General features: G+C 72.6%; 61 protein-coding genes and 1 tRNA gene (2 of these 62 running past the window's edge). 24 read left to right on the top strand and 38 right to left on the bottom strand.

The genetic code is table 11. The annotated features are described in order from the left end of the window. On the top strand, positions 1-23 hold the 3' end of the coding sequence (locus tag OG618_RS14370; RefSeq protein ID WP_329487800.1) for a YidC/Oxa1 family membrane protein insertase. 697 nt of this gene lie to the left of the window's left edge; 23 of the gene's 720 nt are visible here — the last part of the coding sequence; its start codon lies beyond the left edge, outside the window; the stop codon is at positions 21-23. A gap of 54 nt (positions 24-77) precedes the next feature. On the opposite strand, the gene OG618_RS14375 is transcribed toward OG618_RS14370, so the two are convergent. Continuing rightward, positions 78-632, bottom strand: coding sequence for a TetR/AcrR family transcriptional regulator (locus OG618_RS14375; protein ID WP_329487801.1), 555 nt, complete (start codon positions 630-632; stop codon positions 78-80). Between the two features lie 105 nt (positions 633-737). Between OG618_RS14375 and OG618_RS14380 the strand changes: the two genes are divergently transcribed. Both OG618_RS14380 and OG618_RS14385 read left to right on the top strand, forming a co-directional pair. After that, positions 738-1,169: a DoxX family protein gene (locus tag OG618_RS14380; RefSeq protein ID WP_329487802.1), complete on the top strand. Its 432-nt coding sequence runs from the start codon at positions 738-740 to the stop codon at positions 1,167-1,169. Positions 1,170-1,324: 155 nt separating this feature from the next. Beyond that, positions 1,325-2,065, top strand: a complete 741-nt coding sequence (locus OG618_RS14385) for a CDP-alcohol phosphatidyltransferase family protein (RefSeq protein WP_329492110.1) — start codon at positions 1,325-1,327, stop codon at positions 2,063-2,065. 102 nt (positions 2,066-2,167) lie between these two features. Here the strand turns inward: OG618_RS14385 and OG618_RS14390 are convergent, their stop codons facing one another. Then, positions 2,168-2,443 (bottom strand): hypothetical protein, encoded by a 276-nt coding sequence (locus tag OG618_RS14390; RefSeq protein WP_329487803.1) that lies wholly within the window; start codon positions 2,441-2,443, stop codon positions 2,168-2,170. Continuing rightward, positions 2,440-2,802: an ATP-binding protein gene (locus OG618_RS14395; RefSeq protein ID WP_329487804.1), complete on the bottom strand. Its 363-nt coding sequence runs from the start codon at positions 2,800-2,802 to the stop codon at positions 2,440-2,442. Before OG618_RS14395 ends, OG618_RS14390 begins: the two co-directional genes overlap by 4 nt. 271 nt (positions 2,803-3,073) lie before the next feature. Here OG618_RS14395 and OG618_RS14400 point away from each other — a divergent pair, with 271 nt between their 5' ends. From OG618_RS14400 to OG618_RS14415, 4 genes are all read left to right on the top strand, one after another. Then, positions 3,074-3,919 (top strand): helix-turn-helix domain-containing protein, encoded by an 846-nt coding sequence (locus tag OG618_RS14400; protein ID WP_329487805.1) that lies wholly within the window; start codon positions 3,074-3,076, stop codon positions 3,917-3,919. Between the two features lie 4 nt (positions 3,920-3,923). Then, the gene (locus OG618_RS14405) at positions 3,924-4,109 is read left to right on the top strand and encodes a DUF397 domain-containing protein (RefSeq protein ID WP_329487806.1); all 186 of its coding nucleotides are present in this window, start codon (positions 3,924-3,926) and stop codon (positions 4,107-4,109) included. Between the two features lie 69 nt (positions 4,110-4,178). Beyond that, the gene (locus OG618_RS14410; RefSeq protein ID WP_329487807.1) at positions 4,179-4,748 is read left to right on the top strand and encodes a hypothetical protein; all 570 of its coding nucleotides are present in this window, start codon (positions 4,179-4,181) and stop codon (positions 4,746-4,748) included. Between the two features lie 40 nt (positions 4,749-4,788). Continuing rightward, positions 4,789-5,115 carry a nuclear transport factor 2 family protein gene (locus tag OG618_RS14415; protein ID WP_329487808.1) on the top strand — a complete coding sequence of 109 codons (327 nt, stop codon included), beginning with the start codon at positions 4,789-4,791 and terminating at the stop codon, positions 5,113-5,115. Between the two features lie 74 nt (positions 5,116-5,189). On the opposite strand, the gene OG618_RS14420 is transcribed toward OG618_RS14415, so the two are convergent. From OG618_RS14420 to OG618_RS14455, 8 genes are all read right to left on the bottom strand, one after another. Continuing rightward, on the bottom strand, positions 5,190-6,281 hold the full coding sequence (locus tag OG618_RS14420) for an ABC transporter ATP-binding protein (RefSeq protein ID WP_329487809.1): 1,092 nt from the start codon (positions 6,279-6,281) through the stop codon (positions 5,190-5,192). A gap of 48 nt (positions 6,282-6,329) precedes the next feature. Further along, positions 6,330-7,166, bottom strand: coding sequence for a DUF4097 family beta strand repeat-containing protein (locus tag OG618_RS14425; RefSeq protein WP_329487810.1), 837 nt, complete (start codon positions 7,164-7,166; stop codon positions 6,330-6,332). A gap of 81 nt (positions 7,167-7,247) precedes the next feature. Then, on the bottom strand, positions 7,248-7,778 hold the full coding sequence (locus tag OG618_RS14430; RefSeq protein ID WP_329487811.1) for a hypothetical protein: 531 nt from the start codon (positions 7,776-7,778) through the stop codon (positions 7,248-7,250). 157 nt (positions 7,779-7,935) lie between these two features. After that, positions 7,936-9,006, bottom strand: a complete 1,071-nt coding sequence (locus tag OG618_RS14435; protein WP_329487812.1) for an adenosine deaminase — start codon at positions 9,004-9,006, stop codon at positions 7,936-7,938. A 62-nt stretch (positions 9,007-9,068) separates the two neighbouring features. Beyond that, the gene (locus tag OG618_RS14440; RefSeq protein ID WP_329487813.1) at positions 9,069-10,364 is read right to left on the bottom strand and encodes a DUF445 domain-containing protein; all 1,296 of its coding nucleotides are present in this window, start codon (positions 10,362-10,364) and stop codon (positions 9,069-9,071) included. 127 nt (positions 10,365-10,491) lie between these two features. Beyond that, a complete protein-coding gene (locus tag OG618_RS14445; RefSeq protein ID WP_329487814.1) occupies positions 10,492-11,451 on the bottom strand; it encodes an ABC transporter ATP-binding protein in 960 nt (319 codons plus the stop codon). A gap of 35 nt (positions 11,452-11,486) precedes the next feature. Then, positions 11,487-12,404, bottom strand: coding sequence for an ABC transporter permease (locus tag OG618_RS14450; protein WP_442906795.1), 918 nt, complete (start codon positions 12,402-12,404; stop codon positions 11,487-11,489). After that, positions 12,397-13,197, bottom strand: coding sequence for an ABC transporter permease (locus OG618_RS14455; RefSeq protein WP_329487815.1), 801 nt, complete (start codon positions 13,195-13,197; stop codon positions 12,397-12,399). The genes OG618_RS14450 and OG618_RS14455 overlap by 8 nt, the downstream gene beginning before the upstream one ends. A gap of 339 nt (positions 13,198-13,536) precedes the next feature. Here OG618_RS14455 and OG618_RS14460 point away from each other — a divergent pair, with 339 nt between their 5' ends. Then, positions 13,537-15,930, top strand: a complete 2,394-nt coding sequence (locus OG618_RS14460; RefSeq protein ID WP_329487816.1) for a transglycosylase domain-containing protein — start codon at positions 13,537-13,539, stop codon at positions 15,928-15,930. A gap of 56 nt (positions 15,931-15,986) precedes the next feature. Here OG618_RS14460 and OG618_RS14465 read toward each other — a convergent pair whose 3' ends face one another. The 3 genes from OG618_RS14465 to OG618_RS14475 form a co-directional block, all read right to left on the bottom strand. Next, the gene (locus OG618_RS14465) at positions 15,987-17,177 is read right to left on the bottom strand and encodes a winged helix DNA-binding domain-containing protein (RefSeq protein ID WP_329487817.1); all 1,191 of its coding nucleotides are present in this window, start codon (positions 17,175-17,177) and stop codon (positions 15,987-15,989) included. Between the two features lie 114 nt (positions 17,178-17,291). Then, entirely contained in the window at positions 17,292-17,594 is a 303-nt protein-coding gene (locus OG618_RS14470; RefSeq protein ID WP_057237824.1) for a GroES family chaperonin, read from the bottom strand. A gap of 190 nt (positions 17,595-17,784) precedes the next feature. After that, positions 17,785-18,126 (bottom strand): DUF3618 domain-containing protein, encoded by a 342-nt coding sequence (locus tag OG618_RS14475; RefSeq protein WP_329487818.1) that lies wholly within the window; start codon positions 18,124-18,126, stop codon positions 17,785-17,787. Positions 18,127-18,269: 143 nt separating this feature from the next. Between OG618_RS14475 and bcp the strand changes: the two genes are divergently transcribed. Next, a complete protein-coding gene (gene bcp, locus OG618_RS14480; protein ID WP_329487819.1) occupies positions 18,270-18,746 on the top strand; it encodes a thioredoxin-dependent thiol peroxidase in 477 nt (158 codons plus the stop codon). Positions 18,747-18,855: 109 nt separating this feature from the next. On the opposite strand, the gene OG618_RS14485 is transcribed toward bcp, so the two are convergent. Then, the gene (locus OG618_RS14485) at positions 18,856-21,276 is read right to left on the bottom strand and encodes a chitinase C-terminal domain-containing protein (protein WP_329492112.1); all 2,421 of its coding nucleotides are present in this window, start codon (positions 21,274-21,276) and stop codon (positions 18,856-18,858) included. Between the two features lie 243 nt (positions 21,277-21,519). Beyond that, positions 21,520-22,140: a CGNR zinc finger domain-containing protein gene (locus OG618_RS14490; protein WP_329487820.1), complete on the bottom strand. Its 621-nt coding sequence runs from the start codon at positions 22,138-22,140 to the stop codon at positions 21,520-21,522. A 72-nt stretch (positions 22,141-22,212) separates the two neighbouring features. Between OG618_RS14490 and OG618_RS14495 the strand changes: the two genes are divergently transcribed. From OG618_RS14495 to OG618_RS14505, 3 genes are all read left to right on the top strand, one after another. Next, positions 22,213-22,698, top strand: coding sequence for an HPP family protein (locus tag OG618_RS14495; RefSeq protein WP_329487821.1), 486 nt, complete (start codon positions 22,213-22,215; stop codon positions 22,696-22,698). 75 nt (positions 22,699-22,773) lie between these two features. Beyond that, the gene (locus tag OG618_RS14500) at positions 22,774-23,634 is read left to right on the top strand and encodes an HNH endonuclease (protein ID WP_329487822.1); all 861 of its coding nucleotides are present in this window, start codon (positions 22,774-22,776) and stop codon (positions 23,632-23,634) included. 64 nt (positions 23,635-23,698) lie between these two features. Then, positions 23,699-23,773 (top strand) — tRNA-Leu (locus tag OG618_RS14505). Between the two features lie 66 nt (positions 23,774-23,839). Here OG618_RS14505 and rdgB read toward each other — a convergent pair. From rdgB to OG618_RS14525, 4 genes are all read right to left on the bottom strand, one after another. Next, positions 23,840-24,445, bottom strand: coding sequence for an RdgB/HAM1 family non-canonical purine NTP pyrophosphatase (gene rdgB, locus OG618_RS14510; protein WP_329487823.1), 606 nt, complete (start codon positions 24,443-24,445; stop codon positions 23,840-23,842). Between the two features lie 20 nt (positions 24,446-24,465). Further along, positions 24,466-24,855, bottom strand: a complete 390-nt coding sequence (locus OG618_RS14515) for a hypothetical protein (RefSeq protein ID WP_329487824.1) — start codon at positions 24,853-24,855, stop codon at positions 24,466-24,468. A 170-nt stretch (positions 24,856-25,025) separates the two neighbouring features. Further along, on the bottom strand, positions 25,026-25,751 hold the full coding sequence (rph, locus tag OG618_RS14520; protein ID WP_329487825.1) for a ribonuclease PH: 726 nt from the start codon (positions 25,749-25,751) through the stop codon (positions 25,026-25,028). A 194-nt stretch (positions 25,752-25,945) separates the two neighbouring features. After that, entirely contained in the window at positions 25,946-26,179 is a 234-nt protein-coding gene (locus tag OG618_RS14525) for a glucose PTS transporter subunit EIIB (RefSeq protein ID WP_030060521.1), read from the bottom strand. A 400-nt stretch (positions 26,180-26,579) separates the two neighbouring features. On the opposite strand from OG618_RS14525, the gene OG618_RS14530 reads away from it, so the two are divergent. From OG618_RS14530 to OG618_RS14545, 4 genes are all read left to right on the top strand, one after another. Next, a complete protein-coding gene (locus tag OG618_RS14530; protein WP_329487826.1) occupies positions 26,580-27,869 on the top strand; it encodes a PTS transporter subunit EIIC in 1,290 nt (429 codons plus the stop codon). Between the two features lie 849 nt (positions 27,870-28,718). Next, positions 28,719-29,996 carry a PTS transporter subunit EIIC gene (locus OG618_RS14535; RefSeq protein ID WP_329487827.1) on the top strand — a complete coding sequence of 426 codons (1,278 nt, stop codon included), beginning with the start codon at positions 28,719-28,721 and terminating at the stop codon, positions 29,994-29,996. Positions 29,997-30,404: 408 nt separating this feature from the next. After that, entirely contained in the window at positions 30,405-31,460 is a 1,056-nt protein-coding gene (locus OG618_RS14540; protein ID WP_329487828.1) for an LLM class flavin-dependent oxidoreductase, read from the top strand. Further along, positions 31,457-32,737 (top strand): LLM class flavin-dependent oxidoreductase, encoded by a 1,281-nt coding sequence (locus OG618_RS14545; RefSeq protein ID WP_329487829.1) that lies wholly within the window; start codon positions 31,457-31,459, stop codon positions 32,735-32,737. The genes OG618_RS14540 and OG618_RS14545 overlap by 4 nt, the downstream gene beginning before the upstream one ends. Positions 32,738-32,774: 37 nt before the next feature. On the opposite strand, the gene OG618_RS14550 is transcribed toward OG618_RS14545, so the two are convergent. Continuing rightward, positions 32,775-33,854 (bottom strand): helix-turn-helix domain-containing protein, encoded by a 1,080-nt coding sequence (locus tag OG618_RS14550; protein WP_329487830.1) that lies wholly within the window; start codon positions 33,852-33,854, stop codon positions 32,775-32,777. Between the two features lie 259 nt (positions 33,855-34,113). Between OG618_RS14550 and OG618_RS14555 the strand changes: the two genes are divergently transcribed. Beyond that, positions 34,114-35,028, top strand: coding sequence for a branched-chain amino acid transaminase (locus tag OG618_RS14555; protein ID WP_329487831.1), 915 nt, complete (start codon positions 34,114-34,116; stop codon positions 35,026-35,028). A 4-nt stretch (positions 35,029-35,032) separates the two neighbouring features. Here OG618_RS14555 and OG618_RS14560 read toward each other — a convergent pair whose 3' ends face one another. Continuing rightward, positions 35,033-35,779: an MBL fold metallo-hydrolase gene (locus OG618_RS14560; protein ID WP_329487832.1), complete on the bottom strand. Its 747-nt coding sequence runs from the start codon at positions 35,777-35,779 to the stop codon at positions 35,033-35,035. Between the two features lie 183 nt (positions 35,780-35,962). Continuing rightward, positions 35,963-36,154, bottom strand: coding sequence for a helix-turn-helix transcriptional regulator (locus OG618_RS14565; protein ID WP_329487833.1), 192 nt, complete (start codon positions 36,152-36,154; stop codon positions 35,963-35,965). Between the two features lie 184 nt (positions 36,155-36,338). Between OG618_RS14565 and OG618_RS14570 the strand changes: the two genes are divergently transcribed. Then, positions 36,339-36,791, top strand: coding sequence for a type II toxin-antitoxin system PemK/MazF family toxin (locus tag OG618_RS14570; protein WP_329487834.1), 453 nt, complete (start codon positions 36,339-36,341; stop codon positions 36,789-36,791). Between the two features lie 46 nt (positions 36,792-36,837). On the opposite strand, the gene OG618_RS14575 is transcribed toward OG618_RS14570, so the two are convergent. The 7 genes from OG618_RS14575 to clpS form a co-directional block, all read right to left on the bottom strand. Continuing rightward, positions 36,838-37,806, bottom strand: coding sequence for a PLP-dependent cysteine synthase family protein (locus tag OG618_RS14575; RefSeq protein ID WP_329487836.1), 969 nt, complete (start codon positions 37,804-37,806; stop codon positions 36,838-36,840). Between the two features lie 81 nt (positions 37,807-37,887). Next, complete coding sequence (locus OG618_RS14580; RefSeq protein WP_030394231.1) at positions 37,888-38,166, bottom strand: MoaD/ThiS family protein; 279 nt, start codon at positions 38,164-38,166, stop codon at positions 37,888-37,890. A 104-nt stretch (positions 38,167-38,270) separates the two neighbouring features. Beyond that, positions 38,271-38,390, bottom strand: a complete 120-nt coding sequence (locus OG618_RS14585; protein WP_327677307.1) for a putative leader peptide — start codon at positions 38,388-38,390, stop codon at positions 38,271-38,273. 138 nt (positions 38,391-38,528) lie between these two features. Next, complete coding sequence (locus tag OG618_RS14590; RefSeq protein ID WP_329487837.1) at positions 38,529-38,960, bottom strand: M67 family metallopeptidase; 432 nt, start codon at positions 38,958-38,960, stop codon at positions 38,529-38,531. Positions 38,961-39,048: 88 nt separating this feature from the next. Then, positions 39,049-40,503: an amino acid permease gene (locus OG618_RS14595; RefSeq protein ID WP_329487838.1), complete on the bottom strand. Its 1,455-nt coding sequence runs from the start codon at positions 40,501-40,503 to the stop codon at positions 39,049-39,051. 187 nt (positions 40,504-40,690) lie between these two features. Then, on the bottom strand, positions 40,691-41,266 hold the full coding sequence (locus OG618_RS14600; RefSeq protein WP_329487839.1) for a DUF2017 domain-containing protein: 576 nt from the start codon (positions 41,264-41,266) through the stop codon (positions 40,691-40,693). A gap of 59 nt (positions 41,267-41,325) precedes the next feature. Beyond that, a complete protein-coding gene (gene clpS / locus OG618_RS14605) occupies positions 41,326-41,619 on the bottom strand; it encodes an ATP-dependent Clp protease adapter ClpS (RefSeq protein WP_329487840.1) in 294 nt (97 codons plus the stop codon). Positions 41,620-41,771: 152 nt separating this feature from the next. On the opposite strand from clpS, the gene OG618_RS14610 reads away from it, so the two are divergent. Both OG618_RS14610 and OG618_RS14615 read left to right on the top strand, forming a co-directional pair. After that, entirely contained in the window at positions 41,772-43,088 is a 1,317-nt protein-coding gene (locus OG618_RS14610) for a nicotinate phosphoribosyltransferase (RefSeq protein WP_329487841.1), read from the top strand. A 159-nt stretch (positions 43,089-43,247) separates the two neighbouring features. Beyond that, positions 43,248-43,838: an isochorismatase family protein gene (locus tag OG618_RS14615; RefSeq protein ID WP_329487842.1), complete on the top strand. Its 591-nt coding sequence runs from the start codon at positions 43,248-43,250 to the stop codon at positions 43,836-43,838. 19 nt (positions 43,839-43,857) lie between these two features. Here OG618_RS14615 and OG618_RS14620 read toward each other — a convergent pair whose 3' ends face one another. Beyond that, positions 43,858-44,889: a hypothetical protein gene (locus OG618_RS14620; RefSeq protein ID WP_329487843.1), complete on the bottom strand. Its 1,032-nt coding sequence runs from the start codon at positions 44,887-44,889 to the stop codon at positions 43,858-43,860. Between the two features lie 255 nt (positions 44,890-45,144). Between OG618_RS14620 and OG618_RS14625 the strand changes: the two genes are divergently transcribed. Next, positions 45,145-45,651 carry a hypothetical protein gene (locus OG618_RS14625; RefSeq protein WP_329487844.1) on the top strand — a complete coding sequence of 169 codons (507 nt, stop codon included), beginning with the start codon at positions 45,145-45,147 and terminating at the stop codon, positions 45,649-45,651. 791 nt (positions 45,652-46,442) lie between these two features. After that, on the top strand, positions 46,443-46,877 hold the full coding sequence (locus tag OG618_RS14630) for an RNA polymerase sigma factor (protein ID WP_329487845.1): 435 nt from the start codon (positions 46,443-46,445) through the stop codon (positions 46,875-46,877). Positions 46,878-46,943: 66 nt separating this feature from the next. Here OG618_RS14630 and OG618_RS14635 read toward each other — a convergent pair whose 3' ends face one another. Beyond that, positions 46,944-47,546 carry a DinB family protein gene (locus OG618_RS14635; RefSeq protein WP_329487846.1) on the bottom strand — a complete coding sequence of 201 codons (603 nt, stop codon included), beginning with the start codon at positions 47,544-47,546 and terminating at the stop codon, positions 46,944-46,946. Between the two features lie 196 nt (positions 47,547-47,742). Between OG618_RS14635 and OG618_RS14640 the strand changes: the two genes are divergently transcribed. Further along, entirely contained in the window at positions 47,743-48,231 is a 489-nt protein-coding gene (locus OG618_RS14640; RefSeq protein WP_329487847.1) for a GNAT family N-acetyltransferase, read from the top strand. A gap of 24 nt (positions 48,232-48,255) precedes the next feature. Here the strand turns inward: OG618_RS14640 and mycP are convergent, their stop codons facing one another. The 4 genes from mycP to OG618_RS14660 all read right to left on the bottom strand — a co-directional run bounded on the left by mycP (position 48,256) and on the right by OG618_RS14660 (position 52,405). Beyond that, positions 48,256-49,515: a type VII secretion-associated serine protease mycosin gene (mycP, locus tag OG618_RS14645; protein WP_329487848.1), complete on the bottom strand. Its 1,260-nt coding sequence runs from the start codon at positions 49,513-49,515 to the stop codon at positions 48,256-48,258. An 89-nt stretch (positions 49,516-49,604) separates the two neighbouring features. Further along, entirely contained in the window at positions 49,605-51,074 is a 1,470-nt protein-coding gene (locus OG618_RS14650) for a WXG100 family type VII secretion target (RefSeq protein WP_329487849.1), read from the bottom strand. Between the two features lie 43 nt (positions 51,075-51,117). After that, on the bottom strand, positions 51,118-51,564 hold the full coding sequence (locus OG618_RS14655) for a hypothetical protein (RefSeq protein ID WP_329487850.1): 447 nt from the start codon (positions 51,562-51,564) through the stop codon (positions 51,118-51,120). A gap of 127 nt (positions 51,565-51,691) precedes the next feature. After that, entirely contained in the window at positions 51,692-52,405 is a 714-nt protein-coding gene (locus OG618_RS14660) for an endonuclease V (protein WP_329487851.1), read from the bottom strand. Between the two features lie 233 nt (positions 52,406-52,638). Here OG618_RS14660 and OG618_RS14665 point away from each other — a divergent pair, with 233 nt between their 5' ends. After that, the gene (locus OG618_RS14665; RefSeq protein ID WP_329487852.1) at positions 52,639-52,920 is read left to right on the top strand and encodes a hypothetical protein; all 282 of its coding nucleotides are present in this window, start codon (positions 52,639-52,641) and stop codon (positions 52,918-52,920) included. A 37-nt stretch (positions 52,921-52,957) separates the two neighbouring features. Here OG618_RS14665 and OG618_RS14670 read toward each other — a convergent pair whose 3' ends face one another. Both OG618_RS14670 and OG618_RS14675 read right to left on the bottom strand, forming a co-directional pair. Next, positions 52,958-53,713: an RDD family protein gene (locus tag OG618_RS14670; protein WP_329487853.1), complete on the bottom strand. Its 756-nt coding sequence runs from the start codon at positions 53,711-53,713 to the stop codon at positions 52,958-52,960. A 79-nt stretch (positions 53,714-53,792) separates the two neighbouring features. Then, positions 53,793-54,649: the 3' portion of an RDD family protein gene (locus tag OG618_RS14675; protein WP_329487854.1), read on the bottom strand. 718 nt of this gene lie beyond the right edge of the window; only the last 857 of its 1,575 coding nucleotides appear in the window; its start codon lies off the right edge, out of view; the stop codon is at positions 53,793-53,795.

Genomic DNA, 54,649 nt, shown 5'->3' on the forward strand with positions numbered 1-54,649 from the left:
TGCCGGCGGTGGCGCTGATCTGACCGGCGCGCGGCGCACGGTCCGGCGGCGGGTGGGGCCCCCGCCGCCGGGGCGGCTCAGGCGCGCAGCAGGTTGCCGATCACCGCGCGGGCGATCGTCGCCGGGTCCTCCCCGGCGCGGTCGGGCAGGCTCCCGCTGTTCCACAGCTGGGCGAAGCCGTGGACGATCGACCAGGCCGCCAGTTTGAGCTCGCGCTCCCGCGCGTGCTGCGGGGCGGACGCCGCGAGCGCGGCGGCGAGGGCCTCGTCGGCGCGGGCCCGGGCGGCGGACAGGTGCGGGTCGTCCGGGTGGTAGAGGCCGGGCTCGAACATGACCGTGAAGTGGGCGCGGTGCCCGACGGCGAACCGGACGTAGGCGATCCCCGCCCCGGCCAGGTCCGGCCCGGCAGCGCGTACCGCGTCGGCGAGGAGCTCGTACCCCTGGGCGGCGAGTGCGGTGAGCAGTCCCGCCTTGTCGCCGAAGTGGTGGGCGGGGGCGGCGTGGGAGACGCCGGCCCGGCGGGCCAGCTCGCGCAGGCTCAGCGCGGCGGGCCCGCTCTGTTCGATGGCCGCGGCGGCGGCGGCGAGCAGGGCATTCCTCAGGTCACCGTGGTGATAGGGCTGAGCAGACATGCCCCGATCATAACTTTCCATTGACAAGATGGCGCGGCCGCACCTAACTTGATGGTGTCAAGATGCCCTGCACGCAGGGCACCACCCGCACCTTCGGAGGCCGAGATGGCACCCCTGATCGCTCTTGTCGCCGGATTCCTGGCCGCCCGCCTGGCCGGACTGGCGGGTGTGGACGTGCTCGACGGCTGGCACCCCGCCCTGCGGGTCGGACTGGCCGCGATGTTCCTGCTCACCGCGTCCGCGCACTTCCTCCCGCGCCTGCGGAGCGGACTCGTCGCCATGGTCCCGCCGGACCTGCCCCGGCCGGAGCTGCTGATCACGCTGACCGGCCTGCTGGAGCTGGCCGGCGCCGTCCTGATCCTCGTCCCGGCGACGACCAGGTTGGCGTCCGCGGGTCTGATCCTCATGATGATCGCGATGTTCCCGGCGAACGTCTCGGCCGCCCGCCGCCGACTCCCCGGCGTCACCCCGATCGGCCCCCGCACCGCTCTCCAGGTGCTGTTCGTCGCGGCCGCCGCACTGACCTTCGCGGGCTGATCCCGTGCCCTCGCGCCTCCGCGCCGGCCCGGCGGCGCCACTTGGAGACCCGCCCCGGACCGTGGCCACGGCAGGCCGTAGCCTTTGATCGTTTCTGAGTCCGGCCGGACAAGGTGGAGGAATTCGTGAAGGTCGCAGCCCCGACGTTGGCCGAGATGCGGGAGGTCTGCCAGCCGCAGGCCAAGATGCAGAGCCGCAACGGTGAGCACTGGGCGGGCCGCCTCTACATGCGCCGGATCTCGCTGCGGACGACGCGGCGGCTGGTGCGGACGTCCGTCTCGCCGAACACCCTGACCTGGGTGATGGTGGTCTGCGGCGTCGGCGCCGGGGCCGCCCTGGTGATCCCCGGGCTGACGGGCGCGATCCTGGCCGCCCTGCTGTTCCAGGGGTTCCTGCTGTTCGACTGCGTCGACGGCGAGGTGGCCCGCTGGAAGCGGCAGTTCAGCACGGCGGGCGTGTACGTCGACCGGCTCGGCGCCTACCTGGCCGATGCCGCGCTGATGATCGGTGCGGGCATCCGGGCCGCCCGGGGTGGGTCCGACCTGTGGATCTCGGTCGGCCTGGCGACGGCGCTGGGCGTCGTCCTGCTGAAGGCCTCCACCGACCTGGTCGACGTGGCCCGGGCCCGCAGCGGGCTGGCGCCCGCCGACGAGGAGTCGACCCAGCCGCGCTCGCAGGGCATCGCCACCGCGCGACGGTTCGCCTCCATCTTCAAGATCCACCGGGTGACCAACGGCATCGAGGCCTCGCTGGTGCTGCTGGCCACGGCGGTGGCGGACGCGGCGGTCGGCGACCTCGGGCCGACCCGGATCGCGCTGGCCGCGATCGCGGTGATCACCTGGGGGATGGTCGTCGCCCACCTGGCGTCGATCCTCTCCTCGTCGCGCCTGCGCTGACCGGCCACCGGACCGTCCCGGCGCGGTCGGCGGCGTCGCGGCGCAGGGCGTCGCTCCTCGCCTGGCAGACCGCGCCGACGACGGCGGACAGGACGATCAGGCTCAGGAGTCCGAGCACGGCGGACTCGTCGAGATGGCGCCGAGGGGCCTGCCGCAGCGCCAGCCCAGCCGCCAGGCGAGGCCGTGCATGAGGTCCTCGGCCTGCCGGGTGGTGAGACGGAAGACGAGTTGCTCGTCGGGATCCGCACCGACGGGGTCGTCGACGGCCAGCCGGAGCTGGACGGCGGCGTCCGGGGAGGGTTCGACGGCGAGGTAGGGGACGGTGGTGGTGGCGGCCTCGTGAGGCCGCGGGGGAACGGGCAGGTGGACGACGTTCACGCGACGGCGTCCAGCTCGAACCAGACGGCCTTGCCGCGCTTGCAGGGCTCGGCGCCCCACCGGTGGGTGAGGCCCTCGATGAGCTGGAGGCCGCGCCCGCACTCGGCGAGGTCGGAGGGGTGGCGCTGCTCAGGCAGCTCGCAGCTGTCGTCGTTCACGGAGACCCGCAGCGTGGTGTCGTTGATGAACACCAGGACGACTGGCGAGGACGTCCGGCCGTGCCGCCAGGCGTTCACGATGAGTTCGGCGAGCGCGAGTTCGGCGTCGGCGATGACCTCGGGGTGCCAGCCGCTCCGCGCCATGGCGCTGCGGAGGCCCTCGCGGGCGAGGGTGAGGGAAGGGGAGTTGCGATTACACACGGGGAATCTCCCTGCGGTGTAGGGGGGGCACACCGGTGAGGGTGTCGCCGTGAGCAAGTCCGCAGCGGCGCTGGAAGGACCACATACGGATGCTCTTCGGTGCCCGGGCAGCAGGTACCAACTGCCCTAGGGGTTGGCGTTACTGACAACCCGTTCGGTGAGCGGTGCATCACAGACTGTAGGGCATGCGAGGGACATGTACCACCCGGTCTAGTACATGTCCCTCTCTGCAACTGGACTCCCAGCACGGTCGCGATGGATGCTTGACCCCATGTCATCTCCCCCGACTGCACGACGGCAGCGCATCGGTTCCGAACTACGCAAGATGCGCGACGCTGCGGGTGTCACGACTGCTGAGGCCGCCGCAGTCCTCGGCCTGGCCCGCACGAAGGTCACGCTCATCGAGCAGGGGAGCTACACAGTGACTCCCGAGCGAGTGATCGCCCTTGCCGACAGATACAAGGAATCCGATTCCGAGTACGTCAACGCTCTCGCCGAGATGGCAGGTGAGCGAGCCAAGGGCTGGTGGGAAGAGTATCGGGAATCCGTACCGGCAGGGTTTCTGGAAATCGCCGAGTTCGAGTTCCATGCCAAGGGCATGCACTCATACCAGATCTGCCATCCACCCGGCCCCATGCAAACCGAACGCTACAGCAGGGCTGTCTTCGTGGAGGCTCAGCCGCCACTTACGCCTCGAATCATCGAGACTCGCGTCGAGCATCGCATGAAGCGATCCAAGATTCTCATGACGGGCGGCGCCGAGCCATACACGGCACTGGTTCACGAAGCGGCTCTTCGCATGCGCTTCGGGGGTCGCGAGGTCACTCGCGAGCAGCTGGACTGGATGCTTGAACTCTCACATCTTCCCCATGTGACTTTGCGCGTTGTGCCCTTCGAATCAGGAGGATTCGTAGGATCCGGCCAGGCGATCATCTATGCAAATGGTCCAGTGCCACGCCTTGATACGGTCCAGTACGACTCCGTGGATGGGCCGATCTACCTCCACTCAACGGAGTACTTGGACAAGTACAGCGCGATCATAGCGAAGATGACCGATAGGTCTCTTTCCGCTGATGATTCACGCGACCTGATCTCAACCATCAAGAGGGAGATTTAGGCCAATGGAGAACCTTTCTTGGATGCGCCCTGCCGCGTGCGCCAACTCCAACAACTGCCCCGAGGTGGCCATCACCGCCGACACCGTCTACCTCCGCAGCAGCCTCCAGCCCTCCTCCGTCGCCCAACTCACCACCGACGAGTGGCGTGACCTCCTCGCCGGGATCCGCAACGGCGAGTTCGACGTCTGACACCCGGGCCCGCCCGGGCCTCACCCCCTCTCCACCGGGGCCCGGGGCCCGGGGCGTAGTGTGCGAACGGTGATCGAACTGAGCTTCCGGGGGAAAGACCGGTATCGCCCGTCCTGGCTTCACCTCGGCGTCCTCTGCCTGGTGTTGGCCGTGGAGGGAGTGTTCGCCGCCTACCGTCTCGGCCCGGCGGGCTTCGGCTGGGTGCTCGGCGGGACCCTGGTGCTGGTCGGCCTCGCCACCTTCGTCGTGCTCCGGTCCTGGACCACCGTCGACGCCTCCGGCATCACCATCTGCTGGGGCCTCGGGCGCGGCCGCACCTATCCCTGGCACGAGATCCGCTGGATCGACATCCGCGAGACCGACAACCAGTACGGGTACTCGCTCGTGCCCCGGATCTACCTCACGAACGGCCGGCGCCGCTCACTGCCCGGGCTCCAGCACAGCGACATCTACCCCTCCCCCGACTTCCAGGTGGACTTCCAGCGCATCCTCAACTGGTGGGAGCTGAGCACGGATCCGAGCATCCGTGTCCAGCCGTCGAAGCAACTCCGCGACCGGGTGGGCCCCATGGCGGTCGGGATGATCGCCGGCCTCCTCATCGCGGTCGTCGTCGGACTCGTCTTCGTCCTGAAGAACTGACCCGGCTCCGAACCGAATCCGACCCGAAAGGACACCCTGCATGACCAGCCCGCAGGACGTGGTCGAGCAGCAGCTCACCGCCTACAACGGTCACGACATCGACGCCTTCGTCGCCACCTACGCCGAGGACGTCCTCGTTCTGCGGCGGGACGGCAGCCGACTGGAGGGCCGCCAGGCACTGCGCGACACCTACACCCGGCAGTTCGCCGCAGGCCGCTGCCGGGCGGAGATCGTGGGACGGCTCACCGAGGGCGACTGGGTGGTCGACCACGAAGTCGCCCACGGCCTGTCCGACGAACCGGTCCGCGTCCTGGTGGCCTACCGGGTCCGCGAAGGCCTCATCGACCGCGTCGAGTTCCTCGGCTGAGCCCGCGCACCCTGCTCGCCCCACCCTGCTCGCCGCACCCTGCTCGCCCCGCCCTGCTCGACCGCCCTCACCCGTCACCCCGCCGACAACAGGGCGGTGAGCACCTCCTCCGGATCAGGGCCGTGCACCGTCAGCGCCTCCGCGCGGACGGCGGCGAGGTCCAGGGCATCCAGCACGGCCTTCACCGTGACGATCGAGTTGTCGCCGGGTATGGACAGCGCCAGCGCCTCCTCGTCCGGCGCCGCGTAGTCGAAGAGCGCTGCGGCCGCCCGGAGTTCGGCCCGGCCGGCGAAGCTCAGCCGCAGGTGACTGCCCGGGACGAACCGCTTCAGCTCGGCCGCCGTGCCCTCGGCCACGATCCGGCCACCGTTGAGCACGGCCGTCCGGTCGGCGACCCGGTCCGCCTCCTCCAGGTGCCGCGTGGTGAGCAGGACGGTGAGGCCGTGGTCGGTGGCGAGGCCCCGGACCGACTCCCCCAGCGCCTGCCGGCCGGCCGCGTCGAGGCCGGCGGTCGGCTCGTCGAGCAGGACGACCCGAGGCTCCCCGACCAGCGCCATCGCCAGATCCAGCGTGCGCAGCACGCCGACCGGGAGACCGGCGGCCGCTCCGTTCGCCACCTCGCTCAGCTCGAAGCGCCGCAGCAGCTCCGCGACCCTCCTGCGCCCCTCCCGACGACCCAGGTGGTGAAGGTCCGCCATCAGGAGCAGGTTCTCCTCGGCGGTGAGCAGCTTGTCCACCGCCGAGACCTGGCCGACGACACCGATCGCCCGCCGGACCTCACCCGCGCCCCGAACTCCGCCCACGCCCCGGACCGCACCCGCACCCGCACCCCGAACTCCGCCCACGCCCCGGACCGCACCCGCACCCGCGCCCCGAGCCCTGCCCCCTCGCAGGGCCCTGCCCGCTTGCGGGACCCGGCCCGCCCGCTGCACCAGCTCGTGCCCGGCCACCCGCACCACCCCGCCGTCGGCCGGGACGAGCGTGGAGAGGATCCGCACGACGGTGCTCTTCCCGGCTGCCCTCGCCCCGAGGAGTGCGAACACCGTGCCCTCGGGGACCGTCAGGTCGATGCCGTCCAACACCACTCTCCCCCCGTAGGACTTGGTCAGTCCGGCCACGGAGACCGCCGCCGTGATCGGGGCGGCGGGGACCGGCCTCAGGGTCATGGCTCACGCCTCCTTCGCTACCGGGTACGCCGGGCCGTGACCGGGTGGTCAGGAGCGCCGGATCACGATGTCACCGAGCTGCGTCCGCCCCCGGATCTCGACCCGCTCCGTCGCCTCGCCGGGGCCCGCCGCGGCGCCGAGCGAGTTGCGGAGGCTACCGAGCTTGGTGTGGACGTCGAGCCAGGCGGCCGTGCCCTCGCGGATGCCGACCTCCAGCTCGCCGATGGCGCTCTGCAGGACGACCCGCCCGCGGACCACCTCACCGATCCGGATGGCGCCCTGGGCCGTCTTGATGTCCACGTCCCCGAGGGCCGCGCCGACCTGGATCTGGCCGTTGGAGGAGTTGACCTTGAGGTCCCCGCCGGCCTCGCCGATCACCGTCTCGCCGTTGAGGTTCTTCACCGTCACCGTGCCCGCCACGGTGCCGATCTCGACCCGGCCGGAGCCGTTGACCTCGGCGTCCCCGTCGGCCCGCCGCAGCCGGACGTCGCCGTGGTCCGTCCGCAGGTGGACGGAGTCCGCGTGCTCGACCTGGATCCGGCCGACCGACGTCCGCACCCGGCAGTCGCCCAGCAGCCCCTCGCAGAGGAAGTCCCCCATCGGCGCGTTGCCGTGGACCTCCGAGCCGGCCGGCAGCTCGACGGTGACATCGACCGAGCCCGCCCGCCCGAAGAGCGAGCGCTTCTTCGGGCCCTTCACCACCAGGGCGCCGCCCGCGTAACTGATCCTGGTCTGCTCCGCGGCCTTGACGTCCGCCTCGACCGCCGGGTCCGCCGGCCGGACCTCGACCACGGTGTCCGTGCGCTTGCCCGCGGCGATCCGGACGGACGCGATGTCGAACTCGATGGTGGCGCTGATCGGGCCGGGAGTGTCGAAAGAAGGCATGGCTGTCCCGTTCTCTTGGCTCTGATGGATGAACCCGCCGGTCGGACGGGGTGGAAGGAGAAGGAGTGGGAAGCGCGGAACCTAGTGGACCCAGCCGGTGAACCCCTGCCCGGTCGGTGACACCGTCCGCCCGACGGCCCGGACGGGCTCGCCCGGCTCCAGGGCGGCGGCGACGGCGCGCACCAGCCAGGCGTTGGCCGAGAGGCCCTCCTGACCGGCCGCCTCCTCGACCCTGGTCTTGAGGTGGGCGGGCAGGCGGAAGTTGATCCGGGCGGTGTTGCCGTCCTCCCCCTCCGGCCCCGCCGGTGCCACCGGCGGTGCCACCGGCGCCGGTGACCGCTCACCGGCGTCGTGGAACACCTCCGGCGACGGTGGCGCCATCACCACGAACTCCGGATCCAGCCCCCGGAGCCGGACGTCCACCGAGCCGGGCGCGAGATCACGGGTGACCTCGCCCATCGCGGCGGAGAGGGCGTTGAGAAGGGTGAGCCGCACGGCCGACTCCAGCGGAAGAGTCAGGCGCTCGGCCAGGGCACGGGCTTCGTCTCCGCCCGCGCTCGCTGCGACCGCGAGCTCGTTCCGGAGGTTGTCGACGTACGGCGAGAGGTCCATGACCCAAGAATGGCACACCGATGGCGCCACACCAAGCCCTTTTGGCGCCATGACCCGAAAGAGTGGCGCCACGCGTCGGCGCGGGGCCCGCCGCCGGACGCACCGCGGGCCGGTACCGTCCAGGACGGCACCGGCCCGCAGGCATTCCAGGGGAAGGTCAGACCGTGCCCCACCCGGCCAGGTGGGCGTCGATCTCGCCGACGATCCGGGCCTTGCCGGCCGGGTCCAGGAAGGACGCCTCGACCGCGTTGCGCGCCAGCGCGGCGACGCCCGCCTCGTCCAGGTCCAGCAGCCGGGCCGCGACCGCGTACTCGGTGTTGAGGTCGGTGCCGAACATCGGCGGGTCGTCGCTGTTGACGGTGACCAGCAGGCCCGCGTCGACCATCTGCCGGATCGGGTGCTCCTCGATCCGCTCGACCGCGCGGGTCGCGATGTTCGAGGTCGGGCAGACCTCCAGGGCGATCCGGTGCTCGCCGAGGTGGTCCATCAGGGCCGGGTCCCGCACGGCCTGGGTGCCGTGGCCGATGCGCTCGGCGCCGAGCAGCCGCAGGGCGTCCCAGACCGTCTCGGGGCCGGTGGTCTCGCCCGCGTGCGGGACGCTGCGCAGACCGACCGCCCGCGCCCGGTCGAAGTACGGCTTGAACTGCGGGCGCGGCACGCCGATCTCCGGGCCGCCGAGGCCGAAGCTGACCAGGCCCTCGGGGGCGAGGTCGACGGCGAGCCGGGCGGTCTCCTCGGCGGCGGCCAGACCGGCCTCGCCGGGGATGTCGAAGCACCAGCGGAGCACGACGCCGAGGTCCTTCTCGGCCCGCACCCGGGCGTCCTCGATGGCCTCCATGAAGGCGACGTCGGGGATGCCCCGGCTGACCGAGGAGTACGGCGTGATGGTCAGCTCCGCGTACCGGATGTTCTGCCGGGCCATGTCCTCGGCGACGCCGTAGGTCAGCGCGCGGACGTCCTCGGCGTCGCGGATCAGGTCGACGACGCTGAGGTAGACCTCGATGAAGTGGGCGAAGTCGGTGAAGGTGAAGTACTCGGCGAGGGCGGCCGGGTCGACCGGCACCTTCGACCGGCCGCGGTGGCGCGCGGCCAGCTCGGCGACCACCCGCGGCGAGGCCGAGCCCACGTGGTGGACGTGCAGCTCCGCCTTGGGCATCCCGGCGATGAACGCCTCGATGCCCCGGTTCGCGGTGGGGTTTCCGATCCGACTTCCGTCCGGCTGGACCACGGTGGTGCCCTTCTTCTCTACGCGCGTATCAAGCTGTGTCCGCAAGGATAAGCACAGGTGGCTCAGCCCCCGAGGGCAACCGCCACGGTGTGGATGAGCAGTCCCGCCAGCGCTCCGACCACGGTCCCGTTGATCCGGATGAACTGCAGGTCACGGCCGACGTTGGCCTCGATCTTGCGGGACGCGTCGTCCGCGTCCCAGCCGGCCACGGTCTCGGAGATCAGCGAGGTGATCTCCGCACGGTAGGTGTCGACGAGGTACTGGGCGGCGTCCTGGAGCCAGCCGTCCACCTTGGCCTGGAGCTTCGGCTCGGTCGCCAGGCGCGCGCCGAAGTCGCGCACGCCGTCACGGATGCGCCGGCGCAGCTCGCTGTCCTCGTCCTCCGCCGCGGTCAGCACCAGGGCGCGGACGGCGGCCCAGGTGGAGGCGATGAGCTCCTGCACCTCGGGGCGGACCAGCAGGTCGGCCTTGGCCCGCTCGACCCGGGCGATGGTCTCCCGGTCGCTCTGCAGTTCGGTGGCGAAGTCGGCGAGGAAGTTGTCGACGGCGCCGCGCGCGGCGTGGTGCGGGTCGTCCCGGATGTCGGTGACGAACCGCATCAGCTCCTTGTAGACCCGCTCGCCGACCTGGTGGTCGAGGAACCTCGGCGTCCAGCCCGGGGTCTTCTGGGTGACCCGCTGGACCACCTCCTCGTGGTTCTCGGTCAGCCAGTCGTGCACCCGGACGGCGATCAGGTCGACCACGCCGTGGTGGCCGCCGTCGGCGACCACCCTGCCGAGCATCCGGCCCATCGGCTCGGCGACCGAGGTGGCGGCGGCCCGCCTGGTCACCGCCTCGCCGACGACCGCCTGGACGTCGTCGTCGCGCAGCACCGCGAGGACGCCGCGCAGCGCGGCCGACGCCTCCTTGGTGACCCGCTCGGCGCTGCCGGGCGCGGCCAGCCACTCCCCCAGCCGGCGGGCGATGCCGAGCGCAGCTAGCCGGCCGCGCACCACCTGGCCGGAGAGGAAGTTGTCGCCGACGAAGTCGCCGAGCGACTTGCCGAAGGCGTCCTTCTTGGTCGGGATGATCGCGGTGTGCGGGATCGGCAGGCCGAACGGACGGCGGAAGAGCGCGGTCACCGCGAACCAGTCGGCGAGCGCGCCGACCATGCCCGCCTCGGCGGCGGCGGCCAGGTAGCCCGCCCAGGCGCCGGCACCGGCCGCCTTCGCCCAGGTGGCCAGGGCGAAGACCAGGGTCGCGAAGGCCAGCAGGCCGGTCGCGATGGTCTTCATCCGGCGGACGCCGCGTCTCTTCTCCTCGTCGGCCGCGGTGAACCGGACCCCGGGCCCGGTCCCGCTGAAGGCATCGTCACTCACCCCGCCAGTCTGCCCGTTGCCGGCGCATGCGGAGGGCGCGCCCCACAAAGACGCGCCCCCGCCGTGGGAACGCCGTGCGCCCGGCCCGGCCACCGGACCGGACGCACGCCCGCCGCGCCGGGGCCGGTCAGCCGATCGCGACCTCCGCGTACATCCGGGCGATCACGTCCTCGATGGCCGGCTCGCGGACCGACAGGTCGACCATCGGGTACCGGTCGGCGACCGCGGCGACGATCGGGGCGGCGCTCTGCTGGGCCGGGAAGGCCAGCCACTGCCGCGGCCCGTCGACCTTCACCACCCGGGCGCCGGGCACCTCGATCGGCGGCCGCGCCTCGGCGAGGTCGACGACCAGGGTCCGCTCGCTGTCGCCCGCCGCGTGCAGCCCCTCCAGGCCGCCGTCGTAGACGACCCGGCCGTGGTCGATCACCATGACCCGGCCGCAGAGCTGCTCGATGTCGGTGAGGTCGTGGGTGGTGAGCAGCACGGTGGTGCCCTCGTCGCGGTTGACCTCGCGCAGGAAGTCGCGCACCCGGCCCTTGCTCACCACGTCCAGCCCGATGGTGGGCTCGTCCAGGTAGAGCACCTGCGGGTCGTGCAGCAGCGCCGCCGCCAGGTCCCCGCGCATCCGCTGGCCGAGCGAGAGCTGGCGCACCGGGGTGTCCAGCAGGGCGCCGAGGTCGAGCAGTTCGACGCAGCGTCGGAGGTTGGCCCGATATCGGTGCTCGGGGATGCGGTAGATCCGGCGGGCCAGCTCGTAGGAGTCCCGGAGCGGGAGGTCCCACCAGAGCGTGGTGCGCTGCCCGAAGACGACGCCGATCCGGCGGGCCAGCGCGACGCGCTCCCGGGCCGGGTCGACGCCGGCGACGCGCAGCCGGCCGCCGGAGGGCACCAGGATGCCGGTGAGCATCTTGATGGTGGTGGACTTGCCCGCGCCGTTCGGGCCGATGTAGCCGACGCATTCGCCGGCCTCCACCGTGAAGCTCAGCCCGTCCACCGCGCGGACCTCGCGCTTCTCGCGCTTCAGCCGGCCGGCCTTGGCGCGGACGGTGAAGGTCCGGCGGACGTCGTCGAGTTCGATCAGTGCCATGGGAGTCCTGCTTTCGAAGGGGGTTCGGGGCCGGGTCAGCTGCCGGTGCCGCGGTAGGCCCGCAGCCCGGCGCGCCAGGCCAGCCCGGCCGCCACCAGTGCGAGGACGGCGGCGATCGGCGAGGCGTACTGGAAGGCGGTCGGCAGGCCGAGCGGGTCGGGCCGGTCGAGGATCCGCAGCGCGGGCAGCCAGTTGACGAATGCCAGCGGGACGCCGAACACGGTGCCCGCCACCAGCTCCTTGGCGAAGACGGTCGGCGGGTAGTGCAGCACGGTGGCGCCGCCGTAGGTGAAGGCGTTCTGGATCTCCTTGGCCTCGCCCCACCAGAACTGGAGGGTGGCGAAGCCCACGAACACCGCGGCGAAGATCGCCGTACCGCAGACCAGCAGGGACGGGACGAGCAGCACCCGGTCCCAGGTCCAGTCGACGTCCAGGGCGGCCAGCGACCAGCCCAGCACCCCGACCGCCTGCACCGGCCGGCCGATCCGGCGCAGCGAGAAGCGCTCGGCGCAGACCTGGGCCAGCGCCGGGGCGGGCCGGATCAGCATGGTGTCCAGCGTGCCCGCCCGGATCCGCTGGCCCAGGCCGTCGACGCTGCCGACCAGCAGGTTGGCCATGCCGAGCGCGAAGCCCGAGGTGCCGTAGAGGAAGCCGAGCTCGGGCAGCGTCCAGCCGCCGAGCCGGTCCGTGTGCCGGAACATCAGGATCACCACGACGAAGTCGAGGAAGGTGATCACCAGGTTGGCGACGAGCATCAGCACGAAGGACGCCCGGTAGGACATCGTCGCCCTGGTCCACATCGCGGCGGTGAGCCACCAGGCGCGCAGCGCCCAGCGGGTCCGGGCGAGCAGGCCCCGCTCGGTCGGGAGCGGACCGGTGGAGAGCGGGTCGTTCGGGAGCGGGTCGCCTCCGGCGGGCGGGGCCGCGGCGCGGGCGAGGGCCGGCTCAGCCACCCTGGACCACCACCTTGCGGGTAGCGAGCAGCTGGACGCCCCGGCCGAGGAGGACCAGCCCGAGGCCCCAGACGAGTTGGAAGCCGAGCGCACCGAGCAGCGCGGCCCCGGTCGAGCGCTCCAGGAAGACGTCGGTCGGCACCTGGATCAGCGCGGCCCACGGCAGCACCGGCGCGATCTCGCCGAGCAGGCCGGGGAAGAGGGCCAGCGGCAGCAGCATCCCGGAGAAGAACATCGACACCACCAGCATCACCGAGCGCACCCCCTCCGAGTCGTGCAGCCAGAAGCCGGTGAGCGAGACGAGGAAGCGCAGCCCGAAGCTGACCACCACCGCGAGCAGCACCGACAGCAGGAAGTACAGCCAGGTCAGCGGGTGTTCGGGCAGCCGGACCCGGAAGACCAGCGCCCCCGCCAGCATCGGCAGGGTGCCGCGGGCGAGCAGGTGGTAGCCGGCCCGGCCGAGGTCGGTGGCCAGCCACCAGCCCTGGAAGTCCACCGGGCGGTAGAGGTCGATGGCGATGTCGCCGCTGCGGAACCGGTCCTGGACGTCGTCCTGGAAGCCGCCGCCCCAGACCGCGACGGTGACCAGCAGCGCCTGGCTGACCCAGATGTAGGTGACGGCGGCGCTCTGGTCGTAGCCGCCGAGGCCGGGCCGGGCCTGCCAGAGGGCGACGAAGGTGTAGGCGAGGATGAAGCCGAAGACGGTGTTGGTGAAGGCCCCGGCCAGGGTGGCGGCCCGGTAGGTGGCGTAGCGGCGGAAGGCTCCGCGGGCGATGGCGAGGTAGAGCGCCACCGCGGCGCCCGGACCGCCGACGGCGCCCGCGGGATGTGGAGCACCACGGGGATCGGGATCGGGATCGGGAGGGTGTCGGAACCGCGACTCGGCGGGAAGAGCGTTCGACATATTGTCTCCTTGTCGACAAATAGGAGCGGGCAGATGTCCCCGGGGACACCGGCGCACGCGGACCGGCCCCGGCCGACCCCACCCGGGGGGGTGCCGGGTCAGGCGGGCGGAGCTGCCCGAACTGGGTGCGCTATGTGGTTCGCACCTTTCACCGTACCTCCGGCGATCTTCCCGCGCACCCGGTTATTCCAACGCCTGATCACGGGTCAAATAGCACATAATCGCGGCATGACCTTGAGGGCAGACCACAGCACCCGGCGCAGCGCCAGACGGGCCGCCCGCCGCGAAGCCCGCCGCGCCAAGCCGCTGTGGCGCCGGCTCCTGCCCACCTGGCGGGTCACCCTCGGCGCGCTCACCGCGACCCTGCTGCTCGCCGTCGGCTCCTTCGCCGTGCTCTACCTCATCGTCCCCGTGCCCGACGCCAACGCCCACGCCGTCGCCCAGAACAACATCTACCTCTACGCCGACGGCACCACCGAGATCGCCCGCACCGGCGCCGTGAACCGCACCGACGTCACGATCGACCAGATCCCGCTCGACACCCGGCACGCCGTCGTCTCCGCCGAGGACCGCACCTTCTACCGCAACGGCGGCATCGACCTGAAGGGCATGGTCCGGGCCGGCTGGAACACCCTCACCGGACGCGGCACCCAGGGCGGCTCCACCATCACCCAGCAGTACGTCAAGAACTACTACCTGACGCAGGACCAGACCATCGAGCGCAAGGGCCGCGAACTCTTCATCGCGCTCAAGGTCGACCAGCAGCGCAGCAAGGACCAGATCCTCACCGGGTACCTCAACAGCAGCTACTTCGGCCGGGGCGCCTATGGCATCCAGAGCGCCGCCCACGCCTACTACGGCACCGACGTCTCCCGCCTCACCCTCCCCCAGGGCGCCTACCTCGCCGCGCTGCTCCAGGCCCCCAGCGCCTACGACGTCAAGACCGCCACCCCCGCCAACCGCGAGAAGGCCGTCGCCCGCTGGAACTACACCCTCGACGGCATGGTCCAACTCGGCTTCCTCAGCCCGGCCGACCGCGCCGCCACCACCTTCCCCGACCCGATCGACCCCCAGCCCGCCACCGGGCTCAAGGGCCAGTCCGGCTACCTGGTCGGCGTCGCCGACGACTACCTCGTCTCCGCCGGCATCATCGACGCCGCCACCCTCAAGTCCGGCGGCTGGCGCATCACCACCACCTTCGACAAGCCCCGCCAGGACGCCTTCGTCCAGGCCGTCCAGCAGGAACTCACCGCCGAACTCGACCCCGTGGCCCGGCCCGCCACCGACACCGACGTCCGGGTCGCCGGCGCCTCCGTCGAACCCGCCACCGGCCGGGTCGTCGCCGTCTACGGCGGCCCCGACTACGCCAAGCAGCCCTACAACGACGTCCTGCGCCAGGACAACCAGATCGGCTCCACCTTCAAGGCCTTCGACCTCGCCGCCGGCCTCACCTCCGGCCGCAGCAGCGGCGACGGCCGCCCGATCACCACCGAGACCCGCTACGACGGCACCAGCGAACGCCCCGTCACCGGCGGCCCCACCCCGTACGCCCCGCCCAACGAGGACGGCATCGACTACGGCAGCATCACCCTGCGCTACGCCATGGTGAAGTCCGTCAACTCGGTGTACGCCCAGGAGGGCGTCGACGCCGGACTCGCCCACGTCCGCGACACGGCCGTCCGGCTCGGCATCCCCGACAACGTCCCCGGCATGGACCCGGCCAACACCTCGATGACGCTCGGCACCGCCACCCCCAGCGCCCTCAACCTGGCCGGCGCCTACGCCGGCCTCGCCAACCACGGCCAGACGTACGCCCCCTGGTCGGTCGGCAAACTCGAACGCGTCAACTCCGGCGGCGCCATCGACGTCCCCAAGATGCCTGAACACGTCCCCACCAGCGCCCTCGACCGGGGCGCCGCCGACGCCGTCACCGACGTCCTGCGCGACGTCGTCAGCACCCGCGGCACCGGCGCCGCCGCCCTCGACCTCGGCCGCCCCGCTGCCGGCAAGACCGGCACCACCGACTCCAACCTCTCCGCCTGGTTCGCCGGCTTCACCCCCGAACTCGCCACCACCGTCGGCCTGTTCCGGGAGAACCCGAAGACCCACGCCAAGGAGCCGCTGTCCGGCACCGCCGGCTACGAACGGATCAACGGCGGAGCCTTCCCCACCCGGATCTGGACGGCCTACATGGCCGACGCCCTCGACGGCACCGACGTCCAGCGCTTCGACCTCCAGACCGGCCGCGGCACCACCCAGACCGGCGGGCCGACCGGCAGCGGCTCGCCCTCCCCGTCGCCGTCGCCCAGCGCCACGGCCACCGCCACCACCGCGCCGACGCACACCCCGACGCCGTCCGCCCCCGCCCCGCCCAGCCCCAGCAGCCGGCCCACCGAGACGGCGCCGGCGCCCAGCCCCGAGGCCCCCGCCCCGACCGGCACCCCGGAACAGCCGCCCGCGCCCACCAACCGACCCACCGCGCCGCCGCGGCCGACGCACACCCCGACCGCGCCCCCGAGCACCCCGCCCCCGGCCGGCGACACCAGCACCCCGCCGACCCGCCCGGCCACCGCCCAGCCCCCCGCACCGGCCGACGGACACCCCGCCGGACAGGCCCCGTAGCGCCCGGAGCCCAGAGCCCTCTATCGGCGCCCGCAGGATCTCAGGACCTCAGGACCTCAGGACACCAGCTCCCGCTCCAGCGGCGTCCGGAACCGCGGCGTCACCCGCACCTGGCCCAACCAGCCCGCCAACCGCGCCGCCTCCACCTCGACCGCCGCCCGCGCCTCGGCCCCGGCATCCGCCAGGAACCGCCACACCAGCTCACCGTCGGGGCGCTGCGCCCAGCCGCCGACCACCCGGCCGCACCACCAGAGCGTCGGCCCGGCGTTGCCCGCCCGGTCGAACAGCGCCGGCACGTCCTCAGGCCGCAGGTACCAGTCCCGCCCGCGCCAGCCCATCACCGTCGGATCCAGCGCCGGCAGCAGCGCCGCCCACGGCTCCGGCTCCGCCACCGGCCCGTCGTCCCCCGGCAGCACCAGGCCCGCCACCGCGCCGGCCAGCACCACCTCCACCGCGCCGACGTCCCCCAGCGCCCTGCGGGTGTCCCCCAGCGTCCAGCCCGTCCACCACTTCACGTCCTCGACCGTCCCCGGACCGTACGCCGCCAGCCAGCGCCGGACCACCTCGGCCTTCGCCTCCCGCACCGGCACGTCCGGCCACTGCGGCACCGGCGCCCACGGATAGCTGCTGCTCAGCCACGAACCTCGCGGCCGGGAGCGCCGCACGTGCCCGTCCGAGGCCAGCAGCCGCAGCAGCCGGCTGCCCACGCTCTGCCGGGCCTCGTACGGCTTGCCCTGCGCCATCAGCATCGTCTCGCGCAACGCCGTTACGTCCTCGGCGAGTTCGGACGTCGTCGCCTCGCCCCGCACGGCCAGCGCCGCCAGCACGGCCCGCTCCGTCGCGGCCAGCCGCGGCTCGTCCCACCCCTCGGCGAACTCCCGCAGGTGCTTCACCAGCGTGGCCCGCTCCTTGACCGCGATCGCCCGCGCCGCCGCGGAGCTGACGTACGGGGCGAACTCCTCCGTCACCGCGAAGAGGGTGCGCCGCATCGACAGCAGCTTCACCAGCGAGACGTCCTCGTACAGCGCCCGCTCGACCTCCGCCGCCGAGGGCTCCGCCAGCCGAGCACAGGCCGACAGGTAGACCGTCGCCGCGTCCGTGGCGTGCAGCCCGACGACCGCGTCCGCCACCTCCTCCACCCGCGCCGCCCGCTCGGCCCGCGCCAGCAGGTGCCGCCGCCCGACCCGGGCCCGGCGCTGGTCGTCACCGATCGAAGGCACTCCGCCCGAAGGCACACCGCTGCTCATGCCCGGACCCTACTGCCGGCCCCCGACAACCGCCCGGACACGGCGCTGCGGGCCGCCGCGCCCTCGGCGCGCCGACCCGCCCGGAAAGCCCTCACGGGGTGCCCGCCCGGGTCCTCAGAGGTACAGCCCGGTCGAGCCCTCCGCGTCGCCGAAGCGCATCGCGGCCACCGCGTGCAGGTCCCGCTCGCGCAGCAGCACGTAGGTGGCGCCGCGGACCTCGACCTCCAGCTTGTCCTCCGGGTCGTACAGCACGCGGTCACCGGGCTCCACCGAGCGGACGCTCTGGCCCACCGCGACGGCCTCGGCCCAGGTGCACCGCTTGCTGAGCTCCGCGGTGGCCGGGATGAGGATGCCGCCGGTCGAGCGGCGCTCGCCCTCGCTGCCCTCGGTCTTCACCAGGACGCGGTCGTGCAGCATCTTGATCGGCAGCTTCTCGCCCAGCCGGTCGTGGCGCGGCGGGTCCTGCTCGGGGGAGGTGGTCCGCTGGGTCGGTTCGTCGTTCGTACTCACGACCCCGAAGGTACCGCTCCGCGGCGCCCCGCGTGACCCCGGACCGGCATCCGGCGGGCCGGGTGCGGTGGCACCCGGCCCGGCAGGACCCCGCCCCTCAGCCCTTGCGGCGCTTGCGGGCCGAGGCGACCAGCAGCACCAGGCCCACGCCGACCAGCGCGGCGGGCACGATCCGCTCCTTGCGCGGCTGCCCCTTCTCGTCCACGAACTGCGCCCTGGCCTGCTCGACCAGCCCGCTGGCCGCCACGTACACCCGGCCGGCCTTCTCCTCCACGGAGGCCACGGCCTTCGCCTTGACCTGGGCCGTGATGGTGCTCGGGTGGACGCGCATGGCGAGCTCGTCCAGGGTCGCGGCCAGCTGGGTGCGGGTGCGGGTGATGTCCGCCTCGATCTGAGCCGTCGTCCGCGCCGACTTGTCCTTCGTGCTCGCCTCGCCCACTCGGGCCACCCCAATTCACTGATGTTGTCCTGTGCGACTGACCCAGTTTGTCAGCTGCCGCCCCGGCCCGCGCGGCCCCACCCACCATCGGAGGTAAGTTGACCGTGGTACGACCACCCGTCCACGCACCAGGAGAGTCCCCCGTGAGTGAGCGTCTCCAGCCCGGCGACACCGCACCCGCCTTCAGCCTGTCCGACGCCGACGGCAACCAGGTGTCCCTCGCCGGCCACCTCGGCCGGAAGGTGATCGTCTACTTCTACCCCGCCGCGCTCACCCCCGGCTGCACGAAGCAGGCCTGCGACTTCACCGACAACCTGGAGGTCTTCGCGGGCGCCGGGTACGACGTCATCGGCATCTCGCCGGACAAGCCGGAGAAGCTGGGCAAGTTCCGCGAGGCCGAGGACCTCAAGGTCACCCTGCTCTCCGACCCGGAGAAGAAGGTGCTGGAGGCCTACGGCGCGTTCGGCGAGAAGAAGCTGTACGGCAAGACCGTCACCGGTGTGATCCGCTCGACCGTGATCGTCGACGAGCACGGCAAGGTCGAGCACGCCCTGTACAACGTCAAGGCCACCGGTCACGTCGCCAAGCTGCTGCGCGACCTCAAGGTCGAGGCGGCCTGACGGCCGCCCCCGCGGGGGCGGAAACGAAGCGGTGGCGGCGCACCCCCCGACCGGGTGCACCGCCACCGCGTCTCTCACCTCAGCGAGCCACGCTCATCGGATCGACCGATCAGCAGGCCCCGAGGTCGCTCCAGACACCCCACGAGCCACTGGCACTGGGGTCGTCGCCCTTGGTCCACCACTTGTTCTGGTAGTAGTGCCCCTTCCAGGACACCTTGGTGGTGGACGCGTAGGTGGTGCCCGCGTCCCAGCCCGGCGCGCCCGTGCAGGCACCCGAGGTCGGCGTCACCGTGGGCGTCACGGTCGGCGTGACGGTCGGCGTCACCGTGGGCGTGACCGTCGGGGTCACCGTGGGCGTCACGGTCGGCGTGACCGTGGGCGTCACGGTCGGGGTGACCGTCGGCGTCGCGGTCGGCGTCGCGGTGCCGCCGCCCGTGCTGCCGCGGGTCAGGTCGCCCTTCAGGCCGTACAGCGTGCCGGCGACGTTGACCGTCCAGTTCGACGGCGTCGAGACCGGCAGGTAGTAGACGAAGTCCAGGTCCACCGAAGCGCCCGGCGCCAGCGACTGCCAGCCCGGCAGCTTCACCGAGACGCGGTTGTAGGTGCCCTTGAGGCCGCCCACGTTGCCCGGACCGGGGTTGTCCTGCTTGATGACGGTCAGCCCGAACCCGGACTGGTCCTTGGCGTTGCCCGGGGCCGAGTTGCTGTAGTCGAACTGGAACTCGGTCCCGCCCGGCAGGGTCAGCGTCGAGTTGTTGACGATGTGGATCTTCGGGTTGATCGGGTAGTTCGAGTCGCCCAGCGCGAAGTTGGTGAACGACACGTCGACCGGCAGGGTCTGCTGCGGCAGCGCGATCGTCGAGCGGGTCGCGTTGTACGGCGAGGCCGCCTTGAACTTGTCGTACATCAGCGAGGTCAGCGTCGAGCCGGGCACGTACTGGCCCTTGCCGCCGTTGGCCGCCGCGTCCCACCTGTAGTCGCCCGCGAGCTCCCAGATCATCGCGCCGCCGGCGCCCTGGTTGACGATGTAGTCCGCCTTGGCGGCCACCGACTGCTCGTCCTCGGTGGAGAGGAACACCTTCTTGGTGTCGTTCCACAGCCACGGCGCCACCAGGGTGGAGCTGTAGTTGCGGGTGTAGGTGCCCTGCAGGGCGGTGTCGGTCACGCCGTACTTGGAGAGGTAGTCGGGCACGATGCCCTTCTCCAGGTTCTTCGCGTGCCACATCGGGTTCGAGCCCGCCGGGGACTCCTTGCCAGCGTCGTCCTTGTCGTTCCAGATGTTGTCGATGCCGACCGCGCCGTCACCGCACGAGGTCAGCCCGGCGCCCACCGGGCAGGTGGTCGCGGACGCGGTGCCCCAGAGGCCGTTGGTCCCGCCGGTGACGTTCTTGAACCCGCGGGTGTAGTACGGCAGGCCGACGTTGATCCGGCCGCCCGGCATCGAGCCGCGGAAGTAGTGGTACGACCAGTCGGCGTTCAGGTAGCCGATGCCGCCGTACTGGCCAGTGCCGTACACGTTGGCCGCCGCCAGCTCGCCGTCCTTGCCGTCGTCGAACAGCGAGGCGTTCGGGCCGACGTACTTGTTCCAGGCGCCGTGCAGGTCGTACGACATGATGTTGACGTAGTCCAGGTACTGCGCGATCTGGAAGGTCTCCATGCCGCGCAGCAGGTAACCGGACGACGGGGCCGCGACCGAGAGCAGGTAGTGCTTGCCGTCGGCGGCGCCGGCCCGGTCCAGCTTCTCGCGCAGCGTCTTCATCAGCGCCGCGTAGCCCTTGGCCAGCGAGGCCCGCTTGCCGTTGGCGAGCTGCCAGTCCAGCGGGTTGCCCGCGTCCTTCATCGAGGTCGGGTACTCGTAGTCGACGTCGACGCCGTTGAAGCCGTACTTCTTGATGAAGTCGACCGAGGAGTTGGCGAAGGCGTCGATGCCCGCCTGGTTGACGCTGCCGTCCGGGTTGACCGTCAACGAGTAGAAGCCGCCGGAGTTGACGCGCTTGCCGTCGTCGCCGAAGTACCCGCCGGTCTCGGTCCAGCCGCCCACCGAGATCATGGTCTTGACGTTCGGGTGCTGCTTCTTGAACTTCGTCAGCAGGTTGAAGTGGCCCTTGTAGGGCAGCGACGGGTCCAGCTCGGCGCCGGGCACGCCCGGGAAGGAGATCCCGGTCGCCTCGTTCTTGTCGTTGTCGGTGCCGACCGAGATCTTGTTGTCGCTGCCGACGTGCCCGAACGCGTAGTTCAGGTGGGTGACCTTGTCCCAGGGGATGTCGCTCACCAGGTAGGGCGGGGTCCCGTCCTTGCCGGTACGCCAGCCGGTGAAGTAGCCGATGACGCGGCGCTGGTGGTCCGCGCCCATCTTCTCGCGGCCCTCGGTGTCGTAGACGCTGCAGTACGGGACGTCCACCCCGGGCGTCTGGTACATGCCGTCCGGCCGACAGGCCGCGTTGTCGACGGTGGCGGACGCCTGCGAGGGCGCCGCACCCAGCGTCGCCATCAGCAGGCCGGCCAGGCCGGCGACCGCCAGCGAGGCCATGCCCGCCCGGGCGGCCGGGTTCTTGGAATGCCGGGCAGCGGTGGGACGCCGCTCGGCCGTGCTTCGGATCAACACTCGGTCCTCCGGGAGAGAGTGTCGGCGCATGCCTGTGGGGGAGCACGCACGTGGGGGAATGCAGATTGGCGCTGAAGCTATGTGGTCTGAACCACAAAGGTCAATAGGTCTGTACCAATTGGTAATCAAATCCCCAACAACACCGGTCGAACGGCCGATACCCGTCGGTCAGCCGTCCGCATGCCGACGACTGTGCCGGGCCACCCGGACCCGCGTCCCACAGGCCGTCGAACACCACGCCCGACGCGCGTGCCGCTGCAGGAAGAACAGGATGCAGCCCGGCGCCGGACAGGCCCGCACCAGCTCCCGCCGATCCCCCGTCAGCAACTCCACCGCCGCCTGCGCCACCCGCCCCAGCAGCACTGCCCCACGCTCCCCCGCGGCCGTCCGGTGGACCCCCCGCGCGGCCGCCCCCGGCCCCAGCTCCACCCACCCCGGCGCCGCCCGCACCGCCGCGTTCACCACCGCCACCTCCGCCGCCCCCGCCGGCTCACCCGCCACCACCGCCGTCAGCACCGCCCGCAGGGCCCCGCGCAGCTCCAGGAACGCCGCCAGCTCCGCCGGCCCCGGCGACCCGGCCGGGACGCTCGCCAGATCCAGCTCGACGGCGTGCCGGTCCACCCAGACCGCCAGGTCCGACGGCTCCACCAGAACGTCCACCAGATGCCCGCGCAGACCACCCCGCACGAAGGTGCTGTTCACCAGATCCAGCGCGAGATGCTCACCGCCGACCGGCATCTCGTCCACCGCGCCACGCTCCACCATGCCCATGCCTAACGGTAACGCCACTTGCCACCGGTTAGCCAAAGCCCGCAGACTAACGCTTGCCTGCCGTCTCAAGCGTTAGGAAATGCCTTCGCCATGCCCCTTTCCAGCCAAGCCCCCGCCCGACCCGCCCCCACCGCCGTCCTCACCTCCACCGCCACCGCCGTCACCGCCCTGCTCACCCTCGCCGCCCTCGGCACCCTCACCCGCCAACCCCTCCTCATCCCCCCGCTCGCCGCCTCCATGGCCCTCATCGCCGGCGCCCCCGCCCTCCCCCTCGCCCAACCCCGCAGCGTCATCGGCGGCCAACTCGTCTCCGCCCTCACCGGCTACGCCGTCCTCGCCGCCACCACCCCCGCCTACTGGTCCGCCGCCCTCGCCGGCGGCCTCGCCCTCGGCGCCATGACCCTCGCCCGCACCCCCCACTCCCCCGCGGCCGCCACCGCCGTCATCGTCACCCTCACCGCCCCCGACCCGACCCGCTTCCTCCCCCTCCTGCTCCTCGCCACCCTGCTGCTCACCGCCACCGGCCTCGCCGCCGCCCGCCTCACCCGCCGCACCTACCCGACGTACTGGTGGTGACCCCGTAACCACCCCGCCCCCCACTCGTTCGCCCCCACGGGGGACGGGCGCACACAGGCCCGAAGGGGGACGACCATGCCGGTCAAGTACACCCGTGAGCTGCTGGCCTCACTCGCCGCCGAGTCGACCAGCGTGAACGACATGATGCGCAGGCTCGGCGTGCCGATGGCGGGCGGCACCCACAGCTACCTCAGCAAGCGGCTGCGGCACTACGGGATCGACACCACGCACTTCAACGAGGGCCGCCCCGACTACGGGCGCCGCCGCTACCCGCGCGAAATCCTGGCCGAAGCCGCGGCCCACAGCGACAGCATCAACGCGATGATGGCCCACCTCGGCGTCACTCCGTACGACAGCCTCTACTCGTACCTGAAGCGGCGCTTGGTCGAATTCGGCATCGACACCACCCACTTCACCTTCAGGGGCGACGGCCGCGACAGGGTCGGGGCCGTCGCCAAGGGCGCGCTGGAACACGCCGTGGCAGAACACCGCAGCCTCCGCGGCGTGATCCTCGCCCTGGGGATGGTCGACTGCGGCAGCTCCCGGACGCTGCTGCGGGAGAGCATCGCGTTCCACCGCCTCGACACCTCCCACTTCACCGGTCGGGCCCACAACAAGGGCCGGAAGACCGGACCGCGACGCACGCCCGAGGACCTGCTCGTCCGACGCCCGCCGGGGAGTCAGCGAGTTCCGGGCGACCGCCTGCGGGCGATGCTCGTGCACATCGGGCACCCCGACGTCTGCGAGATGTGCGGCGCCCCGCCGACCTGGCTCGGACACCCCATGACCCTGGAGGTCGACCACATCAACGGCGACTGGCTCGACAACAGGCGGGACAACCTCCGCCTGCTCTGCCCCAACTGTCACTCCATCACGCCGACCTACTGCGGCCGGAACAGGAACCGGGACACGCCGCCGGAGGCTGCCGCCGCGTAGGAGGACCCACCACCGGAAAAGGTGCGGCCTGCTGGACGGGGAGCCGGTAGGCTGGACCTGGCATGCGCCCGTACTCCAGCTGGCTAGAGAGATACGGTTTAGGTCCGTAGTGTCGTGGGTTCGAGTCCCACCGGGCGTACCCAGCGAAACGGCCCTCTCCCCTTCGAATCGAAGGCGAGAGGGCCGTCGTCGTTCCCGCGGCTTCTCAGCCCAGCAGGTCCTTCAGGACCGGGGCCAGGGCGCGGAAGGCCTTGCCGCGGTGGCTGATGGCGTTCTTCTCCGCCGCCGTCAGTTCGGCGCAGGTGCGGGTCTCGCCCAGGGGCTCCAGGATCGGGTCGTAGCCGAAGCCGCCCTCGCCGGCCGGGGCCGTCCGCAGGGTGCCGAGGAGGCGGCCCTCGACGACGCGCTCGGTGCCGTCCGGCAGGGCCAGGGCGGCGGCGCAGAAGAAGTGGGCGCCGCGGTGCTCCGGGGCGATGTCGCCGAGCTGGGCCAGCAGCAGGTCCAGGTTGGCGCGGTCGTCGCCGTGCTTGCCGGCCCAGCGGGCGGAGAAGATGCCGGGGGCGCCGCCGAGGACGTCGACGCAGAGGCCGGAGTCGTCGGCGACCGCGGGCAGGCCGGTGGCCTGCGCGAGGGCGTGTGCCTTGAGCAGCGAGTTCTCGGCGAAGGTGACGCCGGTCTCGCGGACGTCCGGGATCTCCGGGTAGGCATCGGCGCCGACCAGTTCGACGTCGATGCCGGCCTCGCCGAGGATGGCGCGGAGCTCGGCGACCTTGTTCCGGTTGCGGGTGGCGAGAATCAGACGGGTGGACATGAACCCACCCTAACCGGACGTCAGCCGGTGCAGACCTGGGTGAGGTTGCCGGCGGCGTCGCCGAGCGGCTTCAGGTCGGGGGCCTGCTTGTCGTTGATGGCCTGCTGGACCTTGCCGACCTGGGTGTTGAGGTCGGTGATGGCCTTGGCGACGTCGGTGTTCTTGGAGTTCTTGCCGAGGTCGTCGAGGTCGTTCTTGAGCTTCTGCAGGGCCTGGCCGGCGGCGGCCGAGTCGTTGCTGGCGTTGTTGAAGGCGGTGGTGACGTCGCTGATGTCCCCGGTGATGCGGACCGCCGTGTTGCCGCAGTCGAGCGCCTTCTGGGCGGCCGAGCAACTGACGGCGCTGAGCGGGAGGATGGCGATCAGGCCGGCCACGGCGAGGGTGGCGGGGCGGGCGATGCTCTGGGGCATCCGGTCCTCCTGGGTGCGCGGGTTCCGGAACGGAATGACGCGCCCCCGGGGGTGCGCGGTTCCCACAACGGGGTGCTGCGGGAACCGTAAGGGCTCCGGGCCCGGCCTGTACAGCGCTGGTGTCGCGGTTCGGCCACGCGCCGGAGCCCCTTCGGGCACCGGTGGCGGGCTCAGCCCTCCAGGGCCTTGCGCTGGATCTCGTCCAGCTCGGCGCAGCCGAGGTTGCCGAGGTCCAGGAGCTGGTCGAGCAGGGCGCGGTCGAAGGGGGCGCCCTCGGCGGTGCCCTGGACCTCGACGAAGCGGCCGTCGGAGGTGCAGACGATGTTCATGTCGGTCTCGGCGCGGACGTCCTCCTCGTAGCGGAGGTCGAGCATCGGGACGCCGTCGATGATGCCGACGCTGACGGCGCTGACGCCGCCGGTGATGGGCTGGCCCTTGGCGCGGAGGATCTTCTTCTCGCGGGCCCAGGAGACGGCGTCGGCGAGGGCGACGTAGGCGCCGGTGATGGCGGCGGTGCGGGTGCCGCCGTCGGCCTGGAGGACGTCGCAGTCGAGGACGATGGTGTTCTCGGCGAGGGCGCGGTGGTCGATGACGGCGCGCAGCGAGCGGCCGATGAGGCGGCTGATCTCGTGGGTGCGTCCGCCGATGCGGCCCTTGACGGCCTCGCGGTCGCCGCGGGTGTTGGTGGCGCGCGGGAGCATGGAGTACTCGGCGGTGACCCAGCCCTCGCCGCTGCCCTTGCGCCAGCGCGGGACGCCTTCGGTGACGCTGGCGGTGCACAGCACCTTGGTGTCGCCGTAGGAGATGAGGACGGAGCCTTCGGCGTGCTTGCTCCAGCCCCGCTCGATGGTGATGGGGCGGAGCTGGTCGGGGGTGCGGCCGTCGATGCGTGACATAGGCACCGAGCGTAGTCGGTCCGGTCGGATGGTTCCGGCAGGGTCGGACGGGTCGTCGGCGGTGCCCGGCGGGCCCGTGGCGGGGTGCCCGAACGGTTGTGCCCGGTGCGCCGGACGGCGCCGGCCCGCCGCCCACGGGGGGCGGCGGGCCGGGTGGTGCCGAGCCTGGTGGTGCCGAGCCTGGTGGGCTCAGCTCACATCATGTCCTCGATGTCGGCGGCGATCGGGTCGGCGTCGGTGCCGATGACGACCTGGATCGCGGTGCCCATCTTGACGACGCCGTGGGCGCCGGCGGCCTTCAGCGCGGCCTCGTCGACGAGGGAGGCGTCCTTCACCTCGGTACGCAGGCGGGTGATGCAGCCTTCGACCTCTTCGATGTTGTCGATGCCGCCCAGACCGGCGACGATCTTCTCAGCCTTGCTGGCCATCTGATTTCTCCCTCTGTCTCGGCCCGTCGGCTGCTCTGCCGGGTGCCGTCCTGCGCTGTGCGGGGTGCCCCGGCCGCCGGCCGGGGTCGTCGCTGTCGGTGCTGACGCGGGTTCAGCTGCCGTCGCGCTGCGCCGCAGCGCGACCAGCATCACCCGAGTTGGACCGATCTGCCACGTTAGTCCACTTTTGGCCCATTCCGGCGCGCACGGTCTGGATCTTCGTCCGAGGATGACGATCAGCGGGGCTTCTGCCCCGGTGCGCGCGGCCTGCCTCCCAAAGTGGTCTACACCAATATATGTGTACTCCGATGAACGCAGGAAGCGCCCCGGGTGTTCCTGAGCCCCGTCCGAGGGTCCCCCAGGGGGCCAGCGCTCGGCAACTGCTCTCGGAGGGCGAAGGATGAGTTCGGCAGGCGCCACAGCCCCGCGGACCACGTGGTGGCACACCTTCTACGGCGGACTCCAGAAGATGGGCCGCTCGCTCCAGCTGCCGGTCGCCGTGCTGCCGGCGGCGGGCATCCTCAACCGGCTCGGACAGCCCGACGTGTTCGGGAAGGACGGCCTCGGCTGGGACGACGTCGCCAAGGTGTTCGCGGCGGCCGGCGGCGCTCTGCTGGACTCCTCGCTCGGCCTGCCGCTGCTGTTCTGCATCGGGGTCGCGATCGGCATGGCCAAGAAGGCGGACGGCTCCACGGCGCTGGCGGCCGTGGTGGGCTTCCTGGTCTTCTACGCCGTGCTGCACGCCTTCCCGGAGGACTGCGAGCTGCCGACCGTCCTGGTCGGCAACCAGTGCGTGGACTTCACCTCGGCCAAGTCGGCCGCCGCGACCTACCAGAACCCGGGCGTCCTGGGCGGCATCCTGATCGGCCTGCTGTCGGCGTGGCTCTGGGTGCGCTACCACCGCACCCGGCTGGTCGACTGGCTCGGCTTCTTCAACGGCCGCCGGCTCGTCCCGATGATCACCGCCGTGGTCGGCATGCTGCTGGCGGTGCTGGCGGTCTGGGCCTGGCCGCCGATCGGCCGCGCCTTCAACGACGTGAGCCAGTGGCTGGCCGACCTGGACGCGGGCGGCGCCGGCATCTTCGGCGTGGCCAACCGCGTACTGCTGCTGATCGGCATGCACCAGTTGCTGAACACCTTCGTCTGGTTCCAGTTCGGCGACTTCACCAAGCCCGACGGCATGGTCGTGCACGGCGACATCCCGCGCTTCCTGGCCGGTGACCCGACGGCGGGCCAGTTCACCTCCGGTTTCTTCCCGATCATGATGTTCGCCCTGCCGGCGGCGGCGCTGGCGATGGCGCACGCGGCCAAGCCGCACCGCCGCAAGGAGATCTACGGGCTGATGCTCTCGGTCGGCCTGACGTCCTTCGTGACCGGCGTCACCGAACCGATCGAGTACTCCTTCGCCTATGTCGCGCCCGCGCTGTACGCGGTGCACGCGCTGCTGACCGGCGCCTCGATGGCGATCACCTGGGCGCTCGGGGTGCACGACGGGTTCAGCTTCTCGGCCGGCCTGATCGACTACGCGATCAACTGGAGCCTGGCCACCAAGCCCTGGCTGATCATCCCGATCGGGCTCTGCTTCGCCGTCGTGTACTACGCGCTCTTCCGGTTCATCATCGTGAAATTCAACATGAAAACACCCGGACGCGAGGACGACGACGAGGTCGAGGACGTGACCAAGGCATAAACCGAGCGTCACCGGACGCCCGCCGGAATAGGCCCTCGGACCCTTGGTCCGGGGGCCTTCGGCATATTCGTGAAAGGACGATGGTCCCGGCCGGAAAACCATTCCCGGACCGGTCCGGGAAATTCGGCGGCCGGCCCCGCCGCCGACGGGGCGCCGGGCCGGCACCCGGCGCCCGACGGCCCGGGGCCCGGCCGGGACAGGGCCTCGGCACCCCGGCGGCAGCCGGACGGGCGGTCGCCGGCGAAGCCGGCGCCCCGGGTGGGGGGAAGATCACCGCCGCCGCGCGGCGCACCGCGCGGCAATGCGTCACCGTACTCGCCCACCGGCTTCGCCTTTGGTTTCTCCGAGCCGGCGAGGGCGACCGCCGAGTCCGGTCGCAATGCGGCGGCGAATAGCCGCGGCGGGTTCAGGGGGGTCCGGCACATCGCACCGGCCCCTCGCCGCGAGCCCGGCACCGGCCGCACCCCGGCCGTCCGGCACCCGCGGCGACCCCCGGCCCGGCGGCGGACGGCGCCCGGCGGGAGCGTCCGGCCGCCCGCGCCCGCCGGCTGCCGCCGCCCTCCCGGCCGTCCGTCCGGGGGGCGCCGGGCCCGCCGGGGGTTGCCCCGGCCTTTTTGTTGCGCAAATAGCCAAAATCCCAATCACGGCGGGTAATCATGATCGTCGATCCGCAAGTAGGTTTCGATTTCATAGCGCTTCTCACCAGCACCGCTTTCAGGGCTTCCCCCCCTTCTCCACCCGTGCTACAAAACTGGTCTACACCACGTGTGGTGTAGACCAGTTCGCGGTTCGGCCCCTCTGTGCACCTACCCCCCGACCGACCCGCCCTGCCGTTAGGAACCCACCCCCATGAGTCAGTCTGCGCAGGCACCGGCGCCCGCCGCGGCTCCGGCCACGCCAAGCCCCACCAAGAAGTTCGGCCAGAACCTGCTGCAGGGTCTGCAGAAGATCGGCCGCAGCCTCCAGCTGCCCATCGCCGTTCTCCCCGCCGCCGGTCTGCTGCTGCGGCTCGGCCAGGACGACGTGTTCGGCAAGGACGGCCTCGGCTGGGACAAGGTCGCCGCGGTGTTCAACACCGCCGGTGGCGCCGTCTTCGACAACCTGCCGCTGCTGTTCGCGGTGGGCATCGCGATCGGCTTCGCCAAGAAGGCCGACGGCTCCACCGCGCTCGCGGCCCTCGTCGGCTTCCTGGTGTACAAGAACGTGCTGACCGCGTTCCCGGTCACCGAGGCCCAGGTCCTGCCCGGCAAGGACGCGGCCGCCACGTACCAGAACCCGGGCGTGCTCGGCGGCATCGTGATCGGTCTGCTCTCGGCCGTGCTGTGGCAGAAGTACCACCGCACCCGGCTGGTCGACTGGCTCGGCTTCTTCAACGGCCGCCGCCTGGTCCCGATCATCATGGCCTTCGTCGGCACCGCCGTCGGTGTGGTCTTCGCCCTGACCTGGGGCCCGATCGGCGACGCCATCAAGAGCCTGAACGACTCCCTGATCGGTGCCGGCGCGTTCGGCGCCGGTGCGTTCGGCCTGGTCAACCGCGGTCTGCTGCCGGTCGGCATGCACCAGTTCGTGAACTCCTACGCCTGGTTCCAGACCGGTGACTTCACCAAGCCCGACGGCACCGTCGTGCACGGCGACCTGACCCGCTTCTTCGCCGGTGACCCGACCGCCGGACAGTTCATGTCGGGCTTCTTCCCGATCATGATGTTCGCCCTGCCGGCCGCCGCGTTCGCCATCGCCCACACCGCCAAGCCGCACCGCCGCAAGGCCGTCACCGGCATGATGCTCTCGCTGGCGCTGACCTCCTTCGTGACCGGTGTCACCGAGCCGATCGAGTTCTCCTTCGTCTTCATCGCCCCGGTCCTGTACGTGATCCACGCGCTGCTGACCGCCGTCTCGATGGCCGTCACCTGGGCGCTCGGCGTGCACGACGGCTTCACCTTCTCCGGTGGTCTGATCGACTACCTGCTGGCGTGGAACAAGGCCACCGACCCGTGGATGATCATCCCGCTGGGTCTCGTGTTCGGAGCGCTGTACTACTTCCTGTTCCGCTTCGCGATCGTCAAGTTCAACCTCAAGACCCCCGGTCGCGAGGACGACGAGGAGATCGAGGACGTCACCAAGGCCTGAGGCCGAGGAACGACCCGCACCACCCCACGGCCCCGCCCCGCCGCTCGCTCCCCCGAGCGGCGGGGCGGGGCCGTCGCGCGTCCCGGCCCGGCCCGCGGCCACCGCCCGGCCGGTGGGACGACGGTTGACGAACCGGCGACCGCGCTGGTCAACTGAGGCGGTGAACGCGCCGCGCATCCTGGTCAGCCGCTGCCACATCGACTTCGGTCGTGTGTGGTCGGCCGCGTGTTGCGCCTGACCCGTCCGTTCCCCCCGCCGCCGCCCGGCTGACCTCCCGCCGCGCCCCGGCCCCCGCTTCCCCGCCTCTCGTGTCGGCCCGTACCCGGGCCACCGCCACGTACCCAGCTGCGTCCCGTGCGCGAAACGAAGATGAAGCAGCGCACGCACGAGGAAAGTCAAGGCCACGCCATGCCGCGCCAGTTGCACCTGTCCGCCGCCGTCGACAGCCCCGGCCGCTTCGACGCCGGGCACTTCACCGCCCTCGCCCGCCACGCCGAGCGCGCCGCGCTCGACTTCGTCACCCTCGACGACTCCTACGCACCCGAGCCGCACCGGCTCGACGCCCTCGCCACCTTCGCCCGGCTCGCGCCGCTGACCCGGGGGCTGGGCCTGGTCCCGACCGTCACCACCACGCACACCGAGCCGTTCCACACCTCGATATCGGTCAACACCCTGGACTGGGTGAGCGAGGGCCGGGCCGGCTGGCTGATCGGGATCTCCGACACCGAGGCGCAGGCCCGGGCCTTCGGGCGCAAGGGCGTCGCCCCGGCCGACGAGCTCTGGGCGGAGGCGGCCGACGCCGCCGAGGTCGCCGCGCGGCTCTGGGACAGCTGGGAGGACGACGCGGAGATCCGCGACGTGGCCACCGGCCGGTTCATCGACCGGGGCAAGCTGCACTACATCGACTTCGCGGGCCCGCACTTCTCGGTCCGCGGCCCCTCCATCACCCCTCGCCCGCCCCAGGGCCGACCGGTGATCGCCGTCCCGGTCTCCGCCGCCGACCTCGCCCCGGGCGCCCCCGCCGGCAGCCGGGCCCGGGTGGAGACGGCCGCCCGGTACGCGGACGTCGTCCTGCTGGACGCCCCCGGCCCGGCGGCCCGGCTGACCGCCGCCACCGAACTGCGGCTGCGGGCGGGCGAGGGCCTGCGGATCCTCGCCCGGCTCACCGCGGACCTCCCCGACGGCGCCTCGATCAGCGCGCTGATCCGGGAGGTCACCGAGGGCGGCGGCGGCGTCGACGGCTTCCACCTCGTTCCCGCCGACCCGGCCCGGGACCTCGCCGCGGTGGCCGACCACGTCGTCCCGGCCCTGCGCGAGCGCGGCCTGTTCCGCACCGGCTACACCGGCACCACCCTGCGCGACCACCTCGGCCTGGGCCGCCCGGCCAACCGGTACGCCCCCGCCACTCCCGCTCCCGCCGCTCCCACGGCGACCGCCGCCGCCCACGCCGAGGTGACCCGATGACGGACCGACCGCTGAAGCAGATCCACCTCGCCGCGCACTTCCCGGGCGTCAACAACACCACGGTCTGGACCGACCCGGCGTCCCGCAGCCAGATCGAGTTCGCCTCCTTCCGCCACCTCGCGGAGACCGCCGAGCGCGGCCGGTTCGACTTCTTCTTCCTCGCCGAGGGCCTGCGGCTGCGCGAGGTCAACGGCCTGATCCACGACCTGGACGTGGTCGGCCGGCCCGAGTCGATCACCGTGCTCGGCGCGCTGGCCGCCGTCACCACCCACCTCGGACTGGCCGCCACCGTCAACGCGACCTTCAACGAGCCGTACGAGCTGGCCCGCCGGTTCGCGTCGCTCGACCACCTCTCCGGCGGCCGGGCGGCCTGGAACGTGGTCACCTCCTCGGACGCCTTCACCGGCGAGAACTTCCGCCGCGGCGGCTTCCTCGACCGCGCCGACCGGTACACCCGGGCCGCCGAGTTCGTCCAGCTGGCACGGGAGTTCTGGGACGGCGGGCTGGTCCGGCACAGCGGCCCGCAGTTCGACGTCGAGGGCCGGCTGTCGCTGCCGCGCCCGCCGCAGGGCCACCCGGTGGTGATCCAGGCCGGGGACTCCGACGAGGGCAGGGAGTTCGCCGCCGCCACCGCCGACATCATCTTCAGCCGGCACTCGACCCTCACCGCCGGCCAGGCCTTCCACACCGACGTCAAGCGCCGGCTGGCCGCGTACGGGCGCAAGCCGGACGAGCTGAAGATCATGCCCGGGGTCACCTACGTCCTGGGCGACACCGACGAGGAGGCGACCGAGCGGGCCGCCGAGATCCGCCGCGCCCAGGTCGGACCGCGGACCGCCATCGCCTATCTGGAGCAGGTCTGGGGCATCGACCTGTCCGACCACGACCCGGACGGCCCGCTGCCCACCGCCGACCCGGTGGTCGACAGCACCGTCGTCCAGGGCCGGACCAGGATCGGGGACCCGCTGGAGATCGCCGCCCGGTGGCGCGCGGTCGCCGCCGAGAAGCGGCTCAGCAGCCGCGAGCTGGTGATCGAGGTGACCGGACGGCAGTCCTTCATCGGCACCCCGGCGGCGGTCGCCGAGCAGCTCGACGCCTATGTGCAGAACGACGCGGCGGACGGCTTCATCCTCGTCCCGCACCTCACGCCGGGCGGCCTGGACGACTTCGTGGACCAGGTGGTACCCCTGCTCCAGGAACGCGGGGTGTTCCGCACCGAGTACACCGGGACGACCCTGCGCGACCACCTCGGCCTGCCCGTTCCCGGGCGGCGCTGAGCGCCTCGGACGGGCGGGCGCCCCGCCCGGAACGGCCTCAGATCCGGCCGAGGCGGGCCGCGTGGACGCCGGCCTGGAAGCGGCTCTCCGCGCCCAGGTCGGCGGTCAGCTCGGCGACCAGCCGGCGCACCGTCCGCTCGGAGACCTCCAGCTTCCGGGCGATCGCGGCATCCGTCAGCCCGGCCGCGAGCAGCCGCAGCACCACGTCATGACGGTCCGTCCTCCCCGCCGCCCCCGGATGCAGTTCCGGCGGGGTCGAGGCCGCCGACCAGAAGTACTCGAACAGCTCCGCGACCAGAGCGACCAGGGCCGGCTCGCGGACCACCACGGCGGCCTCCGCACGGCCCCGGACCCGGGGAGCAGCCGCGTCCGGCCCGTCCTCGGACACCTCGTCCGACAGGTCGCCCGGCGCGGGCAGGACCGCCAGCCGGGCGTCGACCACGATCAGCCGGAGCGGCAGCGAGTGCGCGACCCTGATCCGCGCCCCGGCCCCGGTCAGCTCCCGGACGTGCGCGAGCACGGCGGGTCGGCGCAGCGCGGCGGCCGGGTAGACGGAGCGCAGGGCGGCGCCGCGGTCGAGGGCGAGGCGTTCGCGGGCCAACTTGCCCGCCAGGGCGGGGCCGGAGAGGTCCTGGCCGGGCCGGAGGGAGAGGGCCCGGGTGCGGGCGCCGCGGGCCGCGTCCTCCAGCAGGGCGGCGATCCGGTCGGCGCCGCGGACGAGTTCGAGGGCGGCGCCGCCGGGCCGGCGGTGCTGGACCGGCAGGTAGCCGGTGTGCAGCCGGTCGACGGAGTCGCGGGCCCGGCCCAGGGCCTCGACGAGGGCGGTGACCTGGTTGTCCGCGTCGAGCAGCAGTTGACGGACGGCGGTGTCGACGGAGACGGCGGCGTGTCCGGCCGTGCCGGTGCCGTCCGCCCCGGCGGCCGCGGTGGGCTGGAGCAGGCCGAGGGCGCGGAGTTCGGCGGTGGCGGCGGCCAGGCGGGGCTCGTCCCAGCCGAGGCCGAGGTCGGCGGCCGGGCGGCCGGGTTCGGCGAGCAGCCGGGCGTAGAGCCGGGTGGCGTCTCGGTCGGGGCCGCCGGCGGGGTGGTCGGCCCGCGCCGCACTCTCCATGCGCTCCATCGGCGCAGCGTAGTGAGGCCGGGCGCGGGCGGGCCGGGGTTTCCGAGGACCGAGACGGCGGACCGGGGTTTCCGAGGAGCGAGACGGCGGGCCGGGGTTTCCGAGGAGCGAGACGGCGGGCCGGGGTCTCCGAGGAGCGGGGCGGCGGGCCGGGGTTTCCGAGGGGCGGGGCGGCGGGCCGGTTCCGCTCCCGGTCATGTCCGGTTGCGGCAGCGCCGGGAGGGCCCGGCCGCGGTCCGGCGGCGGCCAGGATGGGGCCATGGCTCTTCCCGAGGCTTCGACGATCTGGATGGACGGCGCGCTGGTGCCCTGGCAGCAGGCGCGGACGCATGTGCTGACGCACGGCCTGCACTACGGCACGGGGGTGTTGGAGGGCACCCGGGTGTTCGAGACGGCGGACGGTCCGGCGGTGTTCCGGCTGCCCGAGCACCTGCGCCGGCTGGACCGCAGTGCGCGGATGCTGCGAATGGAACTCCCCTACAGTGTGGAGGATTTGACCAAGGCGACGGTGGAGATGGTCCGGGCGAACGGCCACCGGTCGTGCTATCTGCGGCACTTCGCGTTCCTGGGGTACGGCTCGATGGGCCTGGACATGCGCTTCTCGCCCACCACCACGGCGATCGCGAGTTGGCAGTGGCAGTCCCAACTGCCGGACGGCGGTGGTGGGATCAGGGTGAAGACGAGCAGTTGGCGGCGGAACGACCCGAACGCGGTGCCGCCTGCGGCGAAGGCGACCGGGCCGTACCTGAACTCGGTGCTGGCCCGCCGGGAGGCGAGCGACGCGGGGTACGACGAGGCGCTGCTGCTGGGGTCGGACGGTTCGGTGAGCGAGTGCACCGGCGAGAACGTGTTCCTGGTGCGTGACGGGGTGCTGCGGACGCCGCCGTCGAGCGCGGGCGCGTTGGAGGGGATCACCCAGGACACGGTGCTGGAGCTGGCCGCCGGTCTGGGGGTGCCGGTGCGGGTGGAGGGTCTGCTGCGCTCGGACCTTTACGCGGCGGACGAGGTGTTCCTGTGCGGGACGGCGGCCGGGGTGGTGCCGGTGCGGTCACTGGACGACCGCGAGCTGCCGTCCTCCCCCGGCCCGGTCACGGAGCGGCTGCGCGAGGCGTACGAGGCGGCGGTCTCCGGCGAGGACCCGCGCTACCGGCGCTGGCTGACGCCGGTGGGGTGAGCGTTCAGAGGTCGTAGACGGCGCCGGCTCTCGCGACGTCGACCGGTCCGGCGAAGGCGGCGGCGGCGTCCCGGCGGTTGTGTTCGGCGTCGGTCCACGGCGGGATGTGGGTGAGGACGAGCCGGCGGGCGCGGGCGGCGGTGGCGTGTTCGCCGGCCTCGCGGCCGTTGAGGTGGACGGCCCGGTAGGTGTCGCGGCCGTCGATGTAGGCGGCTTCGCAGAGGAAGAGGTCGCTGTCGCGGGCGAGTTCGACGAGGGCGGCGCTCTCGCCGGTGTCGCCGGAGTAGACGAGGGTGCGGCCGGCGTGTTCGAGTCGGAAGGCGAACGCGTCGACGGGGTGGTTGACCTGGGCGACCTCGATCCGGAACGGGCCGAGGTCGAAGGCGCCGGGGGTGAGGGTCCGGAAGTCGAAGACCCCCTTCATGCCGGGGTTCTCGGGCATGTCGTAGGCGCGGGCCATCCGCTCGGCGGTGCCGGCGGGGCCGTAGACGGGCAGCGGGTCGGGGCAGCCCTCGGCCCGGTAGTTGCGGGCGACCCAGTAGGCGCAGAGGTCGACGCAGTGGTCGGCGTGCAGGTGGCTGAGCAGGACGGCGTCGACCTCGTAGAGGCTGACGTACTTCTGCAGGGCGCCGAGCGCGCCGTTGCCGAGGTCGAGTACGACGCGGTAGCCGTCGGCCTCCACGAGGTAGCTGGAGCACGGCGAGTCGGCGGACGGGAAGCTCCCCGAGCACCCCACCACGGTCAGTTTCATCCGAGCCCCTCCGCCCCGACACGTTTCGGCTGCTGCTGGTCAATGGCAGTACCGGCCGGTGAACCGGCGGGTAGCACTGCGTTCGCGTGTCGAGAGTAAGGGCGGAGGGGCACTTTGCCCCCGTCTCCGTGCCGGGCTGTGGCTGGAATCACCAGAACGCCGGGGGCGGCTCGGTGCGGTGGTTCAGCGGTGGCCGGGGCGCCGGCGGGCCCAGGCCTTGATCGTGTCGGGGTGCCAGCGGGGGTGTCCGTTGCCGTCGACGGCATCGGGGTCGGGGAGCAGGCCGTGCCGGCGGTAGTTGCGGACGGTCTCCGGCTGGACGTTGATGTGGCGGGCGATCTCGGCGTACGACCACAGGTCGGTGCTGCGGCTCACGGGTCACCTCGGGGTGCAGGGGGGACGTGCGTGATCAGCTTTCCGGGCCCCGGGAGCGGCATCCTGCGCACAACGGACTCCGTGGTCATTCCGTGACGAACCGGGAGCAGGGAACGGATAAATGCCCGACTGTCACAGCCGTCGTGGTGGTGGGGCCGGCCGGGTGCCGGGTACGGTCTGGCGCATGACTGGCTTCTGGGTGCTGCTGGCCGTGGCGGGTGCCGCGCTGCTGGCCGTTGTCGTGTCGGTGCTGGTCCGGCGGGCCCGCGGCGGGCCCGCGCCGACCCGGCCGGCGCCGCGGCCGCGCCCGGCGAAGGGGCGCCCGGGCCCGGCGCCGCAGGAGATCTGGTGGGCGGAGGTGCCGTTCGAGGACGGCCCGGGGGCGAAGGACCGCCCCTGCCTGGTGCTGCGGGTCGGGGGCCGGACCGCGACCGTCGCGAAGATCACCAGCAAGCACCACGCGGAGCGGCCGGGCGTGCTGGCGCTGCCGCCCGGCTCGGTGGGCGACCGCCAGGGGCGGACCAGCTGGCTGGAGACCGACGAGCTGCGCGAGGTGCCGCTCTCGGCCTTCCGCCGCCGGGCCGGTGTGGTCGACGGGCGGATCTGGGCCCGGGCCCGGCAGGCGGTCTCGGGCTAGGGGCGTCCGGCCGGGCCGGGCCGCAGGGACGGGCCCGGAGCCTCCGTCAGGCCCAGAGCTGGCCCTGCAGGGCCTCGACCGCGGCCTCGGTCGACTCGGCGGTGTAGATGCCGGTGGAGAGGTACTTCCAGCCGCCGTCCGCGACGACGAAGACGATGTCGGCGCGCTCCGCGGCGGTGGCGGCCTTGCGGCCGACGCCGATCGCGGCGTGCAGGATGGCGCCGGTGGAGACGCCCGCGAAGATGCCCTCCTGCTGGAGGAGTTCACGGGTGCGGCGGACGGCGTCGGCGGAGCCGACCGAGAAGCGGGTGGTGAGCACCTCGGCGTCGTACAGCTCGGGAACGAAGCCCTCGTCGAGGTTGCGCAGGCCGTAGACCAGGTCGTCGTAGCGGGGCTCGGCGGCGACGATCCGCACCCCGGGCACCTTCTCGCGCAGGAACCGGCCGACGCCCATCAGGGTGCCGGTGGTGCCCAGGCCGGCCACGAAGTGGGTGACGGAGGGCAGGTCCGCGAGGATCTCGGGGCCGGTGGTGGCGTAGTGGGCGCCGGCGTTGTCGGGGTTGCCGTACTGGTAGAGCATGACCCAGTCGGGATGCTCGGCGGCGATCTCCTTGGCGATCCGCACCGCGGTGTTGGAGCCGCCGGCGGCCGGTGAGGGGATGATCTCCGCGCCCCACATGCGCAGCAGCTCGCGGCGCTCCTCGCTGGTGTTCTCCGGCATCACGCAGACCATCCGGTAGCCCTTGAGCTTGGCGGCCATGGCGAGCGAGATGCCGGTGTTGCCGCTGGTGGGCTCCAGGATGGTGCACCCGGGGGTGAGCAGCCCGGCGGCCTCGGCGCGCTCGATCATGTGCAGCGCGGGGCGGTCCTTGATGGAGCCGGTGGGGTTGCGGTCCTCCAGCTTGGCCCAGAGCGTCACCAGGCCGTCGGTGTTGCCGGGGACGGCGGCGGAGAGTCGGGGCAGGCGGACCAGCGGGGTGTTGCCGACGGCTTCGAGCGGGCTGTCGTAACGCAAGGGGTGCCTCCGGCAACGGCGGTGAGGGTCGGGTGCGGCGGTCCTCCCGCCCGCGCGGCCGGCGGGCGGGAGGACCGGAGGTCAGCGGGCGCCGCCGGCCACGGCGGGCAGGATGGTGACGCTGTCGCCGTCGGCGAGGGCGGTGGAGATGCCCTCCAGGAAGCGGACGTCCTCGTCGTTGAGGTAGACGTTGACGAAGCGGCGCAGCTCGCCGCCGTCCAGCAGGCGGGCGGCGATGCCCGGGTGGCGGGCGTCGAGGTCCTGGAAGAGTTCCCCGAGGTTGCTGCCGGTGCCCTCGACGGCCTTGGCGCCGTCGGTGTAGGTGCGGAGGATGGTCGGGATGCGGACCTCGATGGCCATGGGTGCGCTCCTGTGCGAGTCGTGAGGTGGGTGGGCCGCAGCGGGCGCGGCAGGTCGGGTCCGGCCCGGTGCGCAGGGCGTGCGGCGGGCCTGGGGCGGGCGGCTCAGCGCGAGCGCGCCGGCGTGCCGGGACAGATCGCGCTGGCGAGCCGGCACAGGTCGACGTGCAGGCGCGCCACGAGGCGGGTGCCCGGGGCCTGAGTGCTCACATCGACGGAACGCATGGGCTCATCGTATAGATTCCCGGGCTCGCTCCGACATGCCCGTCTCGGAATCCGGATGTTTCCGTTTCTGTGGCTGAGACGGCAGGGCCCGCCGCCGTCGCTCGGACGGTCGGCGGGCCGCGCCCAGGGGGGTGCCGGTCAGGGCTGGTAGGCCTCGACGACCTGGACGTCTTCCTCCGTGATCGCGCCGTCCACGATGCGGAACGATCGGAACTGGTACGGGTCGTCCGGGCCGTTGCCGTCGGCGGTGGAGACCAGGACGTAGTGGGCGAACGGCTCGGAGGCGTAGCTCACGTCGGTACGCGAGGGGTAGGCCTCGGTGGCGGTGTGCGAGTGGTAGACGATCACGGGCTCCTCGTCCCGGTCGTCCATCTCGCGGTAGAGCTTCAGCAGGTCGCCCGAGTCGAACTCGTAGAAGGTGGGCGACCGGGCGGCGTTGAGCATCGGGACGAACCGCTCGGGCCGTCCGCTGCCGGCCGGTCCGGCGACCACGCCACAGGCCTCGTCCGGGTGGTCGGCGCGGGCGTGGGCGACGATGGCGTCGCGCAGTTCTCGGGTGATGGTCAGCATGCGGTCAGGATAGCCACGCCCCGGCGGGTGTCCGCCGGAGCGTCCGGGGCGTGGTCGGCGCCGGTCCAGGAGGCGGACGGCGGGCGGCTCAGTGGCCGCCGCCGTTGCCGTTGCGGGCGTGCAGGTGGTCGTGGGCGACGGCGTGGACGGCCTGCGGGCGGCGGCGCTTGAGCACCTGGTAGCCGACCACGAGCAGGACGGCCCAGCCGGGGAAGACGTACAGCGAGATGCGGTTGTCCTTGTCGAGGGCGATCAGGACGATCACCAGGGCGAGGAAGCCGAGGGCGGCCCAGCTGCTCCAGAGGCCGCCGGGCGCCTTGAAGCCGGGGGGCGGCAGGTGGCCGCCCTTCCAGGCCTTCCGGTAGCGGATCTGGGAGACCAGGATGACCGCCCAGGTCCAGAGGCCGCAGACGGTGGCCACCGAGGTGATGTACTCGAACGCCTTGGCCGGGACGAGGTAGTTGAGCACCACGCCGGCGCCCATCAGCAGCGAGGAGAGGGTGATCGCGACGGCGGGGCTGCGGTGGGAGTTGAGCTTGGTGAGCCGGCCGGGGGCCTGGCCGCGCAGGGCGAGGTCGCGCAGCATCCGGCCGGTGGAGTACATGCCGGAGTTGCAGGAGGAGAGCGCCGCGGTGAGCACCACGAAGTTGATGATGCCGGCCGCGGCGGGGATGCCGATCTTGCCGAAGGCGGCGACGAACGGGCTGACGCCGGGCTGGAATTCGGTCCACGGCACCAGCGACAGGATGATCACCAGGGCGCCGATGTAGAAGAGCGCGATCCGCCAGGGCAGCGTGTTGATGGCGCGCGGCAGGGTCTTCTGCGGGTTCTCGCTCTCACCGGCGGTGACGCCGACCAGCTCGACGCCGAGGTAGGCGAACATGACGATCTGCAGGGTCATCACGGTGGCGCCGATCCCCTTGGGGAAGAAGCCGCCGTTGTCCCAGAGGTGGGTGATCGACGCGGTGTCACCGGCGTCGCTGAAGCCGAGGGTCAGCACGCCGATGCCGATCAGGATCATGCCGATGATGGCGGTGACCTTGACCATCGAGAACCAGAACTCGATCTCGCCGAACAGCTTCACCGAGATCAGGTTGGCCCCGTAGAGGATGACCAGGAAGGTGAGCGCGCTGAGCCACTGCGGGATGCCGGGCGCCCAGAACTTCACGTAGACGGCGGCGGCGGTGGTCTCGGCCATGCCGGTGACCACCCAGAACAGCCAGTACGTCCAGCCGGTCACGAAGCCCGCGAAGGGGCCGAGGAACTCCCGGGCGTACTCGGCGAAGCTGCCGGCGACCGGGCGGTAGGTGAGCAGCTCGCCGAGGGCCCGCATGATCACGAAGATCACCACGCCGGCCACGGCGTAGGAGAGGATCAGGCTCGGTCCGGACTTGGAGATCGCGGTGCCGGCGCCGAGGAAGAGCCCGGTGCCGATGGCGCCGCCGATGGCGATCATCTGGATCTGGCGACTGCCCAGACCCCGCTCGTAGCCCTCCTCGTCCGGTTTGGAGTCGACGACCTCGTCGTAGATCTGTTCGGCCATGGTGCACCGTCCTGGGTGGGTCTCGTGGGGTGGAGCAGTCGTACCACGCAGGTTCCGGATAGCGGTGTTCATCTGAGCGATATTTGAGCATGTCGTCATATGATTCCGCCCGTTTTGAGCGGAAAAGCCGTGACCCCCCGTCCAGCATGCGGACGGGGGGTCACGGCGGCCCGGCAGCGGGGCGGGATCAGTCCGCGATCGCCTCCAGCAGCGACTCCTGCAGCGCCCCCAGCCACAGGTAGGCCATCACCAGCGGCTTGCGCTCGTCGCTGTCCGGCAGGTCGTACAGACCCTGCTCGTCCTCCTCCTCGACCTCCAGCCGCACCCCCAGGGTGAGCCGCAGGTCGTTGAGCGCGCCCAGCCAGCGCAGGCAGTCGGCGGCGGCCAGCTTGAGCACGCCGCCCTCGCCCCCGAGACCGTCCAGCGCGCGGACCACCTGCAGCGCGTCCTCGCGCTTGCGGGCCCGCAGGTCCAGCTCGGTGTAGCGGCGGAACTCCCGGGCGGCTTCCCTGGCCTCGGCGTCGTCCGGCTTCTCCGGGTCGCCGTAGGCGTCGGGGAAGAGCCGGGCCAGCGCCGGGTCGGCGGGGGCCTCGGTCGGCCCGTCCGCGAACAGCGCGGCGAGCGGGTCGTCGGAGTCCCCGCCCGGGCCCGGTCCGATCAGCTCCAGCATCTGCACCTCCAGCGAGCGCAGGATGGAGGCCTCCAGCTCGTCCAGCGCGATCGCCGCGCTCCCGCCGCCGGCACTCTCGAACAACCCAGCCATCTGTATCGGTCAGCCCGTCTTCGTCGTCTTCGGTGGGGTGCGGGGACGCGGTCCGCGGGTCAGTCGTGCTGCAGCGTGGCCCACAGCCCGTAGCCGTGCATCGCCTGCACGTCGCGCTCCATCTCCTCGCGGGATCCGCTGGAGACCACCGCCCGGCCCTTGCTGTGCACCTCCATCATCAGCTTCCGGGCCTTGTCCTTCGGGTAGCCGAAGTAGGCCTGGAACACGTACTGGACGTAGCTCATCAGGTTGACCGGGTCGTTGTGCACGATGGTCACCCAGGGCGTGTCCGGCTCCGCCACCGGCAGGCCTTCGACCTCCGGGCGCTCGATCTCCACGGGCGCGACACTCACCGCTGGGTCCTCCTCGCCGTTCTTCCCGCACATACCCCTTCAGCCCCCATGCTGCCATCCGGGGAACCTCCGGGCGATTCCGACCCGGGGTCCGCGAACACCCCCGATGAGAAATCGTCAATCTGACGCTAAGTGGTAGTAGCATCATCCCCATGGACGCCACTTCAGTGCGCGCGGCCGGTTCGACCGCGCTCCTCACCGACCGCTACGAGCTCACCATGTTGCAGGCCGCCCTGCGCAGCGGAGCCGCGCACCGCCGCTCCGTCTTCGAGGTGTTCACCCGCCGCCTGCCGGCCGGCCGCCGCTACGGCGTGATGGCCGGCACCGGGCGGGTGCTCGACGCCGTCGAGAACTTCCGCTTCACCAGCGCGCAGCTCGACTGGCTGGCCGGCCAGGGCGTGGTCGAGGAGGACACCCTGCGCTTCCTGGCCGACTACCGGTTCACCGGCGACATCCACGGCTACCCGGAGGGCGAGGTCTACTTCCCCGGTTCGCCGCTGCTCACCGTCGAGGGCAGCTTCGCCGAGGCGGTGATCCTGGAGACGGTGATCCTCTCGATCCTCAACCACGACTCGGCGATCGCGGCCGCCGCCGCCCGGATGACCGCCGCCGCCGGCGGCCGCCCGTGCATCGAGATGGGCGCCCGGCGCGCCCACGAGCAGGCCGCCGTGGCCGCCGCCCGCGCCGCGTACGTGGCCGGCTTCGCGGCCACCTCCGACCTGGAGGCCGGCTTCACCTACGACATCCCGACCACCGGCACCGCCGCGCACGCCTTCACCCTGGTGCACGACGACGAGCGGGGCGCGTTCCGGGCGCAGATCGCCTCGATGGGCCGGGGCACCACCCTGCTGGTCGACACCTTCGACCTGCGCGAGGCCGTGCGCACCGCCGTCGAGGTGGCCGGCCCCGAGCTCGGCGCGGTGCGGATCGACTCCGGCGACCTCACCCTGCTGGCCCACCGGGTCCGCCGTCAGCTGGACGAGCTCGGCGCCGAGAAGACCCGGATCATCGTCACCTCCGACCTGGACGAGTACGCGATCGCCGCGCTGGCCGCCGCCCCGGTCGACGGCTACGGCGTCGGCACCAGCCTGGTCACCGGCAGCGGCCACCCGACCTGCGCGATGGTCTACAAGCTGGTCGCCCGCGCCCAGGTGCCGGACGGACCGCTGCTGCCGGTCGCCAAGCGCTCGGCGGGCGCCAAGAGCAGTGTCGGCGGCCGCAAGTGGGCGGCCCGCCGCCCCGACCAGGACGGCGTCGCCGAGGCCGAGGTGGTCGGCACCGGGCCGATCCCGGCCGAGCTGGAGCCGCACCTCCTTCAGGTACCGCTGGTGCGGGCCGGCGAGGTGGTCGGCCGGGAGCCGCTCGGCGCGGCGCGCGAGCGGCTCGTCCGGACCCTGGCCGGGCTGCCGCTGTCGGCGACCCAGTTGTCCAAGGGCGACCCGGTGCTGCCGACCGAACTGATCGTCTGACCGCCGGTCGGCGCGGGCCGCACGGCCGGCGGCGGAGGGCCCGGGCGCTCCCCGGGCCTTCCGCCACCGGGTGCCACTGCCTACAGTCGACCGTAGAGTTCAACCGGAAGCGCGGAGAACCAGCGCACCGCCCCCACCACACCACCGAGGATGCAAGCCATGCACCGGGCACTGATCGTCGTCGACGTGCAGAACGACTTCTGCGAGGGCGGCAGCCTGGCCGTCGCCGGCGGGGCCGAGGTGGCCGCCGCGATCACCGACCTGATCGCCGAGTCCCCCGCCGGCTACCAGCACGTCCTCGCGACCCGCGACAACCACATCGATCCGGGCGACCACTTCTCCGACCACCCGGACTACGTCAACAGCTGGCCGGTGCACTGCGTGGCGGGCACCGAGGGCGTCGGCTTCCACCCCAACTTCGCGCCCTCCGTCACCTCCGGCGCGATCGAGGCGGTCTTCGACAAGGGCGCCTACGCGGCGGCGTACAGCGGATTCGAGGGCGTCGACGAGAACAACCGCGGCCCGATCGAGTGGCTGCGCGAGCGTCAGGTCAGCGAGGTCGACGTGGTCGGGCTCGCCACCGACCACTGCGTCAAGGCCACCGCGCTGGACGCCGTCCGGGCGGGCTTCGCGACCCGGATCCTGCTCGACCTCACGGCCGGCGTGTCGCCGCGGACCACCGCCGCCGCGCTGGAGGAGCTGCGGGCGGCCGGCGTCGAACTGGTCGGGACGCCGACGGTTCGGGGCTGAGCCCCGGAGCGGCGCCGGCTCACCGCTCGGTGACCAGCAGCTCCACCACGTCGGTGCCGCCCTGCCGGAAGGCCTCGCGCAGCTCGGCGCCGACGGCCTCCGGCTCGTCGGCCAGCCGCGCACCGGAGAGGTAGACCACCCGGACCCCGAGGTACTCCATCCGGTGCTGGCCGGCGCGCACCCAGGCGGCCTCCCCCTCGCTGACGCAGCGCAGCTCGGAGTCGACCTCCACCGCCACCCCCGACCGCGGCCAGTAGAGGTCCGGGACGGCGATGTAGGTGCCGCCGCGCATCCGCAGCTCGGGACCGGTCAGCGGGGCGGGCAGCAGCCACTCGTCCAGCAGGGCGCCGACCCGCTCCAGCACCGCCTCCCGCTCGGCGGCCAGCAGTTCGTCCAGCGCGGCCCGCACCCGCAGGTCGGCGGCCAGCCCGGACTCGGTCAGCTCGGCGACCAACTCCCGGACGGTGCACCGGATGCCGGGGCGCGCCACGGCCTCCCGCAGCACCGCGCGGACCGGCAGCGCGACGCCCTCGCCGAACTCCGGCGCGGCGCCGTCCGCCGTCCACTCGCGCAGCGCGTCGGCGACCGCCCGGGCGACCGGCGCGCAGGCCAGGCCGTGCACCGAGCTGGCGACCAACTCCCGCTCGGTGCGCCGGATCCGCACCCCGCCGGCGTCCTTCAGGCGGCGCTGGCGGGGCACCAGGACGTCCACCCCGGTGACGGCGGGCAGCCGGGGCACGGCGGCGAAGCCGTAGAGCGCCAGCGCGGCCGTCCCGGTGATCACGGCGCCCTCCCGGCGGCCCTCCTCGCGCCCGTTCTGCGCGGCGTAGAGCAGGGCCGCCCACATCCGCTGCTCCGGGGTCGGCTCGGCGGACTGCAGGAGGTAGACCCTGGGCAGCAGCCGCTGCCAGGGGCCGCCGCGGCGGCAGTGCTCGGTGACCACCCGGGCCGGCACGCCCCGGGCGCGCAGCTGGCTGGCGGTGATGACGTTCTGCTGACGCTTCGCCAGTTCCTCCAGGGAGGGCGGCGGCGAGGGGATCCGGTAGCTCATGCCGACACCATCCCCAACCGCCCGCACCGACCATCGGCCACCTGACGCACTGTTACCCAACCGTCGCGAAACCGGGACCAGCCCGCACTAAAGTCCTCATACCCTCACTCATTCGGCGTAATGGGCGTTCATATACTTGTCATCATTGATCGATGCCGATCGACCACCAGGGTGTCTGACCGTGCGTGACCAAGGGCATACGATGAAGCGCGTCCGGACGTCACTCCCACTCCCCGGATTGCCTACTCTTGGTGCATGTCACGTGACGAGACCGCCGGCCTCCGCGCGGCCCAGCTCCGCCTTGGCCGCCTGCCCGGATACGTCCGCCGGCCGGACCCGGCCCGCCGCAGCGGCGAACAGGGCCATACGTACAAAAAGGGCTGGGAGGTTCGCTTCACCGCCCGCAGCGAGGCGGAGATAGCCGAGATCCGCGACCTGGTGGTCGCCGCCGGATTCGCCCCGGCCAGGCCCTTCTTCAAGGGCCACCAGCTGATCCAGCCCGTCTACGGGATGGCCGCCGTCCAGGCCTACCTGGCCGCGAGACAGGCGGCCGAGGACCAGGCCGCCCGCACCGCGGTCGGCCGCGAACGACGGACCGACGACCCCACCGGGCCGGACCCGGCCGCGAGCGCCGCCGGAGCCGCTGCGGCGGCGGCCGAACTGGCCCGGCGGCGGGCCGTCGAGGCGTTTCCCGCCCAGCTCGGAAGGGCCGCCGCGGCGGACGGCCGGATCACCACTTCGGAGGCCGGGCGCACCGGCTGACGTTCGCTCGGACGAGCGACCCGCGTCACGCGCCCGCGCGCCGGGCGCCGGAGCGCCACCGACACGGACAGGGCGGCCGGAGGGGGCCGGACCGCCCGCCCCGCCGCCTCGACCGCACCGACCGGGCGGCACCGCCCGACGGACCGCTCGAAGGGCCGCTCTGGACGCCGCAGCACCGACCGCACCGCTTCGACCCGCTCCCGGCCCCGGTCCACCCGTCCCCACCGTCTCCGCACAGCACCGCCCAGCACCGCACGGCCCCGCCGAGCACGCACGGCCCCACAGGGCTGCACCGGGGACTCCGTCAGGCCCCATCCGGCCCCACGTGACCCCTCCCCGGCCGGCCGGCTCCCACCCGGCACCGCCCCCCGGCGGCGCGAGCGCACCACCCCTTCGCCGACCCGCCCCGGGGACCGTCCGAACACCTGCCCAGGCCCGCCACGCGCGCGACCGGTTGCGCGCGTGCGGCTTCACGCCGATGGCGTGGACGTGAGCCGCCGAACCGCCTACGGTGGCTCATCAACCGCCCCGCGACTCCGTCGCCCCACCCCGCTGACCGGCCACGACGCACTCAGATCCGCGCCTGCCGCACCACTGCGCCCCACTCCACCACCGGCCCCGCGCCACCCTGCCGTCCGCTCGCCCGCATCCGGCCACCGCCGGAACCGGCCGAGCGGCGGTGCGTTCCGGGCATTCAATCCGATTGGTCACCCAGCGCACCGAGCGCCTACCGTAGAGTGAGCACAGATGATCGACCGTCAGAAGCCCATCTCACTTGCCGAGAAGCCGAGATGACCAACCGTCATGACAGCACCGCCGAGCCTCCCCCGGGGCTCGACGAACCGCCTGCCGTACCGCTGGAGTTCGCGGCCTTCTGCGAGCTGCACCGACCGCGGTACCTCAGCTACGCCCGGGTATGGCTGCCGGACCAGACCGAGGCGGACGGCGCGGTCCAACAGGCCTTCGCTGAAATCGCCGTCCACTGGCGGGAGTTGCTGGGCAGCTCCAACCCCACGGCGCACGCCTGGCAGATCCTGCGCGGCACGGTCGGCGACCACACCCGCCGGCCCGGACCCGACCACCCGGCCGCCGACGACGACCTGGCGATCCTGCACTACGTGGTCGGCCTCGCCGCACCCGAGATCGCCGATGTCATCGGCACCGACACCGCCAGCGTGGCCGGCCGACTCCGCCGCACCATGCTGCGTGAGGCCTCCGGCTGGTGACCCCGGCCGAGCCCTCGCGCCGGGCCGCCGCGCCGCGTACCGGCGCCCGGACCCGCGACCGGTGGATCAGACCCGCTCGCCCGTCACGTCGTAGAGGTGGTGGACCGGGTCGTGGACCAGGTAGCGGGCGAACGACTCCACCGTGAAGCGCGCGCCGTCGCTGCGGTTGCCGGTGCGCCGCCACTGCTCGTCCGTGACCCGCTCGAAGGCGTCCGCCAGGATCCGCGCCGCCGCGGCCAGATCCGCCGCGACGGCGTCCGGCCGCTGCTCCCCGTAGCGTTCGGCGACGGCCGTCTCGTCCTGGTCCCAGTTCGGGAAGTCCGGGCCCTCCCGGTCGAGCATGAGGTTCAGCCGGACGTGGAACAGCCGGAAGACGTCGCGCACGTGGCAGGCGTACTCCAGGTCCGACCAGGTCTCCGGGCGGGGCCGCCGGCGCAGCGCCTCCCCGTCGCCGGCCAGGACCGCCACCCAGGCGTCCGCGTTGGCCCGGATCAGCCCGGGGACGGCCTCGCGGGCCACGGCCCCGGAGTCCAGGCCGCAGTCCGGGCAGGCCCGCTCCAGCACCCAGGTCCAGTCCTTGGTGTCCGGGACGACGGCGTCGGGGGTGTCGACGGTTCCGGGGGCGGCGGCCGGAGCCTTCGGGGCGGGGGCGTTCTCGGGGCTGGTCATGCGTCCAGGATGGCCGCGGGGAACGGCCCGCCACCAGCGGCCCGACCGCCACCGACCGCCGACATCCTGCCAGCGCCGCACGGCCGCGCCGCCCCGCTCGGCCGTCCCGCCCGGCTCAGCCGTTCCGCCCGGCCTCGTCCCGCTCGTACGCCTCCCCCCTGGTCGGGCGGGGGTGCCCGGGTCCATGCTGGGCACCATGCTCATCCGCGAAGCCACCCCCGCCGACTGGCCGGCCATCTGGGCCTTCCTCCGCGAGATCGTCGCCGCCGGCGAGACCTACAGCTGGGACCGCGACACCACCGAGGACCGGGCCCGCGCGCTCTGGTGCAAACCCGCCCCCGGCCGCACCTTCGTCGCCGTCGACGAGGACGGCACCGTCCTGGGCACCGCCGAGAGCCACCCCAACCAGGCCGGCGGCGGCGCCCACGTCGCCAACGCGGGCTTCATGGTCGACCCCCGCCACTCCGGCCGGGGCGTCGCCCGCGCCCTCGGCGCCCACGTCCTCGACCAGGCCCGCGCCGACGGCTACCGGGCGATGCAGTTCAACGCCGTCGTGGAGACCAACACCCGTGCGGTGGCCCTCTGGGAGTCCCTGGGCTTCGAGATCCTCACCACCGTCCCCGAAGCCTTCCACCACCCCCGGAAGGGCTACGTCGGCCTGCACATCATGCACCGCCGGCTCTGAGGACGGCGCCCGCGCACACCCGGCTCACCACTGCGGCGGCTGCTGCGGCGGGTACGGATAGGGGCTCGCCGCGACGGCCCGCCGCCGCTTCCGCGCCCGCGCCGCCAACCCCGCCGCCACCCCGGCGACCACCAGCACCAGCAGCCCCCCGGCCCCGAGCAGCGTGTACGTGACCCCCGCGTTCCCGCCCGCCCCCGCCACCGGCGCCGCCACCGGCGGCCCGGAGGCACCGTCGCCGGGCACCGCCCCGGAATCCGGCGGAGCCCCCTGCGACTCCGCCCGCCCGAGCAACGGATTGGCCCTGGGGCCGCCGTCCACCGCGGGATTCGCCTCCAGCGCCTTGGCCGGATCGACGATCCCGTACCCGTAATGCGCGTTCGGCACCGCCGACCCGTCCCCCGGCGCCGTCGCACTCTTGATCATCCGATTGATGACCTGCCCCGCCGAGAGCCCGGGATACTTCGACCTGATCAGCGCGGCGGTGGCCGAGACGTAGGCGGTGGCGTCGGAGGTGCCGTTGCCGATGCCATAGCTCGACGCGGACTTGGCCGTGGCCTGATAGACCTCGACCCCCGGTGCGGCCAGGGTGACCTCGGGCCCCGAGGTGGATCTCTCCCAGACCCGTCCTCCGTCGTCGACGGCTCCGACCGCGACGACTCCGGGAAACGCGGCCGGGTACGAGACTGCCTTCAGATCCCCTCCGGTATTCCCGGCGGCGGCTACCAGCAGGACGTCCTTGGAAGCGGCATAGCCGATGGCCTCGCGCACCTCGGAGTCGAATCGGGACGCTCCGCCGATGGACATATTGACCACCTTCGCGCCGTGGTCCACCGCGAACCGAACGGCCGACGCAAGGCTGTTCTGTTGAAGCCCTGTCGCTTCGCCGTTCGCCGTCAGTCTGACGGGGAGGACTTTCGCCTTGGGCGCCAGCCCCATGATTCCGTCCTGGGCGCCGTGCCCGTGCCCCACGATCAGACTCGCCATCGACGTTCCATGGCCGTCGCTGTCGACACGCCCGTCCGAGTTCGCCCCGGAGAAGTCGGCGCCGGGGAGGACCTGCCCTGCCAAGTCCTGGTGTTCCTGGCTGACTCCACTGTCCAGCAGCCCGACAATCACGCCTTCGCCCTGGCTGACGGGCCAGACCTTCTTCTCGGCTTCGAAGGTCTTCAGAGCCCACTGCTTGTCGCGGATCTGATCTGCCGCTGCCGGCGTGGCGCAGGTGGCCCAGAGCAGGCCCCCAGCGGCGATAGCCGCTGTACTGCGCGCCAGTCGGTTGCTCGTCAAATCTGGTCACTCCACTCAGCGATGTGCCCCGCAGATCACCGATCTGCGGGGCACCGGATCAGATCAACCCGTCCTCCCCGAGGACAGGCTCATTCCACCACGTTCGGATTGGTCGGTTTGTCCGACGCCCAGGTCTCCTCGTCCTCCACCAGATAGTCCGGGCGCTTGGAGCTCTTCTCCTCGTTCTTCTTGCGCTGCCTGGCTTCGCCGACCGGCACTCCCGGTGCCACGCCGCTCGTACCTCCGACCCCCAGGTCGGCCTTCGCCCGGGCTCGGGCGCCCAGGCCCGAGCCTCCCTCGGTGAATGCGTACCTACCGCCCCCGCCGGTGCTGGAACGGCCGCCCTCACCGATGACACCGCCGGTGCGCCCCGGTGTCCTGCTGCCACCCGTGGTCGCACCTGCGCCACGGCCACCGGCTCCGCTCCCGCTCCCGCTCCCGGTCCCGCTCCCGAACACCTCGCCGGCGCCGACGGCTCGACCGCTACGGTTCACAGACTTCTCAGCGACGCTCGGCCGGCCCATCGGGTCCTTACCCAAGGCGGCGCCCTTGCCCTGGACGCTTCCGGAGGCACTCTTCGCACCCGCGGTCGTCCCGCCCGGGTCGACGGACGGCCCGCCTCCGGGGACGGCCCCGGTGGGCCTCGGAAGCCCTCCGGGCCCGCTACCCGGATTGCCACCGGACGACTGTGTTCCGGCTGTCACGACGTTGTTGCTGGTGGCGTTGTTGGGAGCGTTCACCACCGCGGCATCGATACCCACTCCCGGGCCGTAGTTCGTCGTTCCGGGCGGTTTGGGAAGCGTCTGCGCGGTGCCGCCCTTGATCCCCGCATCGGTGGGCGCGGGAGGAGCGGCCGAGACGGGGCGCTTGACCAGGGGCGGCTCGGACGTCCTCCGAGGCTGCGCCTGCTGCTCCCCGACCTGGGTCGGAGTCATTGTGGGACCGCCGAGGCCGGTACCCGCCATCATCGCGCTGGCGACCGCTGCCGAGCCGCTCGAATCGTCCTGAGGACCGATGTCGCGATTGTCGCCCAGCTTTCCGAGCGGCTGGTAAGGCGGTGGTGGCTTCAGCATCGGGGTGGCGACGCGGTAGTGCATGGCGAGGGTCTGCATCACTGCGGCGGCTTCGAGTTTGCGCTGTTCGGCGACGGCCGTTCTGCTGTCCTCGTCGTCGTCGCCGAAGAGGGACGAGACGGTGTCGCCGATGCCGTCCTTGACCTGGTCCCAGCCGCTGGGTTCCTCGGGCATGTCGTGCTTGGCCTTGGCGATGGCCTCGGACATCGCCTTGAGGGTGTTGGCGGCGTCGTTGGCGTAGGAGGCCGCGTTGTTGATGGTGGCGGCGAGGTTGAGCATGCGGGTGTGGAAGGCGTCGCTGGTGGTGCCCTCCCAGCTGATGGCGGCCTCGGTGCTGGCCCGGGTGAGGGTCGCGCGGATGGCTTTGAGGGTGTCGGCGGCGCGGCGCCAGGGGTCGCCGGCGGCCATCACCTCTCCGGGGTTGAGGGCCTGGGCCATCTTCCGGAGTTCGGCGTGGCTGTAGTCGTTGAAGTTGGTGTACGTCATCGGTGGCCGCCTCCGTTCCCGCGGGGCTGTGCCCGGTCGGCGCTCATCGTTCGGACTTCCCGCCGTCGTGCCGGGGCGGCGCCACCGTGCGGGTGTAGGCGGCGGTGCTGGTGGCGGACGGTGCCGCCACCGACCAGCCGTCGTCGCCGAGTTTCAGCTTGCCGGCGGTGCGGTGTTCCTGCTCCTGGTAGTTGGTGGCGGTGAGTTCGGCCTTCTTCTGGGCCTCGTCGACGGCCTCCTGGAGCTGGTTGAGCACGTCGCGCAGGCCGTCGCGCATCGTCTGGTACCGGCCGTGCAGTTCGGTGGCCTCGGCGAAGGTGCCGAAGGAGGTCTTGCCGACGGCGCTCTGTCCGTGGGTGCGGGTGCCGTCGGCATGGCGTTCGAACTCGGCCAGCAGGAGCCGCACCTGGGCGGCGAAGGCACGTAGTTGCTCGACTTCGACGCGGTAGCCGCCGCCGGCCCCGCCCGTCGATCCGGTCCCCGTTGACACGTCCGGCGCCTCCCCCGTGCGTCCGCCCCGCGCTGTCGTGCACAGCTCCGGGAGACACATGTCTAACACATGGGCGGGGCAAGCTGAACGGTGCTCGCGGCGAAGCGGTCGACGTCCTGGCGGACCGTCAATTCACGGATGTTCCACGCTGTCGGGCCGTGAGGGCGCGGCGGCAGAGCGAGTCGGCGCGGCGGGTGGTCTCGGGCAGCCGGTATTGCGGGGCGAGGGCCAGGGTGGTGGCGACCGCCTCGGACAGGCCGATCCGGTGGCCGACGGAGACGAACACCGGTTTGACGCCGGCTCTGGTCCGGACGGCGCGGCCGACCTCCTCCCCGGTGGCCGGGTCGGTGAGCGGGGTCCAGGCGCCGCGGGCGGCCCCGGGCTCGTGGTGGTCGAAGACGAACGGGGTCTTGGCGACGCCGAGTGTGCGCAGGCCGGTGAGCACGCCGAGGTGGCTGGCCAGGCCGAGGCGGCGCGGGTGGGCGAGGCCGTAGCCGTCGCAGACCACGGTGCCGGGGGTGCGGCGGAGGGCGGCCAGGGCGTCCAGCACGGCCGGGAGTTCACGGAAGGCGAGCAGGCCGGGCACGTAGGGGAAGGCGATCCGGCCGACGGCGGTCGACTCGTCGACGACGGCCAGGGTCTCGCGGTCCAGGACCACGGCGGCGGCGACCACGAGGTCCCGTTCGTCGTCGTAGGCGACGTCCACACCGGCGATCAGCGCGTCGTCGGCCTCGGTGCCGGCCCCCGGGCCGGGGCCGTACGGCTGGACGAGCGGTCGCAGCCGTTCCTGTTCGGTGAGCGCCTCGGCCTCGGTGGCGGGCCAGTCGGCGGGGATGGGCACGGAGGGTCTCCCCCTGGGGCGTCGGGTGTCAAGGAATGTGTCCCTGTCACCGTACCGAGTGGGGCGGACGACCCCGCAGTGAGCCTGTGCGCCCCCCGTGCCCCGGATCCGGCGGCTTAGGCTGCACTTACCGAACTGCCGTACTGGGTAGGAGTTGTGGAGAGGTTTCCAGCACCGGCACCGCTCCACCCCGCTTCCCGCCCGTTCCCCCGACGTGCGAAGGACCGATCGCCATGCCGCGCCCGACCACCGCTCAGTTCTGCCTCGGCACCTGCACCGTCGTCGCCGCCGCCGTGGCGCTGCTGGCCGTTTCGGGCGCCACGGGCGTCCTGGAGATCGCCGTGCTGGTGGGCTTCGCGCTCGCGCTCGGGACGCTGGTGACGCTGCTGTCGCTGTCCACCGCCGCGCAGCGCCGCACCACCGCCACGGCCGGCACCACCGCCACGCCCGGCGCGGCACACCTCCAAGCCGACGCCCCGGCCCCGGCCGGGCACGCGTACGCCCGGCAGCGCTGAGGCGGCACCACCGGGCGGTCCGGACACGCGGACGGGATCAGACTGTGGAGACCACCACGGTCTTCGCGGCCTTGTCGTGGAGGCACTGGCGGTACGGCTTGTCGAAGACGCCGAACAGCCCGTCGATCAGCCACCAGAGCGCCGCGCAACAGATGACCGCAGGGAGGATGAAGACGGCGGCCCTGGTCCAGGCGGCGGCCGGTGGCGGCGTGCTGCCGTCGATCAGCATCGCGACCCTGATCTTCATGGCTTTCTTGCCGAGGGTCTGGCCGTCCCGGCTGAGCATCACGCCGTCGTAGATCAGGTAGAGGCCGCAGGCCAGCCAGAACGCGCCGGCCTCGCCCGAGCGGTCGCTGAGCGTGGCGAAGGGCAGCACCAGGACGATCGCCACGATCTGCACCAGGACGTAGTCGATCACCTGCGCGAGGATCCGGTTCGGCCAGGTGCCGAGCGGCGGCATCCCGGGGACGGGCCCGGCGCCGGGCGTGCCGTGCCCCGCAGACCCGTATCCGGGCGGCGGCTGGTCGGACGGCGGCCCGCCGTACGGGTCCTGCCCGTACGGCGGTTGCCCGTACGGCGAACCGCCGGGAGTGCCCCCGTAGTCGCCCCCGTACGCGCCGGGCCGATCGCCGTAGGGACTGCCGGGCGGCGGGGTCGAGGACGGCGGCGGGTTTCCGGACGGGTCCGACGGCGCACCTTCCGGCGTGCCGCCACCCGGGGACGGGGGCTGCTTGTCGAAGGAGGGCTGACCGCCCCCCTCCGGCTCGGAGCCTGAGGGGTTCTGGGTGCTCATTCAACGAGTAGAACATTGCAGATTGGCTAAGTTTCGGATATTTAGTCCGTTTCGCCCGGCAACCTCCGGCGTACCGCGGTCAGCCCCGGACCACCCGGGTGCCCGCCATCCGGTCGTGCCACCCGCGCCGGGCGGGGCGGTCGAACAGCGGCCAGACCAGGCCGAGCAGCAGCACCGCCGAGGCGTTCCGGGCCAGCCAGCGGGCCAGCGACCGGGCGAGGCTCAGCCGGTCCCGGGCGGCCGACGGGGCCGCGTGGACCACCCGGATCCGGACCAGGCGCTTGCCGAAGGTCTGCCCGGTGCGGGCGGTCGGCAGGACTTCGTAGAGCACCCCGACGAAGGCGAGGACGGCGAACAGGACGGCCACCTTGCCCAGCACCACCCCGTCCACCAGCCAGACGTCCACCTGGCGGCGGGTCAGCGCGCTGGCCATCCTGGCCTGGTCGAGCTTCTGCTGGACGTGGGACACCACGGAGTTGCCGAGCGGGATGGCGGTCGCGGTGGCGACCACGGCGAGGACGGCGGTGTCCACCAGTCGGGCGGCCAGCCGGCGTCCGAGCCCGGCGGGCAGCGGGGCGGGGGGACGACGGCGAGCCGGCCGGGGCGCGGCGGCCCCGGCCTTCGCCGGGTCGGCGAGCGCGCCCGGAGCGGGGGCTCCGACCGGCCCCGCGACCGGGGCGGCTGACGAGGTGGTGGCGGCGGACGAGGTGGTGAGGGTGCGGGGGACCGTGACGGCGGGCACCACCGCGACGGCCGACTCGGCCGAAGCGTCCGGCTGCGACCCCGAGGCCTGCTCCGACACCGGCTGCGACTCCGGCTCCGGCTGCGACTCCGGCTCCGAGGCAGGCGCAGGCACCGACGCGGGCACCGGCACCGCCTCGGGAGCACGCCCGGCCACCGGCGCGGCGACGGGCTCCGCCCGCTCGCCGGATGCCT

The sequence above is a fragment of the Kitasatospora sp. NBC_01246 genome (assembly GCF_036226505.1).
Taxonomy (GTDB): Bacteria; Actinomycetota; Actinomycetes; order Streptomycetales; family Streptomycetaceae; genus Kitasatospora.

Coding starts and splice junctions, on each gene's coding strand:
- OG618_RS14460 (WP_329487816.1), top strand. CDS start 13,537: ATGACCTTGAGGGCAGACCACAGCACCCGGCGCAGCGCCAGACGGGCC.
- OG618_RS14635 (WP_329487846.1), bottom strand. CDS start 47,546: ATGACCAGCCCCGAGAACGCCCCCGCCCCGAAGGCTCCGGCCGCCGCC.
- OG618_RS14620 (WP_329487843.1), bottom strand. CDS start 44,889: ATGAGCTACCGGATCCCCTCGCCGCCGCCCTCCCTGGAGGAACTGGCG.
- OG618_RS14650 (WP_329487849.1), bottom strand. CDS start 51,074: ATGACGTACACCAACTTCAACGACTACAGCCACGCCGAACTCCGGAAG.
- OG618_RS14445 (WP_329487814.1), bottom strand. CDS start 11,451: ATGGCACTGATCGAACTCGACGACGTCCGCCGGACCTTCACCGTCCGC.
- OG618_RS14545 (WP_329487829.1), top strand. CDS start 31,457: ATGACGGACCGACCGCTGAAGCAGATCCACCTCGCCGCGCACTTCCCG.
- OG618_RS14625 (WP_329487844.1), top strand. CDS start 45,145: ATGTCACGTGACGAGACCGCCGGCCTCCGCGCGGCCCAGCTCCGCCTT.
- rph (WP_329487825.1), bottom strand. CDS start 25,751: ATGTCACGCATCGACGGCCGCACCCCCGACCAGCTCCGCCCCATCACC.
- OG618_RS14400 (WP_329487805.1), top strand. CDS start 3,074: ATGTCATCTCCCCCGACTGCACGACGGCAGCGCATCGGTTCCGAACTA.
- OG618_RS14630 (WP_329487845.1), top strand. CDS start 46,443: ATGACCAACCGTCATGACAGCACCGCCGAGCCTCCCCCGGGGCTCGAC.
- OG618_RS14555 (WP_329487831.1), top strand. CDS start 34,114: ATGGCTCTTCCCGAGGCTTCGACGATCTGGATGGACGGCGCGCTGGTG.
- OG618_RS14535 (WP_329487827.1), top strand. CDS start 28,719: ATGAGTCAGTCTGCGCAGGCACCGGCGCCCGCCGCGGCTCCGGCCACG.
- OG618_RS14670 (WP_329487853.1), bottom strand. CDS start 53,713: ATGAGCACCCAGAACCCCTCAGGCTCCGAGCCGGAGGGGGGCGGTCAG.
- OG618_RS14615 (WP_329487842.1), top strand. CDS start 43,248: ATGCACCGGGCACTGATCGTCGTCGACGTGCAGAACGACTTCTGCGAG.
- OG618_RS14405 (WP_329487806.1), top strand. CDS start 3,924: ATGGAGAACCTTTCTTGGATGCGCCCTGCCGCGTGCGCCAACTCCAAC.
- OG618_RS14420 (WP_329487809.1), bottom strand. CDS start 6,281: ATGACCCTGAGGCCGGTCCCCGCCGCCCCGATCACGGCGGCGGTCTCC.
- OG618_RS14595 (WP_329487838.1), bottom strand. CDS start 40,503: ATGGCCGAACAGATCTACGACGAGGTCGTCGACTCCAAACCGGACGAG.
- OG618_RS14590 (WP_329487837.1), bottom strand. CDS start 38,960: ATGCTGACCATCACCCGAGAACTGCGCGACGCCATCGTCGCCCACGCC.
- OG618_RS14470 (WP_057237824.1), bottom strand. CDS start 17,594: ATGCTGCACGACCGCGTCCTGGTGAAGACCGAGGGCAGCGAGGGCGAG.
- rdgB (WP_329487823.1), bottom strand. CDS start 24,445: ATGTCCACCCGTCTGATTCTCGCCACCCGCAACCGGAACAAGGTCGCC.
- OG618_RS14485 (WP_329492112.1), bottom strand. CDS start 21,276: ATGGCCTCGCTGGCGGTCGCCGGCCTGGCCGGCCTGCTGATGGCGACG.
- OG618_RS14515 (WP_329487824.1), bottom strand. CDS start 24,855: ATGCCCCAGAGCATCGCCCGCCCCGCCACCCTCGCCGTGGCCGGCCTG.
- OG618_RS14540 (WP_329487828.1), top strand. CDS start 30,405: ATGCCGCGCCAGTTGCACCTGTCCGCCGCCGTCGACAGCCCCGGCCGC.
- OG618_RS14525 (WP_030060521.1), bottom strand. CDS start 26,179: ATGGCCAGCAAGGCTGAGAAGATCGTCGCCGGTCTGGGCGGCATCGAC.
- OG618_RS14610 (WP_329487841.1), top strand. CDS start 41,772: ATGGACGCCACTTCAGTGCGCGCGGCCGGTTCGACCGCGCTCCTCACC.
- OG618_RS14375 (WP_329487801.1), bottom strand. CDS start 632: ATGTCTGCTCAGCCCTATCACCACGGTGACCTGAGGAATGCCCTGCTC.
- OG618_RS14425 (WP_329487810.1), bottom strand. CDS start 7,166: ATGCCTTCTTTCGACACTCCCGGCCCGATCAGCGCCACCATCGAGTTC.
- OG618_RS14500 (WP_329487822.1), top strand. CDS start 22,774: ATGCCGGTCAAGTACACCCGTGAGCTGCTGGCCTCACTCGCCGCCGAG.
- OG618_RS14570 (WP_329487834.1), top strand. CDS start 36,339: ATGACTGGCTTCTGGGTGCTGCTGGCCGTGGCGGGTGCCGCGCTGCTG.
- OG618_RS14430 (WP_329487811.1), bottom strand. CDS start 7,778: ATGGACCTCTCGCCGTACGTCGACAACCTCCGGAACGAGCTCGCGGTC.
- OG618_RS14560 (WP_329487832.1), bottom strand. CDS start 35,779: ATGAAACTGACCGTGGTGGGGTGCTCGGGGAGCTTCCCGTCCGCCGAC.
- OG618_RS14550 (WP_329487830.1), bottom strand. CDS start 33,854: ATGGAGCGCATGGAGAGTGCGGCGCGGGCCGACCACCCCGCCGGCGGC.
- OG618_RS14380 (WP_329487802.1), top strand. CDS start 738: ATGGCACCCCTGATCGCTCTTGTCGCCGGATTCCTGGCCGCCCGCCTG.
- OG618_RS14580 (WP_030394231.1), bottom strand. CDS start 38,166: ATGGCCATCGAGGTCCGCATCCCGACCATCCTCCGCACCTACACCGAC.
- OG618_RS14640 (WP_329487847.1), top strand. CDS start 47,743: ATGCTCATCCGCGAAGCCACCCCCGCCGACTGGCCGGCCATCTGGGCC.
- OG618_RS14585 (WP_327677307.1), bottom strand. CDS start 38,390: ATGCGTTCCGTCGATGTGAGCACTCAGGCCCCGGGCACCCGCCTCGTG.
- OG618_RS14665 (WP_329487852.1), top strand. CDS start 52,639: ATGCCGCGCCCGACCACCGCTCAGTTCTGCCTCGGCACCTGCACCGTC.
- OG618_RS14530 (WP_329487826.1), top strand. CDS start 26,580: ATGAGTTCGGCAGGCGCCACAGCCCCGCGGACCACGTGGTGGCACACC.
- OG618_RS14495 (WP_329487821.1), top strand. CDS start 22,213: ATGCCCCTTTCCAGCCAAGCCCCCGCCCGACCCGCCCCCACCGCCGTC.
- OG618_RS14415 (WP_329487808.1), top strand. CDS start 4,789: ATGACCAGCCCGCAGGACGTGGTCGAGCAGCAGCTCACCGCCTACAAC.
- OG618_RS14600 (WP_329487839.1), bottom strand. CDS start 41,266: ATGGCTGGGTTGTTCGAGAGTGCCGGCGGCGGGAGCGCGGCGATCGCG.
- OG618_RS14465 (WP_329487817.1), bottom strand. CDS start 17,177: ATGAGCAGCGGTGTGCCTTCGGGCGGAGTGCCTTCGATCGGTGACGAC.
- OG618_RS14385 (WP_329492110.1), top strand. CDS start 1,325: ATGCGGGAGGTCTGCCAGCCGCAGGCCAAGATGCAGAGCCGCAACGGT.